Origin of the sequence: Bacillus sp. IS1 (assembly GCF_032461585.1) — a bacterium.
GTDB lineage: Bacteria > Bacillota > Bacilli > Bacillales > Bacillaceae > Bacillus > Bacillus velezensis.
Genome location: NZ_JAWCWR010000001.1, coordinates 862,209 through 917,495, shown reverse-complemented (window position 1 = coordinate 917,495; position 55,287 = coordinate 862,209). Strand labels below are relative to the sequence as shown.

The window sequence follows — 55,287 nt, the reverse complement described above, 5'->3', positions numbered from 1 at the left end:
ATCTTCATTCATATTAAATTAGAATAGTTAATATCTCGAAATCAAGATATTTAGGAGTGAATACATTGAATACACAAGGATTGCACCATGTTACCGCATTTGCAAAAGATCCTGCTGAAAATCTTCGGTTTTATACTGAAGTGCTGGGTTTGCGGCTCGTTAAAAAAACCGTTAATTTTGACGACCCGGCCACTTATCACTTTTATTTCGGCAACCAAAACGGAGAGCCGGGCACGATCATTACATTTTTTCCTTTTCAGGGAAGCCGCCCGGGAACCGTGGGAAAAGGGCAGGCCGGAAGAATTTATTTCTCCGTGCCGAAAGGAGCACTCGCGTTTTGGAAGCGCCGGCTTGAAGAAAACGGCTTGTCTGTAAAAGAGCAGATCATACTGTCTGAACAAGTGCTTCTCTTTAATGATACAGAAGACCTGCCGCTTGCCATAATGGAAGATGAAAGAAGCGGACAGAGTGAATGGACGCCTTCGGGCATTACTGAAAAAGAAGCGATCACAGGCATGAGAGGTGTTCTTTTGTACTCGTACCGTCCTGAAGCAACCATTCAATTTCTCATAGAACGCTTCGGTTATTCAAAGACAGGAGAAGAAAATCAGATTGTCAGGCTGCAATCGGAGGCCCGGATCGGACATATTATAGATGTTGATCTCGCGCCGAAAGAAGCAGGTATCGGCGGTTACGGGACAGTCCATCATGTCGCTTTCCGCACTACCGAAAAAGAGCAGGCGGAGTGGAAGGACATTCTTGCTGCTTCTCATCTTGCTTCATCTGACATTCTTGACAGGTCTTACTTTACTTCAATCTATTTCAGAGAAAGCGGCGGCATTTTATTTGAAATGGCAACCGATGAACCGGGCTTTATGACGGATGAATCCTTTGAAAATCTCGGAACAGAGCTGAAGCTTCCGGAATGGCTGGAAGAGCATCGCAGCCAGATTACAGCTGTTCTGCCCAAAATGGAGAAAGGAGAATGATGATGAAACATGTGTTTGAACAGGGGACGTCAGAAAATGTTCTGCTGCTTTTGCACGGAACGGGGGGAAATGAACATGATCTTCTGTCGCTCGGACGTTTTATCGATCCGAAAGCAAGTTTGCTCGGGGTCAGAGGATCAGTGTCGGAAAACGGCATGCCCCGTTTTTTTAAGCGGCTGAAAGAAGGCGTATTTGACGAGAAAGATTTAATTGAACGGACGGAAGAATTAAAGAATTTTATTGATGAAGCGGCGCAAATGTACGGATTCAGCAGAGAAAACGTGATTGCTGCCGGCTATTCAAACGGCGCCAATATTGCAGCAAGTCTTTTGTTTCATTATAAAGATGTACTGAAAGGAGCGGTTCTGCATCATCCGATGGTGCCGATACGCGGAGTGAAGCTGCCTGATATGAAAGGGATGCCTGTGTTTATCGGTGCGGGAAAACGCGATCCCCTATGTACAAAAGAAGAATCGGAGGAGCTTTATCAGTATCTGACAGATGCTCATGCATCCGTTTCTCTTGTTTGGCAGGAGGGCGGTCATCAGCTCACACAGCAGGAAGCAGAGCAGGCAAGAACCTGGTACAGTGAGCGATTCCTATAAAAAACCCTTAGTCTGCTTAAGCGGACTAAGGGTTTCTTTCATCTTACAGCCAAGTTGACACTTTAGATACAGGCAGCCGGTTGCTTTTATGCGCCGGCTTAACGGCTTTGCCGATTGAAATCAGCATGACGGGCACGAAACGCTCGCTCACGTCGAATTCCTTAACGAATTGCTCTTTATTGAATCCGCCGATCGCGCAAGTGTCGTAGCCTTTTGCTTTAGCGGCAAGCATCAGCTGCATCGCTGCTAAAGAAGCGTTTAAAAATGCTGAATCACGGGCAAACTGATCATTTTGGTATGCGCCGTTAATCTGGCCTAAAAGCGTTTGTTTAATCTCTTCTGTGATATTGCCTTGCTCAGCCAGTTCAGCATAAACGTCTTCACCATTTTCATTTGCTTTTAAATCGCCTAATACGGCAATAACTGCTGATGAATCAATAATCTGTTTTTGATTAAAAGCAACCGGAAGCAGGGCAGCTTTTGCTTCATCACTGTGAAAGACTTGAAAATGCCAATGCTGAAGGTTCCAGGCGGAAGGCGCTTGCGTTGTGATTTCAAGGAGTTCTGTTAATTCCTCTTTTGTAATGACCGCGTCTTTATCGTATTCTTTAACAGATGCGCGTTCCTTTAAAACGTCTAATACGGATGTCATCATGTTTCCTCCTTCGGATAAACGTGTTATCATAATAGAAAAGTTAGAAGCTTACTAAATGTAACTCGAAAACTAATTTTAATGGATCACAAAAAACTTGTCAATTCATAGATGAAGGGATGAACTCACGTGGGATATACAATGTGTCCTAAAATGGAATCCGCTTTTTCCCTTTTGGGAAAGCGCTGGAACGGCCTCATTATCCATGTACTGATGGACGGGCCGAAACGATTTAAAGATATGACCGAAACGATACCGACAATCAGCCAAAAAATGCTCGCGGAGCGGCTCAAAGAGCTGGAACAAAATGAAATCGTCGAGCGTCAGGTGCTGCCTGAAACACCTGTCAAAGTCATTTATAAACTGACTGATAAAGGCATGGCCCTGCAAGCCGTTTTTCAGGAAATGCAAAAATGGGCAGACAGTTTTTGCGAGCCCGGGGGATCTGCCAACGACACATGTGATGAATAACAAAGGCTGCCCAAGGCAGCCTTTTCTTAATAATAATGTTTACTCGTCATAAAAACCATTAATATCAAAATTGTTCAGATTGAGGTTCAAGCCTTTTAATTGCTTTAATAAAGCATCGAATGTAAGGAAATGATCATTTTTACATTCCGCCGGAACATCATTTGGAGAAAATAGTTTCATTCCCCCCTCAATCCACTGTTTCCGGTATAACTGAAATGCCGCTTCAATTAAATGATCAGGCGTTACAATAAACCCTAAGCTTACGTCATGGTCCTCACTGTAGCCGAATTCAAACCCGCAGCAGGGGCAAATATCAAATGTTTTTTGATATTCGCCGTTATAAACGGGACTTGTCTCTAATCCTTTAAATCCGCATATCAAACAAGGGTACAACTCACTAACCAACATACATCCCTCTTTTATTCAATTTGCAATCATTCAGAACAAGCGGGGAGGCCTTTTACAGTTTCCCGGTTAAAAACTGAGCCTCACCAAGCCCGAAGCTCCAATCGGCGTTCCCGTTTTCTGTAATGGAAATCATGACGTCTTCGGGTGATATGCCGCATTCTGTTTTAAGCTGATCAGCCATCAGTTGATATAACGTTTCTTTTTGATGTTCGGTGCGCGCTTTGCTGACAATGCTGATGATGACAAGATCTTTGCTTCTTTTGAAACCGAGCCCGGTATCTTCAATGATAAGCTCATGAGGCCGATGCTGGTGAACGATCTGATAACGGTCCGTTACAGGGACGTCAAAAGCTTTAACCATGGCGTAATGGGCGGTATCCAGTAATTTTTTTAATGCTGCGTCATCCCGGCCTTCAATAACGTCAAAACGAAGTAATGGCATATTTTATTCCCCCTGATGGTTTTTTATAATGTCGCAACTTGTAAAAAAGTATAACAGTTAATCAAAATGTAATCAAATTATAACCAAAACATTTATACGTTAATGCAATATCAGAGAGAGGCACATGTTGTTACAATCGCCCAATCAATTTCCTCATTTTATGAATACGCTTAAGAATAGGCAGACATAAAGGAGGAAAAACATGTACCCTCGTCATGCATTGTATCGCGGGAATTTCGGTCCTGCCGGATTTCCGGCGAGAAGTCCTTTTTTGTTCGGCGCTCCTTTATTCGGCGGATTTTTAGGCGGTCTTCTCGGAGGCGTAATTGCCACAGGTTTTACAAGACCCCGCTATCCGTACGGGTTCGCCGGTTACGGATACGGAGGCGTCCCATACGGCGGTTTCGGTCCGGGAGCCGGCGGTTATCCGCCATTTTATTAAAAAACGGCCTGCATCGCGCGGGCCGTTTTTTTTATCTTAAAATCTCCACTTCCGATAAATTGTAGTCTTCCTGTTTTGAAAACATAACTTCAATCATCCCGTCTTTATAGACTGCTTTTGTTCCTTTCCGTTTGACGAGGCTCGGAAGGATGATTTCTTTTTTTCCTTCTCCCAGACTGCTGTTCTCTACAACGAGGCTGTGTGACGTATGCTTAATCCTGATACGGTCGAGTTCCTCTTGTTCTGCGGGAATTTTCGCAAAAACATGATCGGATGTTTCAAACAGGTCAATTTCCGGCTTGGGCGGTTCCGCTTCGACCGGATCGGCCTTTTTGGACATTGGGTCGCGAAAAGGGAACTGTCCGGCATAACCGGCGCCGAATACGCTTTCCATCACTCGGTTGACATATGTCTCGACATCTTTCGGATCAGCATTTTTAAACGTTTCTTTAGAGAACTGATTTTGGAAGGGAAAATATCTGTTCCAATCAAACACGTCATCTCACCCTTTCTTAACGGACAACATAGTATATGCCCGCCGGAAGCTTCCCGTGATATAATATAATCTGTTTACAGAAAGGAAGGGGAAGGCCGTGCAAGGGAATAACGCAAGAAAAGGAATCATTTATACCGCTTGTTCTTTCGCCATGTGGGGGCTGTTTCCGGTCTATTGGAAACTTCTTGAACAAATACCCGCATTGGACATTTTAGCTCACCGGATTTTATGGTCATTTGTTTTCATGTGTGTGCTTTTAACTGTGCTTAAGAAGTGGAAAACCGGATGGCGTGAACTGCGTCTTTTGAAATCGGAAGGGGGCCTGCTGGCGCTTTTTTTCGCTTCCGTTTTAATTTCCGTTAATTGGTTTGTGTACATATGGGCCGTCAATCACGGCTTTTTGCTTGAAGCAAGTCTCGGGTACTACATTAATCCGCTCGTTTCCGTTCTTTTGGGCATCCTATTCTTAAAAGAAAAGCTTAACAAGATGCAAACAGCAGCCGTTTCTATTGCCGGGGCGGCCGTGATCATATCTGCGTTTCAATATGGCGCGGTTCCTTATATCGCATTGCTGCTTGCATTCAGCTTCGGCCTGTACGGCTTATGTAAAAAAAGAACCCGCATGTCCAGCACGATCGGACTGACGCTGGAGACGCTTTTGATTACCCCGGCTGCACTTATTTATTTAGGATATACAGCTGACGGGAGCACTTCCGGGTCCTTGGGGGCAGGAACATGGGCGCTCCTATTTTTCGCAGGCGTATTTACGGCCCTGCCGCTGTTACTGTTTGCAGAGGGGGCAAAGCGTCTGCCGCTGTATCAAGTCGGCATTTTGCAATATATAGCGCCGACCATTACCCTTATGCTCGGCGTATTTGTGTATCATGAACCGTTTTCCGGGCAAAAAGCGTTTACCTTCATTTGTATATGGGCAGCATTGCTTTTGTTTACCTTTTCACAGATCAAATGGAAGCGGCCGATAAAAAGCCGCTAAGCCTTTCGCTTTCCAGCGATAGCTTAAATTATGTATAATCATTACGAGTATGTAAAGGAGCTGTACAATGGGCACTGATAAAGACATAGCAAAAGCCTATCAGGCACTGTGGAATAACCGCACTCTCCCGGCTTCAACTCTTGAAGAAGCGGAGAAGGCAATTGATCTTGAACTGCTTGATCAAAGAACACATCCGAGGCTCCGGAAGTCACCCGAGGAAAAGTTTGCTCTGGCGGTGCAGCGAATTGTAGATTCCCGGCTGCGGCCGATTGAGAAATATGAATTGGTTGAACTACATACGAAGCGTTTGCAATTTTTAAAAGAAGAAAGAGGGGAGCAGCTATGAAAGCGATCATAAAAGAAGATGTGCAAACTTCTTTAGAGCGATATGCCGATCGTCCTGTATATATTCATTTGGAAACAACGACCGGTTCTTATTCAGCGCATCTGAATGAGAAAAACATGACGGTTGTAGCCTATATACGCAATGCAAAAGTGACGTACCATCAGGCGAAAATCAAAGGAAACGGCCCGTACCGCGTCGGTTTGAAAACAGAAGAGGGCTGGATTTACGCAGAAGGTTTGACTGAATATACAGTAGATGACGAAGACCGTCTGTTAATGGCAGGGCATCTGCCGGGCGGAAAATTGGCGATTTCGCTTCAAATCAGCGAAAAGCCGTTTACAGTTTAAAGAAAAGGGTGAAAATCATGAAAGAACATGTACTCGTCATCCTGCCTCACCCTGATGATGAATCATACGGAGTGGCAGGGCTGATTGCTTTACACAGACAAAAAGATATTCCCGTTACGTATGCATGCGCAACGCTTGGCGAAATGGGCCGGAACATGGGAGATCCCTTTTTCGCGAACCGTGAAACACTGCCGCTGTTAAGAAAGCAAGAACTGATTGACGCATGCAAAGCAATGGACGTTACTGACCTGAGAATGCTCGGGCTTCGTGATAAAACACTTGAATTTGAAGATGACGAGTGGCTCGCGGATATGATGGAAGAGATTATCGACGATGTAAAACCGAGTCTGATTGTCACATTCTATCCGGAGCACGGCGTCCATCCGGATCATGATGCATGCGGCGAAGCAGTCATCAGAGCGCTTTACAGAAAGAAAAAAGAGGACCGCCCGCGCACGCTTTGCATGGCAATCACCCGCAACAGGGAGGAAGCCGTCGGCAAGCCTGATGTCATTCTTGATATTAAAGAGGTTGCCGATATAAAAATGAATGCCTTAAAAGCGCACCGCACCCAAACGGAAGGCATGCTGAGAGAGCTGGAAGAAAAAATAAAAAATAACGAGCCGGTTCTTCAGACATGGTTTGAAGAAGAAGTGTATTGGACATATCCGTGGAAAGACTGATAAAAAAAGGGATAAGGCTGAAATGCCTTATCCCTTTTTTTGTGTCAGATCGGAAGCGATCGCTTCCGCAAGCGAAGACCGTATTGATAAATTTGAAAAACTCAGTCCGAGCTGCACCGCGGTTTGGGCGATTTCAGGACGGATTCCGGATAATGTCGCTTTCACGCCGAGCATTCCGAGTGATTCAATTAAGGTGAAAAGCTGTTGGGCAACCATCGTATCAATCATGGCTACGCCCGATAAATCAATGTACAGCTGCGTGATGCGCTTCTCTGAACACTGGTGCAGCGTATTCTCCAAAATCATTTTGGCTCTTGCCGTGTCAATATCCCCGATCAGCGGCAGCAGCCCGACATTGTCAAAAAGCACAATTACCGGCGAGCTCAGCTCGGTGATCAATTCTTTTTGCGCTTCAAGCTGAATGTTTGTGTTTTTATACATTTCCTCTATGAAAATATGAATGACCACATCAAACGATTTGATCAGCGTATGGAATATATCTTCGGCATCTTCTTCTGTCACGGTGTCCGAATGAAGTCTGGTAAACTGCTTTACATGGCCGACATACAAATCACGAACTCTGATAAACTCGCGAATAATATAATGGATGGGAGTTTTTAAATGTTCTTTATCCCGTGCGGCTTCAAACGCCCACTTTTCCAAGGCCGCTGTATATACTTCCTTCTCTTCAGAAAAAATCCGATTGAGCTGATAATTAAACGCCAGATTTTGTTTTTTCAGATTTGTGAGTACAGCCGGGTCAGTAGAAGCATAAACAGAATCAGGATCCGTTTCATGAAGCGTATCAAACCATGTCTGACTGATGTCCTCCGCCCGTTCAGTTAAATAATCGTACAGCAGTTTATGTTTTGGCATTGCTGCTCCTCCTTTATAAAATCATCATTTTTTTCACATAACGCTTTTGCAGTTTCATCAGTCTGAAGAATAAACCGACAGCTCCTGCGGCAAGTCCTGCAATTAACCCGATCCAGTAGCCGTATGCCCCGAGGCCCGTATAAGTGCCGACTGCGTAACCGACCGGAAGCCCGATAATCCAATACGACACAAAAGCCGCGCCGAGTGTATAGTTGACATCCTTATATCCTCTCAGAGCGCCTTGTATCGGAGCTGCTACGGCATCAGAAAGCTGGAAAAACAGCGCATAGATTAAAAAGTGCTGCGTCAACATGAGCACCGCCGGATCTGATGTATACATTCCGGCGATCTGCGGCCTGAACAGTAAAATGAAAGCCGCCGTGCATAAAGAAAAACTAAGCGCCATCACGATCCCGATATAGCTGTATGAGCGGGCATCTCTATAGCGATTTGCGCCTGCTTCAAAGCCGACTAAAATGGTCATGGCCATGGAAACGCTGAGCGGCAGCATATACAAGAGGGAGGCAAAATTCATTGCCGCTTGGTGGGCTGCAATCGTCACCGTCTGAAAATGGCTCATAAGCAGTGTGACAGCCGCAAAAATGCTCGTTTCAAAAAATACCGCAAAACCGATAGGCAAACCGATTTTCAAAAGCTTTCTGCATTCAGACGGAGAAAAACGGTACAGTTTCCGAAATACAGAGTACCCGGCAAACGGCTCAAATCTGCAGACGATAAAAAAGCTGATGGCGCAAATACACCAGTAAGTCAGGGCAGAAGCGAGCCCCGCACCGACTCCGCCCAATGCCGGCATGTTGAATTTCCCGAAAATAAATACATAATTTAAAACAAAATTAATAGGCAATGAGCAAAGCGTAATAAGCATTGTGACTCGCGTTTTGCCGAGTGCATCAATAAACGAGCGCAAAACGGTGTACACAAACAAAGGAAAAATACCGAGGGATAAAAATCCTAAAAAGTGTTTTGCGATCGTCCGGACACGAGGTTCCAGTCCCAAATGTCCCAAGATCATATCAACGGTGAAAAAGCCGATCAGGATAACCGCCGCACTGAGAACGGCCGCTACATAAACGGCCTGGATGACAGAAAACGGCACTTCCTTTTGTCTGCCGGCTCCAAACAGCTGCGAAACAACGGGCGTAACGGCCATTAATATTCCTGCAAGGCCCGTATAAACCGGTGTCCACAGGCTTGAACCGATTGCAACCCCGGCTAAATCGGCGGCGCTCACTTTTCCTGACATCACCGTATCCAAAAAGGTGATCAGGGAAAGGCCCGCCTGTGTGATTAAAATCGGAATGAAGATATGTAACAGCTGTCTGACCTTTTGGCCGATCGTGTTCGTTTCTCTCAAGTTAGGTTCCCCGTTTCTTTATTTTAACGAGAGAAATTATAACATTTTATGTATAAAAAGCAATGAAAGCCGGCCTACTCTTTTTTGTCCGGTTTCGGCTTTTTAAACATCTTGGCATAAATGAATGAAAGTGAAATGACCCCTAAAAAGGTGCAGATATATTGCATCAGCCGTGCGAATTCCATATGATGTGCGCCTCCTTTCATGATTATGGTGCACACAGCGGCGCATATCCATGCGCGCGATACAGAAAATAAGGGAAAGGAGCTGATGTGACATGCGCCACACTCAAATGACGGAAAGCGCGTTTACCGCTGCCGTTCAAACGTATTTGAAACAAATTACAGAGGATGCCGGAATGATACTGCGGACATTGGATGAAAAAGACCAATGCCTTCTTTGCGAATTAGATGAACTGGGACATACGTTTCAGGAAATGCAGGCTGTCGCTTCGTCGTTTTACCTGCAGACATATATCGAACATTTTACGCCTTCCTATACAGAGCTGGCGAGGGCCGTGCAGCATCTGGCGGAAGAAAAACACGGAGCGCTGATTGTGATTGAACGTGCAGATCCGCTGGACGGAATAATACAAAAAGGGACCAGCCTGCATGCCGAGATCAGTGCGGCTTTAATTGAGAGTATTTTTTATCCCGGCAATCCGCTTCACGACGGAGCCGTATTGGTCAGAGAAAACCGGGTTGTATCAGCAGCCAATGTGCTTCCGCTCACAACAAAACATGTCGATCTTAAATACGGGACGCGCCACAGGGCCGCGATGGGTCTTTCGGCCGTGACTGATGCACTCGTGCTCGTTGTTTCAGAAGAAACGGGAAAAATGTCCTTTGCTAAAGACGGCGGACTGTATCCGCTTGTTTCGCCGCGGGCGCTTCATACGAAATAATAAGAAAATGGGAATATTGTACCCATTTAATATTAATAAGGTGAACATCTTTACCTTTTTCTGTATTGATGTTATCGTTTAAATATACATAAAATTTAAAAGAATAGGGAGTGGAAAGATGGCAAATGTATTGATGATCGGCTTTCCGGGAGAAGGCCATATCAATCCGTCTTTAGGCGTCGTAAAAGAACTGAAGGCAAAAGGGGAACATGTCGTATATTACGGCGTGAAGGAATATGAGAACAAAATCGCGTCAAGCGGAGCGGAATTCCGTGAATATGAAGATTTCCGAAAAGATGAATTCGGAAAAAACGCAACGGGTGATGAACAGCGGGACGCTACCGAGTTTTTACTATTAATGATTGAGACTTCCAAAAAAGCCGCACTCCGGATTCTTGAAGAAGTAAAAGGTGAATCCTACGACTACATCCTGTATGATCATCATTTTCTGGCAGGAAGGCTCGTGAGAAACCAGCTGAAACTGCCGGCATATTCACTTTGTACGACATTTGCAATGAATGAAGCATTTATTAAAGAAGTGTTTTCAAATACAAACCTTGTATCAGAGGAATCATCTCATTATCCGGCTTATACCGAAGCGGTCAGCCGGCTCAATGAAGAATTCAGCGCAGACATTAAAACGCCGTATGATATTTTCTCAAATGACGGCAGAAAAACCATCGTGTTTACTTCAAGAGCGTTTCAGCCGAAAGAAGAAGAGTTTGGCGATTCTTATCTCTTTGTCGGCCCGTCCATAACCAAAAGGGCGGCGGCTCAAGATTTCCCGTTTGAACAGCTTGAAGGAGAAAAAGTCCTGTTTATTTCCATGGGCACGATTTTTAACAATCAGAAGGAATTGTTTAATAAATGCTTAAAAGCGGCCAGAAACTTTAACGGAAAAGCCGTCATGTCAATCGGCAAACATCTTGATCCAGCGGAGCTTGATGAAATTCCTGAGAATGTCATTGTAAAGCCTTATGTTCCGCAGCTTGAGATCCTGAAGAGAGCGGACTTATTTATCACTCACGGCGGAATGAACAGTACGAGCGAAGGGCTTTACTACAAAACCCCGATGATCGTCATTCCGATGGGCGCAGATCAGTTCGCCGTCGGAAGCCAAGTGGAAAACACGGGCGCGGGCAAGATGTTTAAAAAAGAAGATGTAACAGCGGAACTGCTCACTGAAGCAATAAAAGAATTGAGCGAAAATCCTGAATATCAGACAAAAGCTTCTGAAATCGGAGAATCCCTGAAAGCGGCCGGCGGAGCACAGCGTGCAGCGGAATTGATAGCAGAAGACGTGAAAACTGCCGAGACCCGGGTTCTGTAATCAGCCGTCACCCGCTTCCTTTAAAGGAAGCGGGCTTTTTTTGATTGTTTTTCGGGAGGATTTTTCACGCCGTAAAGAGAATTGTATGAAAAACAGACAAGAAAGGTGGAATGTCGCGGAAAAAAGCCATGTTATGAAAATGATTCTAAAGTCTTTTGTGAAATGTTCTCAATTTATGTAAAATGTGTGGCATTGGTGATGATCTAAGGCCAAATGAATCGGAATTAATGTCGACTTCTGAATGAATCCTGCATAACAGGCGGCGTTCAAAGAAAAGGAACGTCCCTTTCAGCAATGATAAATAGGAGGTTTTTCGTTATATGAAGAAAAAAATCGCAGCCGGTCTGGCTGTATCTGCAGTAATGACTTCAACCTTCGCCGTGCATCCCGCTGAAGCAAAAACCATTCAAGTAAAAAGCGGCGACTCTCTTTGGAAGCTTTCCCGGCAATATCATACAAGTATTTCAGCCCTGCAGGCGGAAAATAAACTGAAATCAACGATACTCCACCCAGGACAGCGGCTGCACATTCCTGACGGCAGCGGCACACATAAAACGGGTCAAAAAGGAAAAAGAAGCACGGGTGCTTACACAGTTACATACGGAGACTCATTATGGGTGATCGCAAAAAAATACAAAATGAGCGTTTCTGAGCTGAGAAGCCTGAACCGTTTGAGTTCAGATGTCATCTATCCCGGCCAGAAACTGAAAATTAAAGGGTCTGCCGGCGGCACGGACGGAGGCGGCAGACAGACAAAGCCTGATAAAGGCGCATCAGGGACTTACACTGTGAAGCCGGGTGACTCGCTGTGGAAAATCGCCAATCAAACCGGCGTCACCATCGCCGAACTGAAAAAGCTGAATCAATTAACATCAGACATGCTGTATCCGAATCAAGTATTAAAGATCAAAGGTTCTTCACATAACGGAAACAGCGGCACAACACCGCCATCTCATTCAAACCCTTCTGAGAAGCCATCCACTTACAAAGTAAAAGCAGGCGATTCCCTCTGGAAAATTGCTAATCGGTTCGGCATCACCGCTCAGCTCATCAGAGAAAAAAATAAATTGACAACTGATGTGCTTCAAATCGGACAAGTTCTGGTGATTAACGGAACGGGAAAAACAGAAGATCCTGTGCGGCAGCCGGATAACAAACCGGCAAAGCCAAACAAGCCGAATACTCCCGAACCTCCGGTGACAGGGTCAAAGATTGACAGAATGATAGGCGAGGCGAAAAAACATGTCGGCGTGCCTTACCGCTGGGGAGGCAATACGCCTGCGGGCTTCGATTGCAGCGGTTACATCTATTACCTTTTAAATAAGGTAACCTCTGTTTCCCGTCTGAGCACGGCCGGATATTGGAATACGATGAAACATATCAGCCAGCCGTCAGCAGGCGACTTTGTCTTCTTTACGACATATAAAGCGGGCCCTTCTCATATGGGAATGTATTTGGGCGGAGGAGATTTTATTCACGCAAGCTCCTCCGGGGTTGAAGTTTCAAACTTAAGCAATCCGTATTGGAAAAAAGCGTATTTAGGAGCGCGCAGTTATTTTTAAAAAAAGCCTTTCGGGGCTTTTTTTGTTTACCATTTTCACGTTTTGACAAGACTGATGGGTAAAAAATAAGGGGGAGGAAGCATGAATCGTCTCTTGCTTTTTCTCATGCTCGCATCAATTACGCTTTGCGGCTGCGGGGGGAGACCCGCTCCTGTTCCGCCCAAAAAACATGAGGAAAGCCGCGCATTGGAAGCATCTGCATACCGTGAGCATGCCGGACTCATCAATCAAAACGGAAAAACGATCGGATATATCGAAGTGAGGGAATCTGATGATGAAGGGTCAGACATTCATATATCAGCGGGGCATCTGCCGCCCGGCACTTCTCTCGGATTTCATATTTATGAAAAAGGGACATGTCAGGCACCTGATTTCGAATCAGCCGGGGGACCGTTCAACCCTTTGAACAAAGAACACGGCTTCAACAATCCGATGGGTCATCACGCCGGGGATCTCCCCAATCTTGAAGTGGGGGCTGACGGTAAAGTGGATGTTATTATGAATGCGCCGCAAACTTCATTAAAAGAAGGGAGCAGACTCAGCCTGCTCGACCGGGACGGAAGCGCGTTCGTCATTCATGAACATACGGACGATTATTTAACAAACCCGAGCGGAAATTCCGGAGCCAGAATCGCCTGCGCTCCCCTGACAAAAAGCGCCCGCAGGGAATGAGCCCTTTTGTATTGAGTATACAAGGGCTTTTTTAGTATACTCGGTTATGGAATACAAATGGAAAGGAAACATCACCTATGACTTCAGAATTACAGCACCTATCACTTCCGGAAGATATACAAAACAAACTGCAGGCTTATCAAAATCATCCCGTTTCCCAAGAATTCCGGGATTTAATCGGATCATCAGGCTATGAGGCCGAAGATAAAGCGATTGTTTTCGATGCCGTCATCGCTTTGACAATGGGAAAAAATATCTTATTAAAAGGACCGACGGGTTCAGGGAAAACAAAATTGGCGGAAACGCTTTCGAACTATTTTCATAAACCGATGCACAGCGTCAACTGCTCCGTAGACCTCGATGCAGAAGCGCTTGTCGGCTATAAAACGATTGAAAATGAACAGGGACAGGCGACAATTGAATTCGTTCCCGGACCTGTAACAACCGCAATGAACGAGGGACATTTTTTATACATTGACGAAATCAATATGGCAAAGCCTGAAACCCTTCCGATTCTAAACGGCGTGCTTGATTACAGAAAAATGATGACAAATCCCTTTACAGGAGAAGTGATTAAGGCAAGCGAAGGATTCGGTGTTATCGCCGCGATTAATGAAGGCTACGTCGGCACCGTTCCGCTGAACGAAGCCCTTAAAAACCGTTTTGTCATCATTGATGTTCCGTATATTAAAGGAAGCCTCCTGAAACAGGTGCTGACCTCTCAGTCTGTCTTAAAAGATGAGAAATTAATTGAACGCTTTATGACGCTGTCTTCTGATTTAATCGCACAAGCGCATAACGGACAAGTGTCAGAAGAAGCGGCGTCCATCAGGGCTCTCATTGATACGTGCGACTTGGCTGCGTACATCCCGCCGAAACGGGCGATTGAAAGAGGCATCGTGGAAAAACTTGACGACGACAGGGAAAAAGCCGCTGTCAGAAATATTGCAGAAACGCTGTTCGAATGAGGGATATACAATGAAGTTTATCAAATTTAACGACAGCACGATTGATTCGTTTTTGTTCATGATGCTGACTGACCTGGCCAAAACACTGACCAGAAGCAGTGAAGTTGAAGTGGAATACGGCGTGCAGTCTTACTACAATCCCTTTGAAAAGAAAATTTACATGAGCCACTTTTGGAAAGACCGATCAGCCGGGGATATGGAAGCCGGCCTGAAAAGCGATGTCTATTTGCGCGCTGTCGGAACACGCAGCAGCTCATTTCGGGAATTTGCGGGGTTTTTAAATGACGTTCACCGGCACTTCACCCGCCAAAGCTTTGCCAAGCAGCTGTTTATGCTGCTTGAGGATATCAGAATTGAAGAGCTGATCAAAAAAGAACGGCCGGGAACGAAACGTGTTTTTCAGAAGCGGAGGGAGATGTACAGGAAATATTTCACGACGCAGCTGACATTGAATTTAGAACGGAGCATTTTCACCGACGCTTTGTATTGCGCGATGTTTGTCAAGCTGACGGCTGAGTCTCCGCTTGAAGGCATTCCTTCCATGCATGAACATATTGATATGATGATACCGTATATTGAACGTCAGCTCATCCGGGTGTATGAGGCGGATTCTACGGAACAAATCGCAAGAATAACGGAAGACCTCATGGAAGGCCTTGATGAAGTGCTTGAGAAAGATATGCTGAACACGTACTTTTTTCTGCCGGAACTTGATTACGAAAAAGCGGCTGAAGAGCCTTTATTCGAAAGCGTAAAAAAAGCGCCTTCGTTAAGTGACGATCTCACGCTCCCTGAGTCTTCCGACGGAGATGAAGAAATCCTTGAAGAGAAAATGAATACGTGGCACCGGGAAACCGAAGCGCCGTCAAAAAGTTTCCTTCAATTTGATATTGAGCACGGCGCGAAATCAGATCTTGGGAAAGACGCGGCCAGAGAAGGCGATGACGGTGACCAGGCGCTCGGCTCCGTTCAAGGTTCCGCACGTCAGACGAAAAGAGAGGATTACTCCAAACTGGAAGCGCTTGAATCCATTCAGGATGAACATAAGGGCGCGGGGCTGGCTGACGGAAAAGAAAACAAATTTGCCTTCCCGGTTTATCAAACGCCTCATAAAGCGTCTCCTGAAGAGGAGCAGTCTTATAAAGAACAGGCAAAAACGATAGAATCATATCAAAAACGCCTGAAGCAGATGATACAAAAAACACTTGAGCACAAAAAAACGCTCCCGCGGACCGACCTTCACGCAGGCCGGCTGAATCGCAAACTGATCCGCTATTTTACGGAGCGGAACCCGCGCCTTTTCTATAAAAAGCAGGACCCGTCTTCAGACATTGACGCCGTTTTTACATTGCTTGTCGATTGTTCGGCCAGCATGTTCGACAAAATGGATGAAACAAAAAGAGGGATCGTTCTTTTTCATGAAGCCTTGAAATCAGTGTCTGTACCGCACCAGATCGTCGGATTTTGGGAGGATACGAACGAAGCGACCGAAACGAGCCAGCCGAATTTCTTCAATACCGTCATTCCGTTTGAAGAGTCGCTGCTGCAGGCGGCGGGTCCGCTGATCATGCAGCTTGCGCCTGAAGAAGATAACAGAGACGGGTACGCCATCAGACAAATGACGAAACAGCTGATGCGGCGGAGTGAGGCGCAAAAATTTTTAATCGTGTTTTCAGACGGAGAGCCGGCAGCATTCGGATACGAACAAAACGGCATCGTCGATACGAGCGAGGCTGTCATCGAAGCGAGAAAAAAAGGGATAGAAGTCATAAATGTTTTTCTGTCCAATACTGCGATAGAAGAATCACAGATGAAAACCATTCAGGATATGTACGGAAAGTACAGTATTTTTGTTCCGGATGTCGATCAGCTGCCCGATGTGCTGTATCCGCTCTTGAAAAAACTGCTTCATAAAAGCATAGGATAGGCTTTTTCCTATGCTTTTTCGCTTTTTATTTTAAAATGATTTAATTTTTTCGGTATTGATCTGTTTTTTTTACTATTTTGTGAACAATCAAGGTAGAATCCAAACGCAATCAGTGGTAAAATATCCTTGGAAGCGTTTTTATTACATAATTTTGGGCACAGCGTTCAAAAGTTATTTCAAGATAGTGAATTGATCACTTGATTATCTAGGTTGGGGGTAATATTCAAATGTTTCAAAATAATATGAAACAAAGAATGAATTGGGAAGATTTTTACGGACCGAACCTCGGCTACGCACTGGAGCTGTACGACCAATATGCTGAAGATCCAGACAGCATTGATCCGGATCTGAAAGACATGTTTGACGAACTCGGCGCTCCGCCAAGCCAAATAAAAGAGGCATCGGGAACAAAGGAACAGGGACGCGTCACCGCAGATCTGATTCAAAAGATCGCAGCAGCAGTTAAACTTGCAGAAGATATTCGAACCTATGGCCATCTGAACGCTTCCGTCAATCCGCTCAGAAAGGATCCGAAAAAGAGCGAGCTCTTTCCGTTATCCGAGTACGGGCTTACAGAAGAAGAAATGAAAGCAATACCCGCGTCTGTCATCTGTAAAGACGCACCTGCCAATATAACAAACGGCTTAGAAGCCATCCAGCATTTACGCAATACCTATAAAAGAACCATCTCCTTCGAGTTTGACCATGTGCATGATTTCGAAGAGCGCGCATGGATTACAAAAATGGTCGAATCCGGAGAACTGTTCCGGAAAAATTCACCGGAAAAACTGTCAGCCGTTTTAGAAAGACTGACGGAAGTAGAAGGATTTGAACAATTTTTACACCGGACATTCGTCGGTCAGAAGCGTTTCTCAATTGAGGGATTAGACGCGCTTGTGCCGGTTCTTGACGACATTATCGCCCAGTCTGTGAAAGCGGGCACAACCAATGTCAATATCGGGATGGCGCACAGAGGCCGTTTAAATGTGCTTGCGCATGTGCTCGGCAAACCGTATGAGATTATTTTCTCAGAATTCCAGCACGCGCCGAATAAAGACCTTGTGCCGTCTGAAGGATCGACCGGCATCAGCTACGGCTGGACGGGCGATGTAAAATATCACCTCGGTGCAGACAGACAGCTTCAGGATGCTGAAACCAAAAGCGCGCGGATTACGCTTGCAAATAACCCGAGCCACTTGGAATTCATCAATCCGATTGTGGAAGGAAGCACGCGGGCGGCACAGGAAACAAGAACGCAAAAGGGGTACCCGGTTCAAGACGAAACAAAATCGCTCGCCATTTTAATTCACGGTGACGCAGCGTTTCCGGGAGAAGGCATTGTCGCCGAGACGCTGAACTTAAGCTCTCTGAAAGGCTATCAGGTCGGCGGGGCCATTCATATCATCGCCAATAATATGATCGGCTTTACAACAGAAAGCGATGAATCACGGTCCACGAAATATGCCAGTGATTTGGCGAAGGGCTACGAAATCCCGATCGTTCACGTCAACGCGGATGATCCGGAAGCATGCCTGTCAGCCGTTAAATTTGCGGTTGAATACCGGAAGCGGTTCAATAAAGATTTCTTAATCGATTTAATCGGGTACAGACGGTACGGCCACAATGAAATGGATGAGCCGTCAACGACACAGCCGATGCTGTATGACGCCGTCAGAAAACACCCGACTGTCAAGCGGATCTTTGCGGAAAAACTCGTAAGTGAAGGACTGATCAGCGAGGAAAAAGCGCAAAACATCGAAACGGCAGTGACAAAACGTATTGAAGACGCCTATAAAAAGGTGCCCGCCAAAAAAGAAGACGCCGTACGGGAAATTGAATTGCCGGAACCGGTGTCCAACGGTTTTCCAGACGTTGACACAGCCATTGATTTTGATGTTCTCCGCAAGCTGAACGGCGAACTTATCAACTGGCCGGAATCTTTTAACGTGTTCGGCAAGCTGAAAAGAATTCTGGAAAGACGTGCAAAAGCGTTTGATGATGACCGTAAAGTTGAATGGTCATTGGCTGAATCGCTTGCGTTTGCTTCCATTTTGAAAGACGGCACGCCGATCCGGCTGACCGGACAGGATTCAGAGCGCGGAACGTTCGCTCAAAGAAACCTTGTGCTGCATGACAGCGAAACAGGAGAAGAATTTGTTGCCCTCCATCACTTAGACGACTGCGCTGCTTCATTTACGGTGCATAACAGCCCGCTCTCTGAAGGATCGGTTCTCGGCTTTGAATATGGATACAACGTGTATTCGCCTGAAACGCTTGTGATGTGGGAGGCGCAGTACGGGGACTTTGCCAATGCGGCTCAAGTCTATTTTGATCAATTCATATCTGCAGGACGGGCAAAATGGGGACAAAAATCAGGCCTGGTCATGCTGCTGCCTCACGGTTACGAAGGGCAGGGCCCTGAACACTCCAGCGGCCGCGTTGAGCGGTTCCTGCAGCTGGCGGCGGAAAACAACTGGACGGTGGCCAACCTGACAAGTGCGGCTCAGTATTTCCACATTTTAAGAAGACAAGCGAAAATGCTGCTTCGTGAGGAAATCCGCCCGCTTGTGATCATGACGCCGAAGAGCCTGCTGCGCAACCCGAATACGGTATCTGAAGTGCAGGAACTGAGCGAAAGCCGATTCAAGCCTGTCTATGAGCAGTCCGGACTTTCCCATGCTTACGAAAAAGTGACTCGCGTCGTATTATCAAGCGGAAAAGTGTCAATTGATATCAGCGATCACTTCAACAAAATGGAAGGCGATAAGGATTGGCTTCATATTGCCAGAATCGAACAGCTGTATCCGTTCCCGGCAAAAGATACGAAGGAGCTTTTCGCCAAACTGCCGAACCTGCAAGAGATCGTTTGGGTTCAGGAAGAGCCGCAGAACATGGGGGCATGGAGTTATATCAGCCCGTATCTGACGGAAATCGCGCCAAAAGGAGTAAATGTCCAATACATCGGCCGAAGAAGACGATCCAGTCCCGCAGAAGGAGATCCGACAGTCCACAAAAAAGAACAGGAACGCATTGTATCTGATAGCTTGACTCGCAAAAACTAAGGGGGAAATGAAAAAATGGCGGAAATTAAGGTACCTGAATTAGCAGAATCAATCTCAGAAGGAACGATAGCCCAATGGTTAAAGCAGCCCGGTGATTATGTAGAACAGGGTGAGTACTTGCTTGAACTGGAGACGGACAAAGTAAATGTTGAATTGACAGCAGAAGAATCGGGTGTTCTAAAAGAGGTATTGAAAGATTCGGGTGATACCGTCCAAGTAGGAGAAATTATCGGTACCATTACAGAAGGCGCTGGCGAAAGTTCTGCACCCGCCCCTTCAGAAAGTGCTCCAGCCAATGAACAAACGAAAGAGGAAGCAAAAGCTGAACCTGCTGCACAAGAAGTCAGCCAGGAAGCACAATCAGAAGCGAAATCCAGAACGGTAGCGTCTCCGGCTGCACGCAAGCTGGCAAGGGAAAAAGGAATTGATCTATCACAAATTCCGACGGGGGACCTGCTCGGCCGCGTGCGCAAGCAAGATGTGGAAGCTTATGAAAAACCGGCTTCAAAACCTGCGGCACAGCCGAAACAGCAGGCTCAAAAAACACAGCAAAGCTTTGACAAACCTGTCGAAGTGCAAAAAATGTCCCGCCGCAGACAGACGATCGCGAAACGATTGGTTGAAGTGCAGCAGACTTCTGCGATGCTGACTACATTTAACGAAGTTGACATGACGGCCGTTATGAATCTAAGAAAACGCCGTAAAGACCAATTCCTTGAGCAAAACGAAGTAAAACTAGGTTTCATGTCGTTCTTTACAAAAGCCGTCGTGGCTGCATTGAAAAAATTCCCGCTCCTTAACGCTGAAATTCAAGGCGATGAGCTGATCGTGAAAAAATTCTATGACATCGGTATCGCTGTCGCGGCTGAAGAAGGGCTTGTCGTCCCAGTCGTGCGTGACGCTGACCGCCTGACGTTTGCCGGCATTGAAAGAGAGATCGGCGAACTTGCGAAAAAAGCGCGAAACAATAAATTAACATTAGGTGAGCTGCAAGGAGGCTCCTTCACGATCACAAACGGAGGTACATTCGGATCGCTTATGTCAACACCAATCCTAAACAGCCCTCAGGTTGGGATCTTAGGTATGCACAAAATTCAGCTGCGCCCAGTAGCGATTGATGCGGAGCGCTCTGAAAACCGTCCGATGATGTACATCGCTTTATCATATGATCACAGAATTGTAGATGGTAAAGAAGCGGTCGGATTCCTTGTCACCATTAAAAACCTGCTTGAAGATCCGGAACAGCTGTTGCTGGAAGGATAATTTGAGACAGACAAAAAGTACACTGCCCTTACAAGCAGTGTACTTTTTTTATTGAGAGAAGGGGAGAATTTATATGAAAAGCTGTTATCCGCTTGAGATCGAATTTGAATATAATGAAGAATTGCATTCTATCACTCCGGTTCTTCTGCAAGACGAACATGACACGATATTAATAGACTGCGGATATCCCGGTTTTACAAACCATCTTCAACATGCTGCCGCCCGGCATGGAATGTCGCTTCATTCATTGACAAAAATTATTGTAACGCATCACGACATAGACCATATCGGCTCACTCGCTGCATTATACCGTTTTCATCCGGATGTCAGCGTGACAGCACATGAGCGTGAAGCGCCGTATATTGACGGCTCTAAAAAATCTTTACGGCTTGAGCAGGCTGAATCAACGTTTTGTTCATTGTCAGAGGATGCAAAGCCTTATGCAAAACAGTTCATCCGCTCGCTTCAATCAGTCGAATCGGCTCCAGTTCACCGGACAGTTACTGACGGCGAGCTGCTGCCTTGGTGCGGAGGCATTCGCGTTGTAGCCACGCCGGGTCATACACCCGGCCATATCAGTCTTTATCTGCCTGCCGAAAAAACTATGGTCACAGGTGATGCGGTCGTCATTGAAGACGGAAAGCTGAACCTTGCTAATCCTAGTTATACGTTACATATGGATGATGCGGTCCGTTCTGTGCAGCGGCTGCTCGATTATGATATCCGCCAATTGATTTGTTATCATGGAGGTTTATTTCAGGGGGATATAAAAAAAGCGCTTTTGCGCCTGTTTCATGATCTGCAGAATAAAAAAGGATAGGAGCGGCCAGCCTATCCTTGTTCAGTTATGAAAACGGAATCTTTGCCGTTTCTTCTTCTTCGGTGCTGTTTTTCTCTTTTTTCTTAGACCAGTAGGTGGCAAGAACAGACCCCGACAGATTGTGCCATATGCTGAAAATTGCGCTCGGTACGGCTGACAAAGGGGAGAAATGCGCTGTCGCAAGCGCTGCACCCAGTCCGGAGTTTTGCATTCCGACTTCGATCGCAATCGCTTTTTGTGAAGCATAATCCATTTTGAACAGCTTTGCAGTCAGGAATCCTAACAAATATCCGATTCCGTTATGTAAGATGACGACAGACACAATCAGCAGTCCTGATTGAAGCAGATGCTCACGATTTACGCTGACGACAGAGGATACAATCGCTACGATGCCGATTACCGACACGAGAGGAAGCGCGTGCACGGCTTGTCCGACCTGTTTTTTGAAGAACAGCTTCACAATCACCCCGAGGACGATCGGCAAAAGCACGGCTTGCATAATGGAAACAAACAGTGAACCGAAAGAAACGGGGAGCCACTCTTTCGCAAACAGCATAATAAGTGCCGGCGTTACAATAGGAGCAAGCAATGTTGAGATCGTGGTGACCGCAACAGAAAGCGCCGTATTGCCTTTCGCCAAAAACGTCATGACGTTTGATGCCGTACCGCCCGGACAGCATCCGACCAGAATGACGCCCGCGGCGATTTCTGCGGGGAGGCGGAGCCCGATTGATAAACAGAAAGCCGTAAGCGGCATAATCGTAAACTGGGCAGCGACTCCGATCACGACATGCCAAGGCTTTCTGATTAATTCTTTAAAATCGTCTGCTTGAAGAGTAAGCCCCATCCCAAACATAATAATACCAAGGAAAATCGTCATATAAGAACTGATCCAAGAAAACAAATCAGGGCAGGCGAATCCTAAACCGGCAAAGACGATAACCCACAAGCCAAAGGTTTGGCCCGCAAACCCGCTTATTTTTTTCAGCCATTCCATAAACACAGCTCCTTTTACATTCAATCAATCAGTCAGAAAATATGACTGACTTTTCTGTATTCCATTATAAATAATTTTCTGAATAATTCAATATTTAATATAAGTTTTCAATAAAATTATTATGTAAACTAACATCTTCTTGACTATTCAGACATATATTCTTACAATTGATTTTTATACTGAAATGAATTGGGAGTGCTGAAGTGAAAGAAGCTAATCAATGGTCATCTAAGCTGGGATTTATTTTAGCTACGGCCGGCTCTGCAATCGGGCTCGGCGCAATATGGAAGTTCCCTTACGTAGCGGGAACCAGCGGAGGCGGCGCTTTTCTGCTTGTTTTTATTTTATTTACTGTTTTAATCGGACTGCCGCTTTTGCTTGCTGAATTTATTATCGGCAGAAAAACACAAAAAAACGCCGTTGAATCCTATAAGGCGCTCGCGCCGGGGAAAAAGTGGCACTGGATCGGATATCTCGGAATCATTACGTGTTTTATTCTATTATCCTTCTACAGCGTAGTGGGGGGATGGATATTAATCTACATTATAAAAGGCTTTACAGGCGGTTTATCGCTTTCTTCGGGATTTGATACGTTATTTATCAATACCATTTCAAATCCTTATGCAGCGGTTTTCGGTCAGCTGCTGTTTATCGTGCTGACGATTTTAGTTGTGGCAAAAGGGGTGAGCAGCGGCATCGAAAAGGTAAGCCAGGTGCTGATGCCGGCTCTGTTTATTCTGTTTATTCTTTTAATGATCCGCTCCGTTACGCTGCATGATGCAGCGAAGGGATTAAAATTCTTCTTCATGCCTGATTTTGGCGCGATGGATGCCAATACCATTTTATATGCGATGGGACAATCATTTTTCTCGTTAAGCGTCGGAGTGTCCGTAATGGTTACATACAGCGCATATTTAGAAAAAGAAGAAAATATTGTTCAATCCGCCGTATCGGTGACGGTATTAAATGTCCTTGTTGCTGTGATGGCGGGAGTGGCGATTTTTCCGGCGGTGTTTGCATTCGGCCTCAAGCCGGATCAAGGCCCGCAGCTTTTATTTAACGTGCTGCCGACCGTCTTTAACCAAATGCCGTTGGGCATCGTGTTTTTACTCGCCTTTTTGCTGCTGTTTTTATTTGCGACGCTGACATCGGCTTTTTCAATGCTTGAAATTTTAGTTGCTGTTTTGTCAAAAGGCGATTCGGCAAAACGGAAGCGGTATGCATGGATCGGGGGACTTGCTATATTTATTGTCGGGGTCCCTTCGGCGCTGTCGTACGGAATTTTGAGTGATGTTTCTCTTTTTCACCGCAGTATTTTTGACGCTGCGGATTTTCTGGTCAGCAATGTCTTAATGCCGCTGGGCGCGCTTTTAATTGCCGTTTTCGTACCGCTGAAAATTCCGAAACAGATGTTGTTTGACGAACTGAAAAGCGGTTCCGGTATAAAACGAAAATGGTTTGCAGTCTGGCTCCTATTAATCCGTTATGTGGCTCCTGTAGCCATTATTATCGTTTTTCTGCACGTGCTTGGTATTTTTTAAACCAAAAGAAGCACGCCCCCGTTCAAGACGGGGGCTTTTTTAATAAAGCGGCCATATCACGCGGTGCGCTTGCTCGAACCGTTTCTCCGCCTCCCGCCAATCAACGACATTCCACCATTGATCCACGTAAGCCGCGCGGTCGTTTTTATATTGTAAATAATAAGCGTGTTCCCACACATCCAGCGGAAGCAAAGGAATGACGTCCCACTGGCTGTAGAGCTGATGCTTCTCAGCGGCCAAAATCTCCAGCCGCCCGGCGCGCGGCGCCCAGACTAGGATAGCCCAGCCGACTCCTTCGACTTTTTTCGCCGCTTGAGAAAATTGCTCTTTAAAAGCGGAATAGCTTCCGAATGACACATCAATCATTTGAAAGAGTGCACCCGTCGGCCGTCTTTTTCCGTTTGGATTCATCGAAAACCAGAAAATACTGTGCAAATAATGGCCCGCGCCGTGAAACGCCAATTGCCGCTCCCAATGTGCCACTAAGTCGTACTGTTTCGTCTGTCTCGCTTTTTTGAGCTCCAGTTCTGCTTTATTCAGACCGTCAACATAGCTCTGATGGTGTTTGGTATGGTGGAGTTTCATAATCTCTCTTGAAATATACGGTTCCAGTGCGGAATAACTGTAAGGCAGTTTAGGGAGGACATGCTTGCCGATCGGCACATAGGCTCTGCGCTCATCCGGCTCTTCGGGTTCAGTAATGTCCCGGTAAAGTGCTGATGCCTGTTCGTACCATTCCGCCTCCGTTAATCCATCATCCTGAAGGGTGTGAAAAATCCGGTCGATTTGTGCCGCGAAGCGATCGAACCGACCTTGTTGAATGACTTGTTCCTTCAAGGTTTCACACCAATTCAGCATCTCGGTTTGATAAGCGTGCCGTTTCATTTTTCTTCCTCCTTTTCACTCATTTTCATAAAAGTGCTGAGCGCAAGCAAAGAAAACACATACGGGTAGCTGTGATATCTGATGTAAAACTGTTTCGGCAGGCCGATTCCGGTCGGATAGCTAAAAGCGGCTCCTTCGTAATGCCGGTTTTCAATAAGAAAAGATATGCCTTTTGTGACGGCTTGATGATGAGGTTTTTCGTATTGCAGCAAAGCTTCGGCCGCCCAAGCCGTCTGTATAAGCGTCCCGTAAGAAAGCGGAACATAGGTTTTCTCTTCTGCACTTTTACAGGATTCCCCCCAGCTTCCGTCCTCGTTTTGAATGGACTTCAGCCAGCGGATCGCTTTTTTTACGGCCGGGTGGTTTTGGCTCACGCCGCAAGCCTTCATCCCTGTCAGCGCCGCCCATGTGCCGTAAATATAGCAGACACCCCATCTGCCGTACCACGATCCGTCCTCTTCTTGATGGCGGATCAGCCATTGGACGGCTTTTTCAATCTGAGGGTGATCAGAAGAAAGCCCCGCTTCTCCTAAACAGTGCAGCACCCGTCCGGTTAAGTCGCTTGTTGAAGGATCGATGGCAGCTTCCTCAGCCGATTCCAGCGGCAGCAGGCGGACCAGCGGATGATTGGCATTTTTCTCAAAAGCAGAGAAGCCGCCGTCACTGTTTTGCATGGACAAAAGCCAGCTCAGTCCGCGTTCCCATGAGGCGGGATAAAGTTTTCGCGGAATGGCTTTGAGCACTGCGGCTGTGTCATCACAATCAGGATTATTTGTATTGATGTTTGAAAAACCCCATCCTCCCGGTTCAGCATGCGGGTTGTGAACGGCCCAATCAGCGACTTTCGTCTGCTGCCGCTCACGCAGAAACCGGGCGGCGCTGGTTATCATCTGATCGTTATCTGAGATGCCGCTTTTCATAAGCGCATAGTTGAGAAGCGCCGTATCCCAAACGGTCGACGTTGAATTTTCCAGGTACGGTATATTGCCGCAAGACGTGAGCAAAGCTTTCGTGCCGGCAAGCGCTTTTCTGATAACGGGGGAGTGGCGCGATACACCGAGAGCGAGCAGGCCATACACCATAAAAATAGTGGCGCTCGCATAGCTGTATAATGTGCCGTCTTCTTCAATCCGGTCAAGCATATACGTTTTGGCCGTACGCAGACCGAGCTGGTGAAAAGCGGCAGGAATCTGCAAAAGCCGCTTCCAGTGCGCGAAAAGAGAAGAGAGGTCTCTGTTCTCATCCTGATCGGAACGAAGCCATGTAAACGGATTTTTAGTCATATGCCGATCTAAATGCGCGAGAGACGGAACGTTGGGATTTTTCAGCGAAAATCTTTTGTTAAGCGTCACGGCCATCGGTACAAAATGAATACGGGCATATGTACTGAACTGGTAAAAATGCAGCGGGAAGGATGGGGGAATGACTAAGAAAGATAATGGCAGATGCAGCGCGGGCCATGGATAAAGGCCGTTTGCCGCAAGCATCCACTTTGTCATGAAGTGTACGTTGCGCAAGCCGCCATTTGAGATGATAAAGCGTTCGGCCTGAATCATATGCGCCTCAGAACGGCTATATAAACCGGAAGCCAGCAAGCCGGCATAGCCCTGTACAGTGGCGGTCACATTTCCTTTCCGGTCATCAGGATAGTTGGCAAAAGTTCCGTCCGGGCGCTGTTTAGCGCGAATGCCTTCTGCAAGCTCAGCGATCAGTTCTTTATCATTGTCTCCAAGAGAAGTGAGGAGGAGGATCAGAAAGGCGTTTGTCAAAATCGGTCCTTCAAAACAAAATGACCATGAGCCGTCCGCATTTTGCGTTTCTCTTAATAGGGAGATGGTTTTCTTTTGGCGGCTTCTGACGTTTTCATGAATTGTGCTCACACTCGCTCAACTCCTTCAGAAGCATATATATTCATATGTAAAAGGCGGCATGACAAAAGAAAGAAACTGCTGACAGGCAGCAGTTTCTTGTTTGATTTAATCTTCCAGATTGATCCAGACGCTTTTCACTTCTGTATAATTATCCAGAGCGTAAGAGCCCATTTCCCGCCCGAGGCCGGATTGCTTATAGCCGCCGAAAGGAGATGCCGCATCGAAAACATTGTAGCAGTTGACCCAAACGGTGCCGGCTTGGAGACGGTCAGCAATGTAATGGGCGTTTTTCACATTCTCAGTCCAAAGTCCGGCTGCAAGGCCGTATTCCGAGCGGTTCGCCCGCTCAATCACTTCATCTACCGTATCATACGGAATGGCGGCTAAAACTGGGCCGAAAATTTCTTCTTTTGCGATGGTCATGCTGTCATCCACATCCGCAAATACAGTCGGGGAGACAAAATACCCTTCTTCAAACGGGCAGCTGCCGCCCGCGACAGCTTTGGCTCCTTCCGCTTTTCCTTTTTCAATATATGAAAGCACGCGCTCATGCTGTTCCTGACTGACGAGCGGGCCGATTTGTGTATCCTGGTGAAGGCCGGCGCCTTGCTGAAGCGATTTCGCATATGAAACCATTTCGCTGACGACCTCATCATATTTGTCTTTGTGAATGAAGACACGGGAGCCTGCGCAGCATACCTGCCCCTGATTAAACATGACCCCGTTTAAAGCGCCGGGAATGGCTTTCTTCAAATTGGCGTCAGGCAAAATGATATTAGGTGACTTTCCGCCAAGCTCCAGTGTCACGCGTTTAATTTTTTTTGCGGCTTTTTCCATGATTTTTTTGCCGATTTCTGTAGAACCGGTAAAAGCGAGTTTATCGACATCGTCATGGTTGGTCAGCGCTTCCCCGGCCGTTTCGCCGAAACCTGGGACAATATTGATGACGCCGTCAGGGAAGCCCGCCTGATCTATTAATTCCGCTAAATAGAGGGCAGTCAGCGGTGTCTGCTCCGCCGGTTTCAAAACGATTGTGCAGCCTGTGGCAAGGGCGGCGCCCATTTTCCACATCGCCATAAGGAGCGGGAAGTTCCAAGGGATGATCTGCCCCACGACGCCGACAGGCTCATGGCGGGTGTAATTAAAATATGAGCCGGCGACCGGAATTGTTTGTCCGGTTATCTTTGTAGACCACCCCGCATAATAACGCATATGCTCAATTGCGAGCGGGATATCCCCATTCGTCGTTTCATTAATCGGTTTTCCGTTATCAAGTGTTTCAAGCTGCGCGAGTTCCGTTTTGTGCTCTTCCATTAAATCGGCAAGCTTATACATCAGCCTGCTTCTGGAAGCGGCCGGCATAGTGCGCCATTCGCCGTGATCAAAGGCTTTGCGTGCCGCTTTCACTGCACTGTCAATGTCTTCTGACTGTGCCTCGTAAAGCGTCATCAGCGTTTCTCCGGTTGCCGGATTCGGTGTGACAAATGTTGATCCTGAAGCGCTCGGAACAAATTTTCCGTCAATATAAAGTTTCTTCGTGCCCTGTAAAAATGTTTCCAGCCTTTTTGTGATCTGCATCGTTAAAGAACTCATTCGTAACAAACCTCCCGAAATTTTTTTATGGTCTGTTTTGAGCATCTTGATGTCCGCGCAAAGTAAGCGCATACAGTCATTCTATAATAACACCTCCGGTAAAATCAATCGATAACCGTTATTGCAATTCACAAGAAAAAACGGCTACAATAAGCTTATCGATTAAGAAAAGGAGTTTTATAAATGATTCATAATAATTGGCAGACAAAAGAAAGCGTCAAAAAGGTCAAATGCGTACATACAGATGCGAAAAAATACATTGTTAAAAATGTGCTGACGCCGGGTAAAGAGTATGAAGTCAAAAATGAAACAGAAGAATTCATTTTTGTTGTAGACAATACAAACAAAGTCGGAGGCTTCTACAAAGAGTATTTTGAAGAAGTTTAAAGCTGAATGAATTTATTTTGCCTGAGCCATACTAAAAAAGACTACATATAAAAGGTGGCTGCAAAATGAAAAACACAGAGCAAGACAAACAAAATAAAACATCAGATCAGCTTCAGCAAGTGCAACCTGAAGAAGGCACCGACACGACGATGGAACAAATTTCAGATACCTATAAAGAAGGAACGATTGAAGATACGGATCGTTGATGTTTTGTTGAAACCGCGGCATTGGAGAAGCCGCGGTTTTTTATGGCGAAAATAAAAAACTGACTTTTCGAAAAAAATATCGTTTTCTTGAAACCTTTTCTGCCGCTGAACCGTATTACTTCATAACAGCGGCACCTTTCGCGAAGGGCTTTTTTGATGAACGTTCTAAAAATGTAATCTGTTCGTAATGGTTTAAATGCCGTCTATGTCGTATTCTTATATAGGGATAAAGAACTTATTTTTTATGATTGTAAAAACAATAGTATAGAAGCAGAAAGTGGGGTTCTTCATTGGGAATTTTTTCTGTCAGCAGATCAACCGACACAAAAAAGCTGGAGGCTTTGCTCGTTGAGGGAGAACGGATCGAAACGATTTATAAACTGCGGGTTGACCAAATATGCTTTACGAATAAACGAGTGATTTTCTTTGATAATAAAATGTTCTCCAAAAAGAAAGTGCGCGTATTTCTTCCATATAAAACAATTGAAAGCTTCGCCATTCAAGAAGCGGGGATGTTTGATCCAGATACCGGGCTTGTATTAATGACAAGGGGAAAAACTTTCGAATTGGAATTTGCAAAAGAAACGGACTTGACTGAGGTTCAAGCCATCTTAACAAAATACTTATGCAGTTAAATATCACATAAAAGCCATCCGAAGACATGCGGATGGCCTTTTTATTATATAATACTTGTTTTTCCGGAGTTCGAATCAATGAGATCCGGATCAGCAATAGAACTGATGGGGATATAAATCGGCGCCAAATCACCATTTTCTTCACCGAATCCGTAGTTGATCTTATTGGATAAAAAATAATCGATTTGCTGATACGGGCCGATCGTAATGGAAGAACCGCGGTCGACTGCATTTACTTTAAAGCCTCCTACATTTACCAAAACCGGCGAAAACATCATAATGGGCCTCCTTTTCCGGCAGGAATTTTATCGCATGCAGACTCAAAGGCAGATGGAGAATCAATTTGATCCCGGTCATCCACTTTGCCGTTCGTGCCGATGAAGCCGCTTGCATCTCCGAAGTTCTGTCCGTATCCCTGATTCTTTTTATCAGAATTCTGCCATTCCGCCAGTAAATTTTGTCCGACATTCACCGCTGAAGCATTTTCAAAGGAATTAATTTTCAACATGAAAATATTAATATTGATATATGGAGTTGGTTGAACCACAGGCAAACCTCCTTTAATACAGGTGTATGCCGGCTGTTATGACCGTATGCTTAGACAGGGGGCGATAAAAATGGATTTCGATAAGATGAAGCAGTGGATGGAAATGGCGCAAAACATGTCCGGCGGCGACTTTTGGAAAAACGTTTTTGATGATGAACAACTGAAATCATTTCAAAACGGCCATTCTCATTTTCCCTTTCAACAGGGAGATGGGCAAATGAGAAGAAATGAGGATGCTTTTCCTCTTATAGATATTGTGGAAACCCATGATGAGCTCCAATTTTTACTGTATCTGCCCGGCTACCGGAAACAAGATGTTCAGCTGCTGTCCTACGGAGAATATATCGTCGTAAAAGGCACGAGAAAATCCTTTTTTAATGAACAGGATTTTAAACAGAAGACCGGAAAATACGGCGATTTTGAAAAAAAACTCGACCTTCCGCATTCCGCTCAGGGAACGAAGGGAATGCAGGCGGTATTCAAAGACGGGATTTTATATATATCGATTGCTAAACATCTGGGGGATGCAAGCCAGATCATTATCGAAGGCTGATCTTGTTTGCTGTGCCATCTATCAGATCTGAATCATCGATACTCATGATAGGGATGACGACAACGGTGCAATCACCGTTTTGTTCACCGTACCCTTCATTTCTTTTATTGGCTGCTGTGTTTCTCACCATAACGGAAGAGCCGGTGTTAAAAGCCGCTCCGCTGCTGATTCCGTTCATTTTTATATACTCAAAGTTGATAACGGATGGAAAAAACATCATGATTCGCCTCCTTTTTGTATATCATGTTTATATATTCGCAATGCGGGACGCATAGAACTTTCCAAGAGTGACGGGGAAAGAAGTGATTTTCTTTGAAAAAAATAATGAAAGAGATTTTCAAAAAAGTGTGTGAAGAAGAATTAGACCGGCTTAAGAAAGTGGAACAACAGCTTGATGAGCTTCAGGATAAGTGTCATTTTGAGCCGCAAACGGTTGAAGGGGAAAAAACATATGTCCATATTGAGCACGTCAAAGTGGACAAGGTTGAATACAATATTGATTTTGAAAAGCTGAGTATAGAAGAGCTGAGCGGTATGCTGAATATCGGCGCCACTTACCATACACCGGTGCACAGGCTCAAACAAGCCTGCGCTGAAGAATGTCGGGACAACCCGCAAAATGATGCTGCGAAAGAAAAAAGACAGACAAAGCAGCAGACACCCAATGTCACCATCAGGGGGAGAAAGCATTGACCCCGTTGTTTCAGCCTCCTTTTTCGAGGGTATGTATTAACAGATGCAGCGAGGAATACTGACGAAAAAGGAGATGATGAATATGTCATTATCAAAAGAACAGCAGGACAGCCTTTATCATAAATTAATCGATTTAAAGGAAAGTCTTCAGGGAGAATCAAAAGAAAATCATTCAATGAGCGAAGACACAGGAGAACTGTCGAACGGAGTAGATAATCACTTAGCTGATCACGGAAGCATTTATTTGGACAGGGTCACGAATCAGACGCTGGACGGTGTCGATCAGAATCTTTTAGATGAGGTGCACGCCGCGCTTGAACGAATGGATAAAGGAACATACGGGATTTGCGAGAAAACGGGAAAAGAAATTCCTTATGAAAGACTTGAAGCTGTGCCGTACGCCAGAATGACCGTCGAAGCGCAGCGAGAAACAGAAGGGGATGTGAAAACAGACGCTCCGTCATATGAAAGGGAATTTCACGAGCAGGTGAAAGACCTCTCAAATAAAGAAACCGTTGATCAAAAAAGCTCACAAACTTACGAAATCCTGGATCGCGAGCAGGATTCACAATAATAGCAGCAGGTACATTCATATGTACCTGTTTTTTTATTCCATAAAAAATCTCAGAATCGAAATAAAATCATTGACTTTATATAAAAAAGAAAGTAACATACTATTTGTAAGTAAATATTAAAAGATTACCGGGAGGAATTTAGAATGTCTCAAGTATTATTTGTAAAATCAAGTGATCGTACGGCTGAAGAAGGCGTATCCGTAAAATTATACGAAGCGTTTCTGGCTGCTTATAAAGAAAACAATCCGAATGATGAAGTGATCGAACTTGATCTTCATAAAGAAAACCTTCCTTACCTCGGAAGAGATATGATTAACGGAACATTCAAAGCTTCAAAAGGAATTGAAATGACAGACGAAGAGAAAAAACAAGCGTCAACTGCTGACATTTACTTAAATCAATTCGTCAAAGCTGACAAAGTCGTGTTTGCATTCCCGCTTTGGAACTTCACAGTGCCTGCTGTGCTTCATACTTATGTTGATTACCTGTCTCGCGCAGGAGTTACTTTCACATACACGCCTGAAGGCCCTAAAGGTCTGATGGGAGATAAAAAAGTAGCGCTCTTAAACGCACGCGGCGGCGTATATTCTGAAGGACCGATGGCATCTCTTGAAATGTCATTAAACTTCATGAAAACCGTTCTCGGTTTCTGGGGTGTCCAAGATCTTCACACTGTTGTCGTTGAAGGCCATAATGCTGCACCGGATAACGCTCAAGCGATCATTGAAAAAGGACTGCAAGAAGCGAAAGATCTGGCTGCAAAATTTTAATTTCCATTAACTCTTGCGCCCATACAGGGTGTGAGAGTTTTTTATATTATAGAAGAAACTGGCGGCAGCTTCGATCTGATCATATATTGATATATTGATATTTTGTCGAAAAAACAATTTTTATGTAGAATAAAGCATTTTTCACAAAGAAAAAAGGTTTTCTGTAAAAGAATTAACCCTCTTGCCAAAATACGACTGATGGTGTAGGATATAAGAGAAGCTACATTGTTCGTATTGTTAATTAAGTTTTAACCTTTAAGCTGTAATAGGGAGTTTTATATCGAAGCCGGAATGTCATGCCTCCATTGCAGAGGACGACAGGAACGCTTCTGCAAACACCCACTTTGAGGAGTGGTGGTTTAAAACTTTCTTACTTGCGTACGGCATACGTAGCGAAAGCCATTTCCCTTGCGGAGATGGCTTTTTATTTTGAATTGCCCTTGAGCAGCGTACTTTATCTGTATGATAAAATGAAAGAATCAAAGACAAAGTGAGGTTTTACAACTTATGCTGGATAAAGCCCAATCCCTTCTGGCGCATTATTTTGGCTACGACAGTCTTCGCGCGGGCCAAAAGCAGGCGATACAATCAGTTACAGAGGAGAGAAAAAACACGGTCTGCATTATGCCGACGGGGGGCGGAAAATCAATCTGCTATCAGATTCCCGCACTGCTGTTTGAAGGGACCACAATCGTTATTTCCCCTCTTATTTCCTTAATGAAAGATCAAGTCGACGCGCTTGAAGAAGCGGGTATCGCGGCAGCTTATATTAACAGCACCCAGACAAGCCGTGACATTCATGAGCGCCTGACCGGTTTGAAACAAGGGGCTTACCGGCTCTTTTACATCACACCGGAGCGTTTGACTTCTTCTGAATTCATTCACATCCTGCAGAATATTACGGTTCCTCTTGTCGCCATTGACGAAGCTCACTGTATATCGCAATGGGGACATGATTTCAGGCCGAGTTACCGGAATATCGAAATCCTTTTTAATGAATTAAAAGAACCGCCCGTCATCATCGCATTAACGGCGACGGCTACGCCTGAGGTTCATGATGACATCTGCAAGCAGCTTCATATTAAGAAAGAACAAACTGTATATACCGGTTTTGCCAGAGAGAATTTAACGTTTAAAGTAGTAAAGGGCGAAAACAAAGATCGGTTTATCGAGCGGTATCTGGAAAAAAATAAACACGAAGCCGGCATTATATATACAGCGACAAGAAAAGAAACCGACCGTTTATATGATAAATTAAAACGCAGCGGCATCAATGCCGGCCGTTATCACGGCGGAATGGCGGATGATGACAGAAAAGACCAGCAGGAGCAGTTTCTTAACGATCAGATACAAGTGATGGTAGCTACGTCCGCTTTCGGAATGGGAATCGATAAGAGCAACATCAGGTTCGTTTTACACGCGCAGATTCCGAAAGATATGGAGAGCTATTACCAGGAAGCCGGACGGGCCGGGCGCGATGGTCTTAACAGCGAGTGTGTGCTCTTATTTTCGCCGCAGGATATTATGGTGCAGCGTTTTTTAATAGACCAATCGGCCGCCGGAGAAGAAAAACAAAAGCAGGATCTCAAAAAACTGAGACAGATGGTGGATTACTGTCATACGGAAGATTGCCTGCAGCGGTTTATTCTGAAGTATTTCGGCGAGAATGAGGCGGAAGCTTGCGAAGCATGCGGCAATTGCACTGATACAAGGACCGCCCATGACGTCACAAAAGAAGCGCAGATGGTATTATCATGCATCATCAGAATGAATGAGCGCTTCGGAAAAACGATGGTGGCGCAGGTGCTTAGCGGCTCAAAAAATAAAAAAGTGCTGGAAAACGGCTTCAGCAGCCTGTCCACTTACGGCATTATGAAGCATCAATCCGCAGCGGAAATCAGTGATTTTATCGAATTCCTTATTTCAGATGAATATATCAGAATGGCGGACGGCACATTTCCGACGCTTATGGTCACCCAAAAAGGCAGGGACGTTCTGCTTGGAAAAAGCGCAGTCTCGAGAAAAGAAGCCTTACAGGCCGCCGCCGTTACTGAAAATGATGAATTATTTGAGCTTCTCCGGCGTCTCCGCAAAGAGATTGCAGCTGAACAGGGTGTGCCTCCATTTGTCGTGTTCTCGGATCAGACGTTAAAAGAAATGTCAGCGAAACTTCCGAAAACAGATCAGGATCTTCTTTCCGTAAAAGGGGTCGGGGAACAAAAAAGATTGAAATACGGAGCGGTTTTTTTAGAAGAAATCCGAAATTATGTAAGAGAAACAGAGTGAAAAAAAGTTTTTTTAGAAATTTGCACATTGTGTTTTTCATTGGCGCCGGAAAAATCAGAAGCTTGAAAACCCTTGCTGTATCAAGGTTTCAGCAAGACTTACCAAGCGAGAGAAATGTTTCATGTAAAGGAACTGTAATCTAATTCAAATCGTTTTGTTATTGAACTGACATTTTCATATGTTACGATATCACCTGTTAGCCGCCAATAAAAAGCTAACAAGGGAGGATTTACTTATGAAGAAGACGATTATGTCCTTTGTCGCAGTTGCAGCAATTTCAACAACTGCATTCGGAGCTCACGCTTCTGCTAAAGAAATCACGGTGCAAAAGGGTGACACGCTCTGGGGAATCTCGCAAAAAAACGGAGTGAACCTAAAGGACTTAAAAGAATGGAATCAGTTATCTTCTGATTTAATCATTGAAGGAGAGAAACTGACTATTTCTTCAGTAGAAACAACCACATCTGGGCAGTACACAGTGAAGCAGGGCGACAGCCTCTGGAAAATTGCTCAGAAATTCGGAACATCAGTCGGCAATCTGAAAAGCTTGAATAACTTGCAATCAGATATAATTTACGCAGGCACAACGTTAAATGTGAAAGGTCAGGCTCAGGCTGCACAGCCGGCTCAAGAAGCCAGCCAGCCGCAAACTGAACAAAAACCAGCTGCTGAGACAGAACAGCCTAAACAAGAAGCTGTCAAAAACGAGCAGCCTAAACAAGAACCTGTTCAAGAACAACAACCTAAACAAGAAGCGAAGGCTGTCGAAGCAAAACAGCAGCCTGTTCAATCAAATACAAACCAACAAGAGCCTAAAAAGCAGCTGACAATGACTGCAACTGCTTACTCTGCTAACGACGGCGGCATTTCCGGTGTAACGGCAACCGGTGTTGACTTAAACAAAAACCCTGATGCAAAAGTCATCGCGGTAGACCCTAGTGTCATTCCGCTTGGCTCTAAGGTTTATGTTGAAGGTTACGGAGTGGCAACAGCAGCAGATACAGGCGGCGCAATTAAAGGAAATAAAATTGACGTATTTGTTGCAAAGAAAAGTGACGCTAACAACTGGGGCGTCAGAACAGTAAATGTTAAAGTATTAGACTAGTTTCATATAGAGATGAAGAACACAAGGCGAAATGCTTTGTGTTCTTTTTTTCTTCCCTTTTTTGACTGTATATAATCGTTATATGCGGAAAAAGAAAAAGCGTTTCTCTAATACTATATAGAAGGAATGGATGTGAAAACGGAATCAGAAGGGGTGTATGAATCTGATGGAGCCGGAATTTATATGTTTATGGAATGCCTTCACAGAATCACCGGTGTTTCAAGCATGTATCTGTACCGCTTTGGCCGTTGTGATCGTTATCGGACTGTCTATGCCGGCTGTCAGGCTGTTTCAGGCGCTTGACAGAGGGAGAGGAAGGCCAGCCGTTATTGAAAAGGTGAGACGTACTGGTGTGATGAAGAATGGCAGGCACGAGCTTGTGCTTATTTTAAACGTAAAAAACCAAGACGGAACGCATGATAAACGTGAACTGACACATGCCGTATATAATGAAGAGATCAGCCGTTTTTATGAAGGAGCTTCCGTATGGGTGACGGCAGCGGCTGGCGGACGAATTATGATCGCTCCGCGCACGCCGCGGCATAAGGCGTCAAAATAAAAAGACGGGGCGGTTTTCCCGTCTTTATGTATTAATGCCGATCGATCCATATCCTTACGCCTTCTGAGCCGGCTTCTATCCTGCTTGTTCCTCCGATCGGGAATGTCATCAAAGGGGAGGTATGGCCGAAATCAGCATTTGCGATAACAGGCATGGATGACAGTTCTTCTTTTGTACGGATGACGGCACGCAGAGCCTCCTCAGACACATTTGAAGCATGCTGGAAACGTCCGATGACAATTCCCTTCACAGCTGAAAAAGCGGGAAGGTGGATGAGTGACTGCAAATCCCGGTCAAACATATGAACGTCCGACATATGATCATCTTCTATAAACAGAATCACTTGTTCCATCTCCGGAAAGTATTCCGTGCCCTGCAGAAGATTCAGCGTGCATAGATTTCCTCCGATCAGTGTTCCTTCCGCATATCCGGGTTGAATAACGAGCGGTCCCGGATTCCGATAAAAACGTCTGTCCTCCTGGTTCAAATACCATTTATCATCACTCCACTCGGATGAAGGCTTTATCTCATACGGGTTGTCAGAAGCACAGCAGGCCAAGAAAGAGTTAATCGTATAGTCCAGCCCTTTTTTCATGGCAAATGAAGAAAAATGGGGACCGGAATATGTAATAAGGCCGGTTTTTTGATATATGGCATGGCCGAGAGCGGTAATATCTGAATAGCCGCAAAGGATTTTCGGATGCCGCTTGATGTTTTCATAATCAAGATAGCGAAGCAGCTGATTTGATTGGAACCCGCCGAGTGTCGTCAAAATCGCTTTGATGTCAGGATCAGCGAAAGCTTCGTGCAGATCCTGTACACGCGATTCAATGGATGATGAATCAAATTCATTTATTTCTTTCGCATGCTCTGAAAAAGAGACACGAAAGCCGAGCTCCTCCAATTTTGACTTTGCGGCATTTATATTTTCATCTGACATAACGGACATGCTTGTGGCCGGAGACACAATACGAATGCCGTCACCTTTTTTCAATTTTTCCGGATACAAAAAAAACCCTCCTTATATGGTTTAATCTATTACACCATATAAAAGAGGGTTTCTCTATTATTTTTTTACAAGTCGACCCATTTAATGCCGCCTGATTGCGTATCATTGTCAATCCAGACATCAAATTGATGCTTTTCATAAAAATGAACGAGTCTGTCGACATGATCCCAATCACGCTTAGCGATGTCGCCCGTCACTTTCGGGATATTCTGCTCTCTGGCGATATGTTTTAAAAATTTCATGCAGATCGAGCCGTAGCCGTGGTTCGGCGGGCCTTTAATGTCCCCGATATGAATGGCATTGTCATAATAAGAGGCGATCAGTGAAAAACAGCCTCTTCCCCGGTATGCTGACTCACAATCAGTCAGCATAATCTTACATGTTTGGCCATCATCAATCGAGGAAACAATGATCCAATCGTCATTGTTCGATTGATCAATACCAAGCACTCGCGCGTCTTTTGATACATCTATCAGATTTTCCCGCATTCTGAAAATCTGAAATTCAAGTTTATGAAGCTCTTTTTCCAGCTCTTTCTGATCTCTTTCTTCTGCAGTAAACAAAATCATACTCCTTTCACAGCGTAAAAGTCTTAGTTAAACACAAGTATCCATTGTAGTAAATGATGTCTTGGTTTGTAAATGGGTTTTGCAAAAACTTTTTTAGAAAAGTCTGCCGTTTATATGTGGATTGACGTTTTTAAGGCGGTGCGGATAGGGAAAGGAACAGTGAGCAGCGGAAAAAGGAGGAATCTATAATGGCAATTGACTCACTCATCGGCAAATTGAAGTACGTAATGACGGAATCTCCTGATAAAATGCTTTCCTTATATGTAAATACGGATATGAGAAATCCGGATCAGCAGGGGGGAGAGTGGAAAATCGCCTTGAAAACCGGTTTTCGGAGATTAAAAGAGTATCTGTCTGCCAGTGATCCGGAAGAAGAAAAATCTCTCGTCCGCATCATGGAACGTGTCTATCAATATATCGATGGGCTTGGTAAAGAGATGCCGCGAAGTCTCGTATTTTTTGCATCGGGAGAAGGCGGTATTTGGGAGACGATTGAATTGCAGGTGCCTGTCGAAACACGATTTTATTGGGAAGAAACGGCTGTCCTTGATCAATTAGAACTTCTCCGTGAACAATTTCCGAGCACGGCTTTTATTCTCACCCAGCAGAATGAAGTGAAGATTATAGAAACCGTACTCGGAAAAATTGAAGGGGTGGAGCATTATCAATACGACGTCATCAATGAATCGTGGAAACCGCAGGATGTAAGCGGAAGCTCCGCCTCAATGGACGAAGACGCCGCCAAAGCCCACGTCGAAGAAAACCAAAACAGGCTGTATAAACGATTGGCTTCAAACCTTGATCAAAAGGCCGCTTCACACCAATGGGAGCGTCTCGTAATCGCAGGGGACAAAGAAACAGCCGATATTCTCGATCAGCATATGAATAAACCGATAGATCGGATCATTCCAAAAAATCTGTTGAATGAAAACGAGCATAAGGTGATAGAAGAACTGTTGAAGGAAGCATAATATGACGAAAGGCCGGGTCTCAAACACCCGGTCTTTTTAGGGCTTAAGTTTGTCTAATTTCTGACGAAGCGGACGAAACCGTTGACATCAAAGCTGAATTCTCATACCATTTGGATAGTCAGTAAAATTGAGAGAGGTCATAAGATGAATCAGACAGAAAACAAACCTAAAAGTTATACCGGTATCGTGCTGACATTGACCGTTCTGATCAACGGGTTAATTGCGGTACTGTTTTTTATGCCGAAATCGGGACAGGTCAGCATTGCTAATATTCATATTCTGCCGATGTTAAATGCCATTTTTAACAGCTTCACGTTTATCTTTTTGCTGGCAGCGCTCTTTATGATTAAGCAAAAAAACATTCAAGCGCATAAACGTTTTATTTTAGCGGCGTTTACGACGACTTTGCTGTTTTTGATCTGCTATGTCGTGTACCACTCGATAGCTGAGAATACTTTATTCGGCGGCCACGGCATCATGCGCGGGATTTACTTCTTTATTTTAATTACGCATATTTGCCTTTCCTTCATCATCGTGCCGCTTGCGCTGTTTACGCTGATCAGAGGATTCAGTATGCAGGTGGAGCGCCACAAAAAAATCGCCAGATGGACGATGCCGCTCTGGCTGTATGTCAGTCTGACGGGCGTCATTGTATACTTAATGATCTCACCGTATTATTAAAAAAAGCCGTGCTCTGCGCGGCTTTTTTCTATTGATTGAAAAAGGCGCCTCATCAGGGCGCCTTTTACTCTTCAAGCGTTTCAAGTGTTGTTACATTTAAGGATTGTTCAACGGTTTTTGTTTTTGCTTTTACTTTTTCTGCGTACGTGTAATCACCATAGCAGTAGGGATAACGGAAATTGTCTTTGTTCCCTCCGCAAGTGTAAAGTTTCGGATTCTTTTTGACCTGCTGCTCGGAGTATTGTTTTGCCAGTTCCTCAGTATGCGATCCTCCATGTTCAGCCACAAAATCAATATAGCCGGCTCCCATGTTGTAGCTTTGTATAATTGTATCCAAGTCTACGCCCTTTTTCTTGCCTGTTTGGTACATGAGAGTGAATTGTTTGATTCCCTGTTTGATACTGGTTTGAGGGTTTTTAATCTCATTTCGCTTTAAACCCAGAGATTCTGAAGACTGCATGGGATCATTTCCTCTTCCTTTTGACTCCTGATATATCATGCCGAGTACAAGCGATGTATATTTGGTGAGTCCTTTTTCATCCAGCTCGTCTTCAACAAGCGGTTTGTAATCTGTCAGCCGTTCAAGGACGATCGGTTTGACATCAAACGGAAGACTTTTGAGCAATTCATTATTTGAAAATAACAGAATGAGGAAGAAGGAAACCATGACAAAAACACATATCATCATAAGACCCGCGGCAGCGAAACAGCCTTTTTTCTTTTTCTCCACTGTGTTTCACCCTCAATTTCAGGAGCATTATGACTTTTTCATTATGACACAGATGAATGCGCGAAACCAAGCGGAAACCCGTATTTGAAACATAAATTTAAAATAACGGTTCTTTTGTCAGGCGCAGGATGTATCTGCATCAATTGACATTTGGTATAATTGGGCTACTTGAGAAAAGAAGGGTGAGGTATATGACTGAATTTCACGAATCCGGAAACACGAATGACCCTGCTGTCGATTTAGATGAGGAAACTTTATTTTTGGTTGCCCAGACTTTTAAGGCACTGTCTGATCCGACCAGAATCAGAATTCTCCATTTGCTGTCACAGGGTGAGCACGCGGTAAATGATATCGCAGAAAAGCTGAATTTGCTGCAGTCTACCGTTTCTCATCAGCTGCGTTTTCTTAAAAATCTGCGCCTCGTCAAATCACGCAGAGAAGGAACATCCATCTATTATTCTCCTGAGGATGAACATGTGTTAGATGTGCTTCAGCAAATGATTCACCATACGCGGCACGATTAAAAAACATCCCTGCTTTTTAGACAGGGATGTCAGCCGTACTGACTGTTATTGGTTTGGTCTCTGCTCGTTTTTAAAACATAAAAAGAGAAGCCGCTGTAATACACTGCGATGAAATAAAAGATACTGATGGTCAGCGGATCGGCCCCGACCGTTTGGCTGTATGCCTCCGGATGGGTAAAGTCCGCTGTGACCCGGTAAATTTCAATAACGCGATAAACAAATCTCGATAGGAATAACGTTAATAGAATAAGTTCAATCCACAGGTGAGTGCGAAAATACATTTTTCCGCGGCGTTCTTCAAAAGAAATGTTCCGTTTGGCAAACAGGACCAGAAGCCAGCCGCAAAAAGTGCCGAATATAAGATGGCCGTATAAAGCCGGGTGTGTGATGCTGAAAAACGCCAGAGCTGCGGCCAGCAATGAAAACAAAATCATTCTGGTATAAAGCCAGCGGGGTTTCAAAGGCTGAAAGCCGACGGACCGTTTCACCTTTTTATACAGGAAAAAGGCAATCATTAAGACAGGGCAGATGCTTTGAAGTGTGATATGCATGGTGTGGAACTCCCCCTCCGTTGAGTAGTGTATGCTTATCCGGCTGGTTTTAGTAGTGTGATTTATTCGCAGGCTGAAAGCATCTTTTATCACAGTATGCGCGTTTCTTTTTTTTGCATAAGAGAAGCGCCCGCGCCTTTTTCAGGATTTAGTCAGAAAACTCTTGATAAACTAACGGTATTAGTTATAATAAAACTAATGATATTAGTTTTAGGGGGATGTTGATGAGAATCTTACAATACGGAAGTGTTTGGCAGCTGACTTTTTTTCCAGCGCTTTTCCCGGTGAATTGTTATTTGGTTGAAGAAGGAGAAGGAGTAACCCTGATTGACGCCGGACTGCCTAACAGTCATAAAGGAATCAAACAAGCATTGCGGCAGCTTGGGAAGCCGCTGAATGACATATTACTCACCCACGCGCACGGGGATCACATCGGTTCGCTTGACTCAATAGCTGCGGAATTTCCGGATGCTTCCGTCTGTATTTCTGAGCGGGATTCTTTCTTGCTGAAAGGTGACACTTCTTTATTTGAGCATGAAGCACAAACGCCGATAAAGGGGGGAGTGCCGAAAAATGTTCAGACCGAACCTGATCGCCTGCTGAAAGGCGGCGAGCGGATCGGATCTTTACTTGTCATTCCCGCTCCCGGTCATACGCCGGGAAGCCTCGCTTTTAAAGATATGAGAAATGATATGCTGATCGTCGGAGATGCCTTTCAAGTACGGGGCGGCCTTGCTGTTTCTGGGAAGCTGAAATGGAAATTTCCGTTTCCGGCTTTTGCTACGTGGAATAAAGAAGAAGCTGTAAAAACAGCAAGAACGCTTATCGCTCATCAACCAAGCAGTCTGGCCGCCGGACATGGAAATGTTCTCTGCAATCCCGTTGAAATGATGGCTGAGGCTGCTGAGGAAGCCGAACGAAGCCTGCCGGGAGGCCGATCATAATGTCACCGAGAGTCGGAATGAGCCTTGACATGATATTGAGAGCCGCAGCAGGCATCGCTGACGAAAAAGGGCTGAACGAAGTGACGCTTGCGGCTGTTGCAAAGTCCTTAAACGTAAAACCGCCTTCCCTTTACAATTTTGTCAATGGCCTTCAAGGAATTAAAACAGAGCTGGCTGTCTCCGGTTTAACTATGTTATATGAAAAAATGGCGGCCTCTGCAGAACGACTGACGGGCGAAAAGGCTTTGCTTGCTCTTGCCGATGCCTATATCAATTTCGCCGAAGCCAATCCCGGATTATATGACGCAACATTTCAAAAGATAAAAGACGGGCGGATTGAGAATCTGTCAAGCCTGCTTGTAGAGCTTGTTGTCAGGCAGCTGACAGCGAACGGTTATGCACAGTCTGACACTGCGATTCATGCTGCGAGAGGACTGAGGAGCCTTCTTCACGGATTTGCCGTGTTGAGAAAACAGAGTGCATTTGAATTAACCGAATCAATTAAGGAAAGCCGGAAGTTTGCAGTTGTTGCGTTCCTAAGAGGTTTGCAGGAAAGGGAACAATAATATTATTATGTAAACTAAATAAAAAGGAGGGACAAATGGATTCATTACAACATATCATTTGTGAGCGGCGCACCTATTCACATATTTTTGATTCTCATGCACACACATACTGCCAAATGCTCTTTCCGCTCGAAGGACAGCTGGACCTGGAGACAGAAAGACGTGAAATCAGATTAAAACCTGATCAAATGCTGTATATTCCGCCCGGGCATGAACATCGGTTCCGTTCTTTGGAGCGAAATGAATGTCTTGTTCTCGACATACCGGCATTTTTTTTCAAAGGTTCCTTTGACCCCGGCGTTCTGAATAAGCTTGATCCTTTTTGGACATCGATTCGGTTTCTGCTGACAGAAGAGACAAAGCAGCAGTCGGCTCATTCATTGAGTCTGCTTGCAGAATATATTGCTGAAAAGATACAAGAAAACCGTACGAATCATTCAATTGCGTATATCCGCCGAAATCTCTCAAAGACTTTTACAATTAAAGAGCTCGCCGCAATGGAACATTACCACCCGGCGTATTATTCCGACTGGTTTAAAAAGCAGACGGGAAAAAGCCCGCAAGCTTATATTGCTGAGCTCCGTATGAAGAAAGCGGAACAAATGCTTATTGAAACAAAATGCCGGCTGACAGACATCAGTCAGGAGGTCGGCTTTCAAAATTTGTCGTCCTTTACCAGATGGTTTGTCAGACATAAGGGAATAACGCCCCGCGTCTTCCGAAACACCTTTCAATCTGATAAATAATCCTGAAAATCGGTTAAATAAACTGCTTCCTTTTTTGGTATCATGATTGTAAAAAAGGAGTTTTTGATATGGCAGTCATCGAAGATTTTATCAAGCTTGATCTTAGAATAGGAACGGTCGTAAAAGCGGAAGTATTCCCGGAAGCAAAGGTGCCGGCCATTAAGATGACAATAGATTTCGGCGAAGAGATCGGCATGAAACAATCAAGCGCCCAGATTACAAAACGGTACGAACCGGGTGATCTGACGGGCAGACAGGTTACCGCTATTGTCAACTTTCCGCCGCGGCGGATCGCCGGATTTAAGTCAGAAGTTCTCGTTCTCGGCGGCATCCCGGAAAAAGGAGATGTTGTCCTGCTTACGCCAGAGCAGACAGTACCGAACGGAACGAAAATCGGATAATAAAAAAAGACGTTTGCAGAAGCAAACGTCTTTTGCGTATTGAGGCGATACACCACACGCCACATTCGTGTGTGCCGCAAGGGCATGTGCATCGGCTTACACAATTCAGCTCATCGCTATATCAATATAGCATGGTGGGTGTGGAAATGCAAGAGATTTTTTAACATATGTTATATCTGGCTTTGTTTTGCCGATCCCAGATTCCTTCGTGTAAGGTTTTGTTTGAAATTTTATGATCTTGAATAAAGCAGTTCGACAAATGCAAGAGATTCATCTAATCTTATATCCTATGGTAAAATTTAGACAGAAAGAAGCGGAAAGGAGACGTAAATGAAGGTATTTGAAGCATCCTCGTTCATTTCAGCAGCGGAGAAACGAGCAAAAGAATACGATCAGATTAGAGAACAATTTATCAATCTCAGGAAAGCTTTTCAGGGGATGGCTGACTTAGACGACAGTGAGTTTTCAGGCAAAGGCGCCGACAATATCAAAGCCTTTTTTCAAGACCACGCAGGCGTTACAGACAGCTGGCTTAATCTGATCGATATGAAGATTGCTTTTCTTAACAGTATCTCAGGAAAAGTAACTGATGCGGGATTAGCCGATTCGTTTGTGGAAGAGTCCTTTTTAGAACATGAGCTGATCCATGCGAAGAATAAATCAAAAGCTATCATGCAGGAGCAGCGCAATGAAATGAAAGGTATCCTTGATGAAATCGGCGATATCATTCATCTAGAAGTTTTCTCGACAGAAGATGTCGATCAAAAGCTGGATTCAGCAGATAAAAAACGGGATGAGACCATACATAAGCTCGGAAAGCTTGATCACGATCTAACGAAAGAATACGCAGAAACCGAGGCAAATGAACATTTCATTCAGGCTGACTTTCAGCAGCTCCAAAATGCTACAGGTAAAGGGAAAAATGCAACACCACTTCACTATAACGCCAAGGCGTACAGAGAAAGTGACATACATAAGAAAAAAGGCGAGATTACAAGACACTCAGACGCTTATCTGACGATTAAGAAGGAAGAAGCGAAAGAGCGGGAAATCAAGGATCTCAAGAAAAAGCTCGCCGACGGTGTGACCGATCCGGATGAATATTTGGAAATTGCTAAGAAGATCGGCTATGAAAACCTTGAATCTTCCCAGCGGCAGTATGTGACGCAGCTTGAACAAGCAAAACAGCTGGAAGAAGCCGGAGAAGTGACTTGGGATATTTTAAAAGGAGCCGGCGTTGGTTTATATGATGTCGGGAAAGACACGGTAACCGGTCTATGGGACTTCATAACCGATCCGGGGGAAACGCTGTCAGCACTGGGGAATGCAGTACTTCATCCTGTTAAAACATATGATGCTGTTTCAGCAGCAATTGAGGAATCGTATCAAAAAGATATGGTAAATGGAGATGCGTATTCCAGATCAAGATGGGTGACATATGCGGTCGGTTCAGTGGCTGTGGCTGTCGTCGGAACGAAAGGCGCAGGAGCCGTTAACAAAGCTGATGCGGCGGGGAAGGTCATCAACAAGGCAGGACAGGCAGGTACGAAAATAAAGGATGTTAAAATTCCGGATTTGCTGCCATATAATCCAAAGTATGATCTTGCTCTGGCTGATAACGTACCATACAATGTGGTTGACAGCCAAAACCTTAAAAATGAACTTTTGACCAATGCAAAGAAAATCCCGGATGGAACGAGAAAGCCGTTTACTGGTCAAGAAATAAACCTTCCTTGGTTAAATAAAGAAAAGTATGGTGCTGTTGAAATAGATGGCAAAGTAAAAGTTAAAGGACAAATTAGAGATGTAAGCCGTAGAGTCTATACCTTAAAGGACATTGATATTAATCAAAAAACTCCAAAAGGAAAAACCAACCTGGAATTAATGAAAGATGGTAAGTCTCCTTATGCTAAAGACGGAACACAGATTAACTTACATCACCTCATACAAGAAGAAAGTGGACCGTTGCTTGAGATACCTAATAGTTTACATACAAAGTATAGCGACGTAATACATGGCCTTAAAGGTAATGGAGAAAGCTTCAGGAATGATGTTTACCTGGAGAAACAGTACAATAACTTTAAGACAAGGTATTGGAAGTGGAGAGCAAAACAATATGAGAAAGAATAAGGGGTTATAAACCATGGATTTTTATTTGAAAGTAAGAGAATTCATAGCTGATAATGCAAAAGAAAAAGATTTTACGGGTGGGATTGGAGAAGATAAAATTTTAAAAATTGAGCAAGATCTTCAAGTCACGCTGCCAGATAGCTACAAATGGTTTCTTAGAAACTATGGTTCTGGCGGGGTTTATGGAATCGATTTATTAGGCTATGATTTTGGCGGTGCTTCAGTTGTAGAAACAACCAGGGAATATCATGAATATAGGGGATTGCCAAGTGGCTTAGTAGTCATAGAACATGTTGATTTTTTTGGGTATTGTTTAGATACCAATAAAATCAACAGTGAAGGAGAATGTCCAGTTGTTATTTGGAGTGAATTCGGTGGCTATAAAGAACTTAATTCTGCCCATTTTATAAAGTTCTTTTATGAAAGACTTCATGAGATGAAAGAAAACTGGGAAGAAGATGAAGACTGGGACGATTAATAAAAGAAAGCTCTCTTTTAGAGAGCTTTTTTCAGATTTTCAATTTTTCAATTTTTAACAGGCTTTATAATGAGCAAACAGGCATTACTCAAAATACTCGCCGCGCCTATCCAAAGCAGCCATTGTGTTGCGGTCAGCCATGAGGCAGTTAGGATAAAGAGTCCGATGGCAATTGATATATAATTGCCGGCTCGGTCCAGTTTACGTTTGCGATGAATTTTATATTTAGCATGAGAAATAAATTGATCAATTTTATCTTTCAGCTCATAGCATTTTTCCTTCATCTTATCCTCTGTTTCTTTTACTTTTCGATAAAGCATATTATTCATCGTCTGCACCCCCATATCGCCGTTTTGAAAATTCAGCCATGATTTTTTCTTCATAGTCATCTGAGATGAATTGTGCCTGATCTTCAACTTTTAAATGTGCTTTTTCTTCAAAACCATCCTGTTCTTCACCATCAAAACGATAAAGTTTTTGCAATAGCCTCCAGAATGTTTCAATTTCATCAGTTGTGAAGTCTTGAAACATATCCGTTAAAAAATAGGTGGATTTTTCTGAACAGGAAATTAACGCTTTTTTTCCTTCAGCGGTAATCTCAATATTGATTGCACGTTTATCCAGTTTGCTTGGCACAGTGTGAACATATCCTTTTTTCGCGAGGCTTGAAATTAATTTGTTAGCGGTTTGTTTTGTTGTGCCCAGCTTTTTAGCGATATTCATAAGTGTGGTATCTTCCGTCGGTAAATGGGCAATAGCAATAAGAGTCATGTGCTGTCGGGAAGTCAGCAGTTCTAAGTATTCGTCCCCCCGAGCCTGCACTTTATTGACAACCGAAAATAATGATGCGTAACTTTGTTGCATAACATGCAGTTCCTTCATTAGTAAATTAATATCCATAAGTTATCTCCTATCTGAATTGTCACCATGTTGACAATTACAATATACATCGAAATAGAAAATAAGTCAACATGGTGACTAATAGTAGCGGGTGCGGCTGTTTTCAAAAATGTCACAGGCAGTCGGAGTGTTTACAAAAGGAGAAATAAGTATAATAAATGCGAAAAGGGCATTAATCCAAAGTGAGAAGGTGTTTGACATGCAGAAAGTGAACTGGTCAGAACAGTATGAATGGTTCAATAAACAGGATGAAAAAGACGGGCGTTTAATGGCGCTCCTTCGTCATGAGCTTACATATGAGGAAGTCATACGGTTATATAAGAAAGGGTTTTATTTGAAATCTAAAGAAGGGGATGTTTCGTTAAGTAAGAACGATATCCTTCGTATGTTTGGGGTTGAAGAGAGGCAGGGCGGCGTATCTTAATGAACGGGAAGAGAAAAACCCTTCCCGCTTTTCATGGCAGCTGTTATTCTTTTTCCAGCATAGAAGTCAGCCATTCTCTTAATGTATTCTTCTGCACATACCGCTTTCCGTTTCTCGTGATATGCGGAATGTCAGAGGTGTCGGGCACGATTTGTTTTGCTTCTTCCTTCGTAACTCCTAAATAATAACCAATATAGAAGTGCAGATCTTTTTCTTTAATGAGAATGTGGTCAGTGTGTTCATGAGGATCAGGTGATTTAAAGTTTTTCAATCCGTCTCCGATGAAATATCCGGCTAAAGCGATTCCGATGCCGGTAATGATATCCATACAGCAAACCTCCAATAAACGTTATCACTTTTTATACGGTGAAGCCGGCTGAAAGGATTCAGCCTTCATCAAAACCGCCCGGCGTTTATTGCGGGCGGTTTTGATTGCTGAGCTTTTCCACCTGCACCTTTCCGGAGAAGAAAACAGCGCCTCCGCCCATATCCGCCAGCCGATCGGGCGTGAGCGAGTTGACAAGCTGTTTTTTATCATCCATATCGGCCCAAAGACCTTGGCTGACTGCAACGCCGGGAAGCACCTGTTCGCCGACCGAAGCGGTTAATTCACACTCGCCGCGGTGATTCCAAACTCTAACGGTTTCCCCGTCTTCTATGTTCCGGCGTACAGCATCCTCTGTATGAATAAAAAGCTTTGGCGCTTTTTCTAATTTTACGTGTTTTTCATTATTCGAAAATGTCGAATTTAAAAAATTATGATTCGGTCCCGGGACAAATAAAAGCGGAAAATCGTCATCGCTCTCAAGAGGGATGTGTGTCGGCAGCGCCGGATAACCGTCCTGTTTCATCTTTTCCGAATATAATTCAATTCTTCCGCTCGGTGTCTTGAGCTTTCCCGGAAAAAGCGGTTTTTTCCGTTTGGCTTTCATGAAGGAATGGCGTGAGAGCGCTTCGTAATCAATATCCTCGATATACGGATTGTCGGGAAAGTCCAGCGCCTGTCTGATCAATTCCTCATCGGAATCCTGAAGCTCCTGCTCGGTAAATCCCATTGCTCCGGCAAGCAAACGGAACACTTCCGTATTCGATTTGCTGTCCCCGTAGGGTTCGATCACCGGTTTTTGCAGCTGAATAAAATGATGCCAGTAAGACGTGTAAAAATCTGTGTTTTCAAATGCGGATGCAGCAGGGAGCACGATATCCGCATATTTGGCGGTTTCCGTTAAAAACAGATCGTGAACGACTGTAAATAAATCCTCCCGCAGCAGGCCTTTTCTGACTTTATTCGCTTCCGGCGCAACCACTGCGGGATTCGTACCGTAAATAAACAGGGAGCGCACGGGCGGTTTTGTTTCTAAAAGAACGCTTCCGAGCCTGTTCATATTAAATGATCGCGGCTTCCTGCCGTAAAGCAGATCAGGCCGCTGGAGCGCTTGTCTGTTATAGTTTAATACCGCGCTGTTGTGCTTGATTGCGCCTCCTCCGGTGTTGAGCCACTGTCCTGTAACAGCCGGAAGGCAGGCGACGGTGCGGACGATCATTCCGCCATTGTCATGGTGCTGAATGCCGTTTCCGATCCTGATAAGGGAAGGGGAGGTTTCCCCGTACATTCTCGCAAGACGTCTGATATCGTCGGCCTTAACGCCTGTAATAGCAGAAACTGTTTCCGGATCATAGTGTTTAACATGCGCTTTTAATTCGTCACTGCCTTCGGTGTATTCTGTGAGAAATGCTTCATCGTGAAGGTTTTCGTCGAATAAGACATGCATGATACCGAGGGCGAGTGCGGCATCTGTGCCGGGGCGAATGGGAATAAACCAATCGGCAAGCCGGCCGGTTTGGTTCTTATGTACATCGATAACGATAATTTTAGCCCCTTTTTTCCGGGCTTTTTGGACAATCATGACTTGGTGCATATTCGTGCTGACGGCATTGATCCCCCAAAAAATAAAGAGCTTTGCATGTATGGTCTCCTCCGGATCAGTACCCGCTCCTTCACCCATTGTATAGTTATAGCCTTCAGATCCGGCTTTGCTGCAGATCGTCCGTTCGAGATGACTCGCTCCGAGACGATGGAAAAAACGGCGGTCCATTCCCTCTGCCGCCAGTTTTCCCATATTGCCGTAAAAGCTGTACGGAAGAATGCTTTCTGCTCCTTCTTCGGCAATAAGCTCTTTCCAGCGCGCACTGATCGTATTGATCGCTTCCTCCCAGGAAATAGGCGCAAACGCTGCTTCACCTTTTTTACCGATCCGTTTTAACGGAACGGTTACACGCTTCTCATCATAAATACGCTCAGCCATGTGTCTGACTTTGTTGCAAATATTCCCTGATGTGACCGGGTGGTCGGGGTCTCCCTGAATGTTAACGATTTTTCCGTCTTTTTTTGTCACAAGCAAGCCGCATTGATCGGGACAGTCTAGTGAGCATACCGACTTAAAGACCCCGTTCGGCTGTGTTGCAGCAGAATTCATAGCCCATTTCTCCTCTTTGTTTATATTGTAAGCATTATAACATTTCAAAATCGAACGTCAATTCAGAAAAAAGTGTTGACATCACGGAAAGACTTTTCTATGATGAATTTATTCTTTTAAAAAGCCTGACAATTTCATCATTTTATTTTCTATCCAGAGAGGTGGAGGGACTGGCCCTATGAAACCTCGGCAACATTTATTGTGCCAATTCCAGCAAGCGTATGCTTGAAAGATAGGAAAGGATGATCTATACATATTTGTGCGCTTCAAGCGCATAAAGACGGTATATGAATCTCTTTCCTTCTTTGGGGAAAGAGATTTTTTTATGAAAAAATTTATGTGAAAAGGATGTTTTGCACCATGACGGTTTTAATTACCGCACCATATCACGACGAGGGGCTGAAGGAGCTGACTGAGCTGTTCGGCCGGACTGTGCACCGGCCGTGGAAGAAGCATGGCCGGGCCTATCGGGAAGATGAATTGATCCGAATGATTCAAGAGACAAACGCGTCGGGGCTTATTACTGAACTTGATGAGGTGTCTGAGCGTGTTATTGACATATTGCCTGATTCCGCTTTTATCGGTGTCTGCAGAGGAATGCCGTCTAATGTGAATATTGCGGCGGCGACTAAAAGAAAAATCCCCGTTTTCTTTACACCGGCCCGCAATGCCCAGGCCGTTGCTGAAATGTTTATCGGAAATGTGATTTCATTTTTGCGTCATACGTATTCTTCACATCAGTGGCTGAAGGACGGGAAGTGGAATGGTGATTATTTGCAGGCTTACGTCAAATTCAGAGGAAATGAGCTGACAGGGAAAACAGTCGGCCTTATCGGTTTCGGAGCTGTCGGACAGAGAATCGCCCGGCTATTGGCCGCTTTTGACTGCAAGGTGCTTTACTATGACCCATTTGTCCGTCATGAAAACCGGGAGTATGAAAAAACGACGATTGAACGGGTATTTTCTGAAAGTGATATTGTTTCCGTTCACTTGCCGCGCACAGAAGAAACCATCGGCCTTATCGGCGCCCGGCACTTTCAATTGATGAAACAGGAAGCTGTTTTTGTCAATACGTCAAGAGCGGCGGTTACAGACAGGGAAGAGCTGCTGCGGGTGCTGAAAGAACGGCGGATTAAGGGAGCGATCCTTGACGTGTTTTATCACGAACCGCCTGAATCTTCTGATTATGAATTGATCTCTTTGCCGAATGTGTTAGCGACTCCCCATTTAGCGGGCGCAACATTTGAAGTGGAAGATCATCATGTGAAGATTTTAAATGAAGCGCTTTTCAAATGGAAACAAGATCAAACCTGCTCAATACGTGAACTTTATAACAAAAGAGAACTTGAAACGGAAGGAGGAGGCTGTAATGGCTGAACAAAAAGGCTACCTTGTATTTGACATCGGAACGGGGAATGCGCGAGTCGCGGTCGTGACAGCCGGCGGTGAAGTGACCGCGCTTGAAAGGGAAGACATTGAATATGTGACGGATCCGCTTTATCCGGACGGACGATATTTCTCACCGGAAGGGCTATGGACGCAAATCAGCGCTATGGCAAGGAAGGTTATTGCCAAGAGCCCTCATATTACATTAATCGGAATTACCTCAACAAGCCAGAGGCAGGGAATTGTTCTGATCAATAAAGATAAAAAGGCATTTCTCGGTCTGCCCAACATTGATAACAGAGGCCGTGAATGGGAAGACGGGATTGAGGCAAAAGAAGAAGTGCATCAGCAAACCGGACGTCTTCCGAGTGCTTTATTTTCCGCCATGAAACTTGTCGGATTAAAAGCTAGACAGCCGTCTTTATGGAAAGAAGTGAAGTACATCACAAGCATCAGTGACTGGGTGACATTTGAGCTGAGCGGTATTTTAAGCTATGAACCGTCACAGGCTGCTGAAACACTGTTGTTTGACGTAAGGAAAAAGGCGTGGTCAGAGACATTATGCAACATCTTCGGTGTGCCTTCTGCCATTCTTCCTTCACTCGTCCGATCTGGGACGGTTGTCGGAATGTTAACGTTTAAGAAAGCGGCGGTTCTAGGTCTATCTGAAAGAGTGCCTGTGATTGCAGGCGGGGGAGACACACAGCTTGCCATCAAAAGTGCAGATGCAAAGCCGGGAGATATCGTCATCGTATCCGGGACGACGACGCCGATTACAAAGATAACAGCGGAGACCGGAACCGAAAGTTTAAAGAATGCATGGCTGAATTGCCATACAGAAGAAGGTCAATGGCTTCTTGAAACGAATCCGGGTGTAACAGGACTCAATTATCAAAAATTAAAATCCATTTTTTATCCGAATGAATCCTACGGCGTCATGGAACGGGAAATCGCAAGTCTGCCGAAACATGATCATGCTTGTATTTCTGCATTAGGCTCCTATTTATCGCCTGAGAAAAACGCACTGGCAAAAGGCGGATTTGTTTTTGACGCTCCGCTGTCTCAAAACTTAAGCAGAGCCCATTTTGTCAAAGCCGCACTGCTGGAAATCGCTTTTTCAATCAAATGGAACTATGAGGCGTTAACAGAGGTGGCTTCCTTTTCACAAGATTATGTGAAGGTGTGCGGCGGCGGTTTCCAAAGTGATGCTTTGACGCAGTTTCTTGCTAACCTTCTCCAAAAGAAAATCTATAAGAGAGAGGGGTTCAGCCAGGCATCCGCAATGGGAGCGGCGATGATTTGCAACGAAGCTCTCGGTGTGAAAGCAGAGCTTTCGAGCCGCACAAAGGTAATTGAGCCGGAAGCGGATCAGACGGATCTCTTCCTATATGAAGAATGGAAACATACGCAAAAATTATTTACTCATTTTCAGCCGGCGGTGAAAGCCTGACTTGGGGATGAGATGACAACATGAAAGATTGCTGAGGAGGAACAAAAATGCTTAATAAAATAGGAATTCCGAAACAGCTCGCCTGGGGATTTTTAGGGGTCGTGCTGTTTATGATGGGAGACGGCCTTGAGCAAGGCTGGCTCAGCCCGTTTTTAGTTGAAAACGGCTTGACGGTACAGCAATCAGCATCCCTGTTTACGGTTTACGGTATTTCTCTCGCTGTGGCGTCTTGGTTTTCAGGGGTCTGCCTCGAAGCCTTCGGCGCAAAGCGGACGATGTTTATGGGGCTGTTGTTTTACGTGATCGGAACAGCCGCGTTTATCGCATACGGATTTGAAAATCTTAATTTGCCGGTGATGTATGTCACGTATTTTATTAAAGGGCTGGGTTATCCGCTGTTTGCCTATTCATTTTTGACATGGGTGATTTACCGGTCGCCGAAAAACAGGCTCAGTACGGCGGTCGGCTGGTTCTGGATTGCATATTGCTGCGGGATGTTTGTATTCGGTGCTTGGTATTCAAGCTGGGCCATCAAATCCTTCGGCTATTTGAATACACTGTGGAGTTCAATTTTCTGGGTATGCCTCGGCGCGTTTTTTGCTTTGATTTTAAATAGGGACCGCTTTGAAAAGAAAAAGGCAGATAAGCGGGAAAAGGCGCAGGAATTAATGAAGGGAATCACCATCCTTGCTGTAAATCCGCGCGTGCTCTCTGGGGGGATCATTCGGATCATTAACAGCATCGGAACATACGGATTTCCGGTATTCCTCCCGATGCATATGGCGCAGCACGGCATTTCTACAAATGTATGGCTTCAAATTTGGGGAACGATCTTTCTCGGAAATATCGTCTTTAACTTAATCTTCGGCGCAGTCGGCGATGCCTTCGGCTGGAAAAAGACTGTCATGTGGTTCGGGGGAGTGGGCTGCGGCATTTTTACTCTTTTATTATATTATGCACCTGTTGTATCACATGGGAACTTGCTTTTCGTCAGCATTGTCGGTTTTATATGGGGAGGGCTCCTCGCCGGGTTCGTTCCGATCGGGGCTATCGTGCCGACGGCGGCCGGCAGCGATAAAGGTGCTGCCATGTCTGTGTTAAATCTGGCTGCGGGCCTGTCGGCATTTGTCGGCCCCGCGCTTGCCTGGGCGTTCATCGGACTTGTCGGCGCACAAGGCGTTGTATGGATTTTCGCAGCGCTCTATTTCGTAAGTGCAATCTTGACAAATCAAATCAAAATACCTGAAGAGAAAACGGCAAAACACAATAAAGCATTGCCTGAATACGCTTCTTAACAGCAGCGCCCCGAAAATTCGGGGCGTTTTTTACAGCTGCTGAAGAAACCCGGCAAAGCGCTGAATTTGTTCACGTAACGATTGTTTGTTTTCGTGAAATTGTTTGAAACGATGTCCGTTTGCTCCGGACGGATGCGGGAAGCCTTCCAGAATGACCGCATGCCCCATTCTGCCGTTCTTCTTCAGCATGCGGCAGGCTGATTCTGCTGCTTTGCCGA

General features: G+C 44.9%; 63 protein-coding genes, 1 other RNA gene and 1 riboswitch (1 of these 65 cut by a window edge). Of the genes, 42 read left to right on the top strand and 22 right to left on the bottom strand.

From position 1 onward, the window contains the following. Positions 1–65: 65 nt before the first annotated feature. Positions 66–989, top strand: a complete 924-nt coding sequence (locus tag RUW00_RS03890; protein ID WP_022553221.1) for a ring-cleaving dioxygenase — start codon at positions 66–68, stop codon at positions 987–989. A gap of 2 nt (positions 990–991) precedes the next feature. After that, complete coding sequence (locus RUW00_RS03885; protein ID WP_025649771.1) at positions 992–1,594, top strand: alpha/beta hydrolase; 603 nt, start codon at positions 992–994, stop codon at positions 1,592–1,594. Between the two features lie 43 nt (positions 1,595–1,637). Here RUW00_RS03885 and RUW00_RS03880 read toward each other — a convergent pair whose 3' ends face one another. Next, positions 1,638–2,246: a nitroreductase family protein gene (locus tag RUW00_RS03880; protein WP_003153727.1), complete on the bottom strand. Its 609-nt coding sequence runs from the start codon at positions 2,244–2,246 to the stop codon at positions 1,638–1,640. A 129-nt stretch (positions 2,247–2,375) separates the two neighbouring features. Between RUW00_RS03880 and yodB the strand changes: the two genes are divergently transcribed. Further along, on the top strand, positions 2,376–2,717 hold the full coding sequence (yodB, locus tag RUW00_RS03875) for a transcriptional regulator YodB (protein ID WP_003153729.1): 342 nt from the start codon (positions 2,376–2,378) through the stop codon (positions 2,715–2,717). A 39-nt stretch (positions 2,718–2,756) separates the two neighbouring features. Here yodB and RUW00_RS03870 read toward each other — a convergent pair whose 3' ends face one another. Continuing rightward, positions 2,757–3,125: a hypothetical protein gene (locus RUW00_RS03870; RefSeq protein ID WP_012117758.1), complete on the bottom strand. Its 369-nt coding sequence runs from the start codon at positions 3,123–3,125 to the stop codon at positions 2,757–2,759. Between the two features lie 52 nt (positions 3,126–3,177). After that, positions 3,178–3,567, bottom strand: coding sequence for a tautomerase family protein (locus RUW00_RS03865; protein WP_003153733.1), 390 nt, complete (start codon positions 3,565–3,567; stop codon positions 3,178–3,180). A gap of 202 nt (positions 3,568–3,769) precedes the next feature. On the opposite strand from RUW00_RS03865, the gene RUW00_RS03860 reads away from it, so the two are divergent. Then, positions 3,770–4,009, top strand: a complete 240-nt coding sequence (locus tag RUW00_RS03860; RefSeq protein WP_003153736.1) for a hypothetical protein — start codon at positions 3,770–3,772, stop codon at positions 4,007–4,009. 31 nt (positions 4,010–4,040) lie between these two features. Here the strand turns inward: RUW00_RS03860 and RUW00_RS03855 are convergent, their stop codons facing one another. Beyond that, entirely contained in the window at positions 4,041–4,505 is a 465-nt protein-coding gene (locus tag RUW00_RS03855) for a hypothetical protein (protein WP_014418128.1), read from the bottom strand. A gap of 97 nt (positions 4,506–4,602) precedes the next feature. On the opposite strand from RUW00_RS03855, the gene rarD reads away from it, so the two are divergent. The 4 genes from rarD to bshB2 all read left to right on the top strand — a co-directional run bounded on the left by rarD (position 4,603) and on the right by bshB2 (position 6,875). Beyond that, positions 4,603–5,499 carry an EamA family transporter RarD gene (gene rarD, locus RUW00_RS03850; protein WP_012117756.1) on the top strand — a complete coding sequence of 299 codons (897 nt, stop codon included), beginning with the start codon at positions 4,603–4,605 and terminating at the stop codon, positions 5,497–5,499. Between the two features lie 67 nt (positions 5,500–5,566). Next, a complete protein-coding gene (locus tag RUW00_RS03845; protein ID WP_003153742.1) occupies positions 5,567–5,845 on the top strand; it encodes a hypothetical protein in 279 nt (92 codons plus the stop codon). Continuing rightward, positions 5,842–6,192 carry a YojF family protein gene (locus tag RUW00_RS03840; protein ID WP_007611980.1) on the top strand — a complete coding sequence of 117 codons (351 nt, stop codon included), beginning with the start codon at positions 5,842–5,844 and terminating at the stop codon, positions 6,190–6,192. The genes RUW00_RS03845 and RUW00_RS03840 overlap by 4 nt, the downstream gene beginning before the upstream one ends. Positions 6,193–6,209: 17 nt before the next feature. Next, on the top strand, positions 6,210–6,875 hold the full coding sequence (gene bshB2, locus RUW00_RS03835; RefSeq protein WP_007407961.1) for a bacillithiol biosynthesis deacetylase BshB2: 666 nt from the start codon (positions 6,210–6,212) through the stop codon (positions 6,873–6,875). 27 nt (positions 6,876–6,902) lie between these two features. Here the strand turns inward: bshB2 and RUW00_RS03830 are convergent, their stop codons facing one another. After that, entirely contained in the window at positions 6,903–7,751 is an 849-nt protein-coding gene (locus RUW00_RS03830) for an STAS domain-containing protein (RefSeq protein WP_007407962.1), read from the bottom strand. Positions 7,752–7,764: 13 nt separating this feature from the next. Continuing rightward, entirely contained in the window at positions 7,765–9,126 is a 1,362-nt protein-coding gene (locus tag RUW00_RS03825) for an MATE family efflux transporter (RefSeq protein ID WP_029974254.1), read from the bottom strand. A gap of 277 nt (positions 9,127–9,403) precedes the next feature. Here RUW00_RS03825 and cdaS point away from each other — a divergent pair, with 277 nt between their 5' ends. The 9 genes from cdaS (at position 9,404) to RUW00_RS03780 (ending at position 21,634) form a co-directional block, all read left to right on the top strand. Further along, positions 9,404–10,030: a sporulation-specific diadenylate cyclase CdaS gene (cdaS, locus tag RUW00_RS03820; protein ID WP_014418125.1), complete on the top strand. Its 627-nt coding sequence runs from the start codon at positions 9,404–9,406 to the stop codon at positions 10,028–10,030. Between the two features lie 118 nt (positions 10,031–10,148). Continuing rightward, complete coding sequence (locus RUW00_RS03815; protein ID WP_280145176.1) at positions 10,149–11,360, top strand: macrolide family glycosyltransferase; 1,212 nt, start codon at positions 10,149–10,151, stop codon at positions 11,358–11,360. A 320-nt stretch (positions 11,361–11,680) separates the two neighbouring features. Further along, entirely contained in the window at positions 11,681–12,922 is a 1,242-nt protein-coding gene (locus tag RUW00_RS03810) for a C40 family peptidase (RefSeq protein WP_017417970.1), read from the top strand. 81 nt (positions 12,923–13,003) lie between these two features. Further along, positions 13,004–13,594, top strand: coding sequence for a superoxide dismutase family protein (locus tag RUW00_RS03805; RefSeq protein ID WP_095060687.1), 591 nt, complete (start codon positions 13,004–13,006; stop codon positions 13,592–13,594). A 77-nt stretch (positions 13,595–13,671) separates the two neighbouring features. Then, entirely contained in the window at positions 13,672–14,562 is an 891-nt protein-coding gene (locus tag RUW00_RS03800; protein WP_003153758.1) for an AAA family ATPase, read from the top strand. A gap of 10 nt (positions 14,563–14,572) precedes the next feature. Continuing rightward, the gene (locus tag RUW00_RS03795; protein ID WP_017417967.1) at positions 14,573–16,489 is read left to right on the top strand and encodes a nitric oxide reductase activation protein NorD; all 1,917 of its coding nucleotides are present in this window, start codon (positions 14,573–14,575) and stop codon (positions 16,487–16,489) included. A 227-nt stretch (positions 16,490–16,716) separates the two neighbouring features. Then, on the top strand, positions 16,717–19,551 hold the full coding sequence (gene sucA / locus RUW00_RS03790; protein ID WP_022553224.1) for a 2-oxoglutarate dehydrogenase E1 component: 2,835 nt from the start codon (positions 16,717–16,719) through the stop codon (positions 19,549–19,551). Positions 19,552–19,566: 15 nt separating this feature from the next. After that, the gene (gene odhB / locus RUW00_RS03785; RefSeq protein ID WP_280145175.1) at positions 19,567–20,814 is read left to right on the top strand and encodes a 2-oxoglutarate dehydrogenase complex dihydrolipoyllysine-residue succinyltransferase; all 1,248 of its coding nucleotides are present in this window, start codon (positions 19,567–19,569) and stop codon (positions 20,812–20,814) included. A gap of 73 nt (positions 20,815–20,887) precedes the next feature. After that, the gene (locus tag RUW00_RS03780) at positions 20,888–21,634 is read left to right on the top strand and encodes an MBL fold metallo-hydrolase (RefSeq protein ID WP_280145174.1); all 747 of its coding nucleotides are present in this window, start codon (positions 20,888–20,890) and stop codon (positions 21,632–21,634) included. 25 nt (positions 21,635–21,659) lie between these two features. On the opposite strand, the gene RUW00_RS03775 is transcribed toward RUW00_RS03780, so the two are convergent. Beyond that, on the bottom strand, positions 21,660–22,631 hold the full coding sequence (locus RUW00_RS03775; RefSeq protein WP_095272744.1) for a bile acid:sodium symporter family transporter: 972 nt from the start codon (positions 22,629–22,631) through the stop codon (positions 21,660–21,662). Between the two features lie 203 nt (positions 22,632–22,834). Here RUW00_RS03775 and RUW00_RS03770 point away from each other — a divergent pair, with 203 nt between their 5' ends. Then, positions 22,835–24,172 (top strand): sodium-dependent transporter, encoded by a 1,338-nt coding sequence (locus RUW00_RS03770; protein WP_280145173.1) that lies wholly within the window; start codon positions 22,835–22,837, stop codon positions 24,170–24,172. A 39-nt stretch (positions 24,173–24,211) separates the two neighbouring features. Here the strand turns inward: RUW00_RS03770 and RUW00_RS03765 are convergent, their stop codons facing one another. From RUW00_RS03765 to RUW00_RS03755, 3 genes are all read right to left on the bottom strand, one after another. Next, positions 24,212–25,057, bottom strand: coding sequence for a superoxide dismutase (locus tag RUW00_RS03765; protein ID WP_007611962.1), 846 nt, complete (start codon positions 25,055–25,057; stop codon positions 24,212–24,214). After that, positions 25,054–26,937 carry a terpene cyclase/mutase family protein gene (locus tag RUW00_RS03760; RefSeq protein WP_280145172.1) on the bottom strand — a complete coding sequence of 628 codons (1,884 nt, stop codon included), beginning with the start codon at positions 26,935–26,937 and terminating at the stop codon, positions 25,054–25,056. Before RUW00_RS03760 ends, RUW00_RS03765 begins: the two co-directional genes overlap by 4 nt. 96 nt (positions 26,938–27,033) lie before the next feature. Further along, positions 27,034–28,521 carry an aldehyde dehydrogenase family protein gene (locus tag RUW00_RS03755; RefSeq protein ID WP_017417962.1) on the bottom strand — a complete coding sequence of 496 codons (1,488 nt, stop codon included), beginning with the start codon at positions 28,519–28,521 and terminating at the stop codon, positions 27,034–27,036. A gap of 183 nt (positions 28,522–28,704) precedes the next feature. Here RUW00_RS03755 and RUW00_RS03750 point away from each other — a divergent pair, with 183 nt between their 5' ends. The 3 genes from RUW00_RS03750 to RUW00_RS03740 all read left to right on the top strand — a co-directional run bounded on the left by RUW00_RS03750 (position 28,705) and on the right by RUW00_RS03740 (position 29,749). Continuing rightward, positions 28,705–28,908: a DUF6501 family protein gene (locus RUW00_RS03750; RefSeq protein WP_007407979.1), complete on the top strand. Its 204-nt coding sequence runs from the start codon at positions 28,705–28,707 to the stop codon at positions 28,906–28,908. A 65-nt stretch (positions 28,909–28,973) separates the two neighbouring features. Then, positions 28,974–29,114, top strand: coding sequence for a DUF4025 domain-containing protein (locus RUW00_RS03745; protein ID WP_072177749.1), 141 nt, complete (start codon positions 28,974–28,976; stop codon positions 29,112–29,114). Positions 29,115–29,404: 290 nt separating this feature from the next. Next, positions 29,405–29,749 carry a PH domain-containing protein gene (locus RUW00_RS03740; protein ID WP_003153783.1) on the top strand — a complete coding sequence of 115 codons (345 nt, stop codon included), beginning with the start codon at positions 29,405–29,407 and terminating at the stop codon, positions 29,747–29,749. A gap of 44 nt (positions 29,750–29,793) precedes the next feature. On the opposite strand, the gene RUW00_RS03735 is transcribed toward RUW00_RS03740, so the two are convergent. Both RUW00_RS03735 and RUW00_RS03730 read right to left on the bottom strand, forming a co-directional pair. Continuing rightward, positions 29,794–30,027 (bottom strand): hypothetical protein, encoded by a 234-nt coding sequence (locus RUW00_RS03735; RefSeq protein WP_003153785.1) that lies wholly within the window; start codon positions 30,025–30,027, stop codon positions 29,794–29,796. Next, complete coding sequence (locus RUW00_RS03730) at positions 30,024–30,296, bottom strand: hypothetical protein (RefSeq protein WP_014418114.1); 273 nt, start codon at positions 30,294–30,296, stop codon at positions 30,024–30,026. Before RUW00_RS03730 ends, RUW00_RS03735 begins: the two co-directional genes overlap by 4 nt. 70 nt (positions 30,297–30,366) lie before the next feature. On the opposite strand from RUW00_RS03730, the gene RUW00_RS03725 reads away from it, so the two are divergent. After that, positions 30,367–30,849 (top strand): Hsp20/alpha crystallin family protein, encoded by a 483-nt coding sequence (locus RUW00_RS03725; RefSeq protein WP_003153787.1) that lies wholly within the window; start codon positions 30,367–30,369, stop codon positions 30,847–30,849. Here the strand turns inward: RUW00_RS03725 and RUW00_RS03720 are convergent. Beyond that, positions 30,836–31,069 carry a hypothetical protein gene (locus RUW00_RS03720; protein WP_280145171.1) on the bottom strand — a complete coding sequence of 78 codons (234 nt, stop codon included), beginning with the start codon at positions 31,067–31,069 and terminating at the stop codon, positions 30,836–30,838. The two genes, RUW00_RS03725 and RUW00_RS03720, sit on opposite strands and share 14 nt — an antisense overlap. Before the next feature lie 92 nt (positions 31,070–31,161). On the opposite strand from RUW00_RS03720, the gene gerPC reads away from it, so the two are divergent. From gerPC to RUW00_RS03685, 7 genes are all read left to right on the top strand, one after another. Further along, positions 31,162–31,542, top strand: coding sequence for a spore germination protein GerPC (gerPC, locus tag RUW00_RS03715; RefSeq protein ID WP_103526825.1), 381 nt, complete (start codon positions 31,162–31,164; stop codon positions 31,540–31,542). An 82-nt stretch (positions 31,543–31,624) separates the two neighbouring features. After that, the gene (locus RUW00_RS03710) at positions 31,625–32,116 is read left to right on the top strand and encodes a TraR/DksA family transcriptional regulator (RefSeq protein WP_017417961.1); all 492 of its coding nucleotides are present in this window, start codon (positions 31,625–31,627) and stop codon (positions 32,114–32,116) included. A 144-nt stretch (positions 32,117–32,260) separates the two neighbouring features. Further along, positions 32,261–32,887, top strand: coding sequence for an FMN-dependent NADH-azoreductase (locus tag RUW00_RS03705; protein ID WP_003153791.1), 627 nt, complete (start codon positions 32,261–32,263; stop codon positions 32,885–32,887). Between the two features lie 214 nt (positions 32,888–33,101). Further along, positions 33,102–33,287: non-coding RNA, 6S RNA (gene ssrS, locus RUW00_RS03700), on the top strand. Positions 33,288–33,394: 107 nt separating this feature from the next. Then, positions 33,395–35,173 carry a DNA helicase RecQ gene (gene recQ / locus RUW00_RS03695; protein WP_095272733.1) on the top strand — a complete coding sequence of 593 codons (1,779 nt, stop codon included), beginning with the start codon at positions 33,395–33,397 and terminating at the stop codon, positions 35,171–35,173. A gap of 235 nt (positions 35,174–35,408) precedes the next feature. Continuing rightward, the gene (locus tag RUW00_RS03690; RefSeq protein WP_007407985.1) at positions 35,409–36,278 is read left to right on the top strand and encodes a 3D domain-containing protein; all 870 of its coding nucleotides are present in this window, start codon (positions 35,409–35,411) and stop codon (positions 36,276–36,278) included. Positions 36,279–36,444: 166 nt separating this feature from the next. Beyond that, the gene (locus RUW00_RS03685; protein WP_095272793.1) at positions 36,445–36,837 is read left to right on the top strand and encodes a hypothetical protein; all 393 of its coding nucleotides are present in this window, start codon (positions 36,445–36,447) and stop codon (positions 36,835–36,837) included. Positions 36,838–36,868: 31 nt separating this feature from the next. Here RUW00_RS03685 and RUW00_RS03680 read toward each other — a convergent pair whose 3' ends face one another. Next, on the bottom strand, positions 36,869–37,846 hold the full coding sequence (locus RUW00_RS03680; protein ID WP_280145170.1) for a S66 family peptidase: 978 nt from the start codon (positions 37,844–37,846) through the stop codon (positions 36,869–36,871). Between the two features lie 65 nt (positions 37,847–37,911). Beyond that, positions 37,912–38,415, bottom strand: a complete 504-nt coding sequence (locus RUW00_RS03675; RefSeq protein ID WP_014305189.1) for an N-acetyltransferase — start codon at positions 38,413–38,415, stop codon at positions 37,912–37,914. Positions 38,416–38,603: 188 nt separating this feature from the next. Between RUW00_RS03675 and RUW00_RS03670 the strand changes: the two genes are divergently transcribed. Further along, a complete protein-coding gene (locus RUW00_RS03670; protein ID WP_017417957.1) occupies positions 38,604–39,386 on the top strand; it encodes a VLRF1 family aeRF1-type release factor in 783 nt (260 codons plus the stop codon). Between the two features lie 144 nt (positions 39,387–39,530). Continuing rightward, positions 39,531–40,067, top strand: coding sequence for a DUF420 domain-containing protein (locus tag RUW00_RS03665; protein ID WP_007611945.1), 537 nt, complete (start codon positions 39,531–39,533; stop codon positions 40,065–40,067). A 64-nt stretch (positions 40,068–40,131) separates the two neighbouring features. On the opposite strand, the gene RUW00_RS03660 is transcribed toward RUW00_RS03665, so the two are convergent. After that, entirely contained in the window at positions 40,132–40,797 is a 666-nt protein-coding gene (locus RUW00_RS03660) for a lysozyme family protein (RefSeq protein ID WP_017417956.1), read from the bottom strand. A gap of 191 nt (positions 40,798–40,988) precedes the next feature. Between RUW00_RS03660 and czrA the strand changes: the two genes are divergently transcribed. Continuing rightward, positions 40,989–41,321, top strand: a complete 333-nt coding sequence (gene czrA / locus RUW00_RS03655; RefSeq protein WP_007407993.1) for a Zn(II)-responsive metalloregulatory transcriptional repressor CzrA — start codon at positions 40,989–40,991, stop codon at positions 41,319–41,321. Between the two features lie 29 nt (positions 41,322–41,350). Here czrA and RUW00_RS03650 read toward each other — a convergent pair whose 3' ends face one another. After that, positions 41,351–41,872: a CcdC protein domain-containing protein gene (locus tag RUW00_RS03650; RefSeq protein WP_007407994.1), complete on the bottom strand. Its 522-nt coding sequence runs from the start codon at positions 41,870–41,872 to the stop codon at positions 41,351–41,353. 224 nt (positions 41,873–42,096) lie between these two features. On the opposite strand from RUW00_RS03650, the gene RUW00_RS03645 reads away from it, so the two are divergent. From RUW00_RS03645 to RUW00_RS03620, 6 genes are all read left to right on the top strand, one after another. Next, positions 42,097–42,816 (top strand): MBL fold metallo-hydrolase, encoded by a 720-nt coding sequence (locus tag RUW00_RS03645; protein ID WP_095272727.1) that lies wholly within the window; start codon positions 42,097–42,099, stop codon positions 42,814–42,816. Further along, a complete protein-coding gene (locus RUW00_RS03640; protein ID WP_280145169.1) occupies positions 42,816–43,382 on the top strand; it encodes a TetR/AcrR family transcriptional regulator in 567 nt (188 codons plus the stop codon). The genes RUW00_RS03645 and RUW00_RS03640 overlap by 1 nt, the downstream gene beginning before the upstream one ends. 35 nt (positions 43,383–43,417) lie before the next feature. Further along, a complete protein-coding gene (locus RUW00_RS03635; RefSeq protein WP_280145168.1) occupies positions 43,418–44,128 on the top strand; it encodes an AraC family transcriptional regulator in 711 nt (236 codons plus the stop codon). 68 nt (positions 44,129–44,196) lie between these two features. After that, a complete protein-coding gene (csaA, locus tag RUW00_RS03630) occupies positions 44,197–44,529 on the top strand; it encodes a chaperone CsaA (protein WP_007611940.1) in 333 nt (110 codons plus the stop codon). 330 nt (positions 44,530–44,859) lie between these two features. After that, entirely contained in the window at positions 44,860–46,659 is a 1,800-nt protein-coding gene (locus tag RUW00_RS03625; protein ID WP_280145167.1) for a T7SS effector LXG polymorphic toxin, read from the top strand. Positions 46,660–46,672: 13 nt separating this feature from the next. After that, positions 46,673–47,137 (top strand): SMI1/KNR4 family protein, encoded by a 465-nt coding sequence (locus RUW00_RS03620; protein WP_029974608.1) that lies wholly within the window; start codon positions 46,673–46,675, stop codon positions 47,135–47,137. A gap of 47 nt (positions 47,138–47,184) precedes the next feature. Here the strand turns inward: RUW00_RS03620 and RUW00_RS03615 are convergent, their stop codons facing one another. Continuing rightward, on the bottom strand, positions 47,185–47,466 hold the full coding sequence (locus RUW00_RS03615) for a hypothetical protein (RefSeq protein WP_039251206.1): 282 nt from the start codon (positions 47,464–47,466) through the stop codon (positions 47,185–47,187). Continuing rightward, positions 47,459–48,037, bottom strand: coding sequence for a MarR family winged helix-turn-helix transcriptional regulator (locus tag RUW00_RS03610; protein ID WP_095272722.1), 579 nt, complete (start codon positions 48,035–48,037; stop codon positions 47,459–47,461). Before RUW00_RS03610 ends, RUW00_RS03615 begins: the two co-directional genes overlap by 8 nt. Positions 48,038–48,236: 199 nt before the next feature. On the opposite strand from RUW00_RS03610, the gene RUW00_RS03605 reads away from it, so the two are divergent. Further along, positions 48,237–48,461, top strand: a complete 225-nt coding sequence (locus tag RUW00_RS03605) for a hypothetical protein (RefSeq protein ID WP_022553236.1) — start codon at positions 48,237–48,239, stop codon at positions 48,459–48,461. 43 nt (positions 48,462–48,504) lie between these two features. Here the strand turns inward: RUW00_RS03605 and RUW00_RS03600 are convergent, their stop codons facing one another. Continuing rightward, positions 48,505–48,789 (bottom strand): hypothetical protein, encoded by a 285-nt coding sequence (locus RUW00_RS03600; RefSeq protein ID WP_014418096.1) that lies wholly within the window; start codon positions 48,787–48,789, stop codon positions 48,505–48,507. An 85-nt stretch (positions 48,790–48,874) separates the two neighbouring features. Continuing rightward, complete coding sequence (locus RUW00_RS03595; RefSeq protein WP_280145166.1) at positions 48,875–50,938, bottom strand: molybdopterin oxidoreductase family protein; 2,064 nt, start codon at positions 50,936–50,938, stop codon at positions 48,875–48,877. A 146-nt stretch (positions 50,939–51,084) separates the two neighbouring features. Beyond that, a riboswitch (SAM riboswitch) is annotated at positions 51,085–51,177 on the top strand. A 121-nt stretch (positions 51,178–51,298) separates the two neighbouring features. Here RUW00_RS03595 and RUW00_RS03590 point away from each other — a divergent pair. The 3 genes from RUW00_RS03590 to RUW00_RS03580 are packed head-to-tail and all read left to right on the top strand — an operon-like array spanning position 51,299 to position 55,069. Beyond that, a complete protein-coding gene (locus tag RUW00_RS03590) occupies positions 51,299–52,315 on the top strand; it encodes a 2-hydroxyacid dehydrogenase (protein WP_007407339.1) in 1,017 nt (338 codons plus the stop codon). Continuing rightward, positions 52,308–53,774 (top strand): FGGY-family carbohydrate kinase, encoded by a 1,467-nt coding sequence (locus RUW00_RS03585; RefSeq protein ID WP_280145165.1) that lies wholly within the window; start codon positions 52,308–52,310, stop codon positions 53,772–53,774. Before RUW00_RS03590 ends, RUW00_RS03585 begins: the two co-directional genes overlap by 8 nt. Positions 53,775–53,821: 47 nt before the next feature. Further along, complete coding sequence (locus RUW00_RS03580) at positions 53,822–55,069, top strand: RbtT/DalT/CsbX family MFS transporter (protein ID WP_104843525.1); 1,248 nt, start codon at positions 53,822–53,824, stop codon at positions 55,067–55,069. A gap of 30 nt (positions 55,070–55,099) precedes the next feature. Here RUW00_RS03580 and RUW00_RS03575 read toward each other — a convergent pair whose 3' ends face one another. After that, positions 55,100–55,287 carry the final stretch of a hypothetical protein gene (locus RUW00_RS03575; protein WP_280145164.1) on the bottom strand. It continues 574 nt past the right edge of the window, so only the last 188 of its 762 coding nucleotides appear in the window; its start codon lies beyond the right edge, outside the window; its stop codon occupies positions 55,100–55,102.

Excerpts from the sequence above, each read along its gene's own strand:
- RUW00_RS03705 (WP_003153791.1), top strand. The coding sequence starts at position 32,261 with ATGTCTCAAGTATTATTTGTAAAATCAAGTGATCGTACGGCTGAAGAA.
- RUW00_RS03690 (WP_007407985.1), top strand. The coding sequence starts at position 35,409 with ATGAAGAAGACGATTATGTCCTTTGTCGCAGTTGCAGCAATTTCAACA.
- RUW00_RS03735 (WP_003153785.1), bottom strand. The coding sequence starts at position 30,027 with ATGATGTTTTCGCCGGTTTTGGTAAATGTAGGAGGCTTTAAAGTAAAT.
- czrA (WP_007407993.1), top strand. The coding sequence starts at position 40,989 with ATGACTGAATTTCACGAATCCGGAAACACGAATGACCCTGCTGTCGAT.
- bshB2 (WP_007407961.1), top strand. The coding sequence starts at position 6,210 with ATGAAAGAACATGTACTCGTCATCCTGCCTCACCCTGATGATGAATCA.
- RUW00_RS03805 (WP_095060687.1), top strand. The coding sequence starts at position 13,004 with ATGAATCGTCTCTTGCTTTTTCTCATGCTCGCATCAATTACGCTTTGC.
- RUW00_RS03800 (WP_003153758.1), top strand. The coding sequence starts at position 13,672 with ATGACTTCAGAATTACAGCACCTATCACTTCCGGAAGATATACAAAAC.
- RUW00_RS03615 (WP_039251206.1), bottom strand. The coding sequence starts at position 47,466 with ATGAATAATATGCTTTATCGAAAAGTAAAAGAAACAGAGGATAAGATG.
- RUW00_RS03745 (WP_072177749.1), top strand. The coding sequence starts at position 28,974 with ATGAAAAACACAGAGCAAGACAAACAAAATAAAACATCAGATCAGCTT.
- RUW00_RS03595 (WP_280145166.1), bottom strand. The coding sequence starts at position 50,938 with ATGAATTCTGCTGCAACACAGCCGAACGGGGTCTTTAAGTCGGTATGC.
- RUW00_RS03720 (WP_280145171.1), bottom strand. The coding sequence starts at position 31,069 with ATGATGTTTTTTCCATCCGTTATCAACTTTGAGTATATAAAAATGAAC.
- recQ (WP_095272733.1), top strand. The coding sequence starts at position 33,395 with ATGCTGGATAAAGCCCAATCCCTTCTGGCGCATTATTTTGGCTACGAC.
- RUW00_RS03750 (WP_007407979.1), top strand. The coding sequence starts at position 28,705 with ATGATTCATAATAATTGGCAGACAAAAGAAAGCGTCAAAAAGGTCAAA.
- RUW00_RS03665 (WP_007611945.1), top strand. The coding sequence starts at position 39,531 with ATGAATCAGACAGAAAACAAACCTAAAAGTTATACCGGTATCGTGCTG.
- RUW00_RS03815 (WP_280145176.1), top strand. The coding sequence starts at position 10,149 with ATGGCAAATGTATTGATGATCGGCTTTCCGGGAGAAGGCCATATCAAT.
- RUW00_RS03610 (WP_095272722.1), bottom strand. The coding sequence starts at position 48,037 with ATGGATATTAATTTACTAATGAAGGAACTGCATGTTATGCAACAAAGT.
- RUW00_RS03650 (WP_007407994.1), bottom strand. The coding sequence starts at position 41,872 with ATGCATATCACACTTCAAAGCATCTGCCCTGTCTTAATGATTGCCTTT.
- csaA (WP_007611940.1), top strand. The coding sequence starts at position 44,197 with ATGGCAGTCATCGAAGATTTTATCAAGCTTGATCTTAGAATAGGAACG.
- RUW00_RS03880 (WP_003153727.1), bottom strand. The coding sequence starts at position 2,246 with ATGACATCCGTATTAGACGTTTTAAAGGAACGCGCATCTGTTAAAGAA.
- sucA (WP_022553224.1), top strand. The coding sequence starts at position 16,717 with ATGTTTCAAAATAATATGAAACAAAGAATGAATTGGGAAGATTTTTAC.
- RUW00_RS03640 (WP_280145169.1), top strand. The coding sequence starts at position 42,816 with ATGTCACCGAGAGTCGGAATGAGCCTTGACATGATATTGAGAGCCGCA.
- RUW00_RS03670 (WP_017417957.1), top strand. The coding sequence starts at position 38,604 with ATGGCAATTGACTCACTCATCGGCAAATTGAAGTACGTAATGACGGAA.
- RUW00_RS03585 (WP_280145165.1), top strand. The coding sequence starts at position 52,308 with ATGGCTGAACAAAAAGGCTACCTTGTATTTGACATCGGAACGGGGAAT.
- RUW00_RS03870 (WP_012117758.1), bottom strand. The coding sequence starts at position 3,125 with ATGTTGGTTAGTGAGTTGTACCCTTGTTTGATATGCGGATTTAAAGGA.
- RUW00_RS03600 (WP_014418096.1), bottom strand. The coding sequence starts at position 48,789 with ATGGATATCATTACCGGCATCGGAATCGCTTTAGCCGGATATTTCATC.
- RUW00_RS03845 (WP_003153742.1), top strand. The coding sequence starts at position 5,567 with ATGGGCACTGATAAAGACATAGCAAAAGCCTATCAGGCACTGTGGAAT.
- RUW00_RS03860 (WP_003153736.1), top strand. The coding sequence starts at position 3,770 with ATGTACCCTCGTCATGCATTGTATCGCGGGAATTTCGGTCCTGCCGGA.
- RUW00_RS03710 (WP_017417961.1), top strand. The coding sequence starts at position 31,625 with ATGTCATTATCAAAAGAACAGCAGGACAGCCTTTATCATAAATTAATC.
- RUW00_RS03685 (WP_095272793.1), top strand. The coding sequence starts at position 36,445 with ATGGAGCCGGAATTTATATGTTTATGGAATGCCTTCACAGAATCACCG.
- RUW00_RS03620 (WP_029974608.1), top strand. The coding sequence starts at position 46,673 with ATGGATTTTTATTTGAAAGTAAGAGAATTCATAGCTGATAATGCAAAA.
- RUW00_RS03755 (WP_017417962.1), bottom strand. The coding sequence starts at position 28,521 with ATGAGTTCTTTAACGATGCAGATCACAAAAAGGCTGGAAACATTTTTA.
- RUW00_RS03810 (WP_017417970.1), top strand. The coding sequence starts at position 11,681 with ATGAAGAAAAAAATCGCAGCCGGTCTGGCTGTATCTGCAGTAATGACT.
- odhB (WP_280145175.1), top strand. The coding sequence starts at position 19,567 with ATGGCGGAAATTAAGGTACCTGAATTAGCAGAATCAATCTCAGAAGGA.
- RUW00_RS03605 (WP_022553236.1), top strand. The coding sequence starts at position 48,237 with ATGCAGAAAGTGAACTGGTCAGAACAGTATGAATGGTTCAATAAACAG.
- RUW00_RS03885 (WP_025649771.1), top strand. The coding sequence starts at position 992 with ATGAAACATGTGTTTGAACAGGGGACGTCAGAAAATGTTCTGCTGCTT.
- RUW00_RS03840 (WP_007611980.1), top strand. The coding sequence starts at position 5,842 with ATGAAAGCGATCATAAAAGAAGATGTGCAAACTTCTTTAGAGCGATAT.
- RUW00_RS03625 (WP_280145167.1), top strand. The coding sequence starts at position 44,860 with ATGAAGGTATTTGAAGCATCCTCGTTCATTTCAGCAGCGGAGAAACGA.
- RUW00_RS03865 (WP_003153733.1), bottom strand. The coding sequence starts at position 3,567 with ATGCCATTACTTCGTTTTGACGTTATTGAAGGCCGGGATGACGCAGCA.
- cdaS (WP_014418125.1), top strand. The coding sequence starts at position 9,404 with ATGCGCCACACTCAAATGACGGAAAGCGCGTTTACCGCTGCCGTTCAA.
- RUW00_RS03675 (WP_014305189.1), bottom strand. The coding sequence starts at position 38,415 with ATGATTTTGTTTACTGCAGAAGAAAGAGATCAGAAAGAGCTGGAAAAA.
- RUW00_RS03645 (WP_095272727.1), top strand. The coding sequence starts at position 42,097 with ATGAGAATCTTACAATACGGAAGTGTTTGGCAGCTGACTTTTTTTCCA.
- RUW00_RS03775 (WP_095272744.1), bottom strand. The coding sequence starts at position 22,631 with ATGGAATGGCTGAAAAAAATAAGCGGGTTTGCGGGCCAAACCTTTGGC.
- RUW00_RS03765 (WP_007611962.1), bottom strand. The coding sequence starts at position 25,057 with ATGAAACGGCACGCTTATCAAACCGAGATGCTGAATTGGTGTGAAACC.
- RUW00_RS03830 (WP_007407962.1), bottom strand. The coding sequence starts at position 7,751 with ATGCCAAAACATAAACTGCTGTACGATTATTTAACTGAACGGGCGGAG.
- RUW00_RS03590 (WP_007407339.1), top strand. The coding sequence starts at position 51,299 with ATGACGGTTTTAATTACCGCACCATATCACGACGAGGGGCTGAAGGAG.
- RUW00_RS03635 (WP_280145168.1), top strand. The coding sequence starts at position 43,418 with ATGGATTCATTACAACATATCATTTGTGAGCGGCGCACCTATTCACAT.
- RUW00_RS03580 (WP_104843525.1), top strand. The coding sequence starts at position 53,822 with ATGCTTAATAAAATAGGAATTCCGAAACAGCTCGCCTGGGGATTTTTA.
- RUW00_RS03725 (WP_003153787.1), top strand. The coding sequence starts at position 30,367 with ATGGATTTCGATAAGATGAAGCAGTGGATGGAAATGGCGCAAAACATG.
- RUW00_RS03795 (WP_017417967.1), top strand. The coding sequence starts at position 14,573 with ATGAAGTTTATCAAATTTAACGACAGCACGATTGATTCGTTTTTGTTC.
- RUW00_RS03780 (WP_280145174.1), top strand. The coding sequence starts at position 20,888 with ATGAAAAGCTGTTATCCGCTTGAGATCGAATTTGAATATAATGAAGAA.